Origin of the sequence: Streptomyces sp. C10-9-1 (assembly GCF_024497955.1) — a bacterium.
Taxonomy (GTDB): domain Bacteria; phylum Actinomycetota; class Actinomycetes; order Streptomycetales; family Streptomycetaceae; genus Streptomyces; species Streptomyces sanyensis.
Genome location: NZ_JANHKP010000006.1, coordinates 111,179 through 167,155 on the forward strand (window position 1 = coordinate 111,179; position 55,977 = coordinate 167,155).

At 75.3% G+C, this 55,977-nt stretch carries 53 protein-coding genes, 1 tRNA gene, 1 pseudogene and 1 riboswitch (1 of these 56 running past the window's edge); of the genes and pseudogenes, 34 read left to right on the forward strand and 21 right to left on the reverse strand.

All coding sequences use genetic code 11. The features are described 5' to 3' along the window. The first annotated feature begins 64 nt into the window (after positions 1-64). A complete protein-coding gene (locus NPS70_RS10285) occupies positions 65-256 on the forward strand; it encodes a hypothetical protein (protein WP_256523821.1) in 192 nt (63 codons plus the stop codon). An 82-nt stretch (positions 257-338) separates the two neighbouring features. Here the strand turns inward: NPS70_RS10285 and NPS70_RS10290 are convergent, their stop codons facing one another. Beyond that, entirely contained in the window at positions 339-1,775 is a 1,437-nt protein-coding gene (locus tag NPS70_RS10290; RefSeq protein ID WP_256523822.1) for an MFS transporter, read from the reverse strand. 249 nt (positions 1,776-2,024) lie between these two features. Here NPS70_RS10290 and NPS70_RS10295 point away from each other — a divergent pair, with 249 nt between their 5' ends. The 6 genes from NPS70_RS10295 to NPS70_RS10320 all read left to right on the forward strand — a co-directional run bounded on the left by NPS70_RS10295 (position 2,025) and on the right by NPS70_RS10320 (position 6,839). Beyond that, positions 2,025-2,678, forward strand: coding sequence for a class I SAM-dependent methyltransferase (locus NPS70_RS10295; protein ID WP_256523823.1), 654 nt, complete (start codon positions 2,025-2,027; stop codon positions 2,676-2,678). Between the two features lie 74 nt (positions 2,679-2,752). Continuing rightward, positions 2,753-3,679, forward strand: a complete 927-nt coding sequence (locus NPS70_RS10300; RefSeq protein WP_256523824.1) for a DUF2510 domain-containing protein — start codon at positions 2,753-2,755, stop codon at positions 3,677-3,679. A 115-nt stretch (positions 3,680-3,794) separates the two neighbouring features. Then, entirely contained in the window at positions 3,795-4,706 is a 912-nt protein-coding gene (locus tag NPS70_RS10305; protein WP_256523825.1) for an N-acetylmuramoyl-L-alanine amidase, read from the forward strand. Positions 4,707-4,955: 249 nt separating this feature from the next. Continuing rightward, a complete protein-coding gene (locus NPS70_RS10310; RefSeq protein WP_256523826.1) occupies positions 4,956-5,741 on the forward strand; it encodes a DUF5336 domain-containing protein in 786 nt (261 codons plus the stop codon). A 215-nt stretch (positions 5,742-5,956) separates the two neighbouring features. Beyond that, complete coding sequence (locus NPS70_RS10315) at positions 5,957-6,247, forward strand: hypothetical protein (protein WP_256523827.1); 291 nt, start codon at positions 5,957-5,959, stop codon at positions 6,245-6,247. A 109-nt stretch (positions 6,248-6,356) separates the two neighbouring features. Then, the gene (locus NPS70_RS10320; protein ID WP_256523828.1) at positions 6,357-6,839 is read left to right on the forward strand and encodes an NADAR family protein; all 483 of its coding nucleotides are present in this window, start codon (positions 6,357-6,359) and stop codon (positions 6,837-6,839) included. A gap of 50 nt (positions 6,840-6,889) precedes the next feature. Here the strand turns inward: NPS70_RS10320 and NPS70_RS10325 are convergent, their stop codons facing one another. The 3 genes from NPS70_RS10325 to NPS70_RS10335 form a co-directional block, all read right to left on the reverse strand. Then, a complete protein-coding gene (locus NPS70_RS10325) occupies positions 6,890-7,969 on the reverse strand; it encodes a prenyltransferase/squalene oxidase repeat-containing protein (protein ID WP_256523829.1) in 1,080 nt (359 codons plus the stop codon). Next, a complete protein-coding gene (locus NPS70_RS10330) occupies positions 7,966-8,718 on the reverse strand; it encodes a class I SAM-dependent methyltransferase (protein WP_256523830.1) in 753 nt (250 codons plus the stop codon). The genes NPS70_RS10325 and NPS70_RS10330 overlap by 4 nt, the downstream gene beginning before the upstream one ends. Positions 8,719-8,812: 94 nt before the next feature. Continuing rightward, positions 8,813-10,126, reverse strand: a complete 1,314-nt coding sequence (locus NPS70_RS10335; protein ID WP_256523831.1) for a glycosyltransferase family 4 protein — start codon at positions 10,124-10,126, stop codon at positions 8,813-8,815. A gap of 273 nt (positions 10,127-10,399) precedes the next feature. Here NPS70_RS10335 and NPS70_RS10340 point away from each other — a divergent pair, with 273 nt between their 5' ends. From NPS70_RS10340 to NPS70_RS10370, 7 genes are all read left to right on the forward strand, one after another. Continuing rightward, positions 10,400-11,065, forward strand: coding sequence for a TetR family transcriptional regulator (locus NPS70_RS10340; RefSeq protein WP_256523832.1), 666 nt, complete (start codon positions 10,400-10,402; stop codon positions 11,063-11,065). Between the two features lie 300 nt (positions 11,066-11,365). Then, positions 11,366-12,625 carry a prenyltransferase/squalene oxidase repeat-containing protein gene (locus NPS70_RS10345; RefSeq protein WP_256523833.1) on the forward strand — a complete coding sequence of 420 codons (1,260 nt, stop codon included), beginning with the start codon at positions 11,366-11,368 and terminating at the stop codon, positions 12,623-12,625. Continuing rightward, entirely contained in the window at positions 12,625-13,317 is a 693-nt protein-coding gene (locus NPS70_RS10350) for an SCO2322 family protein (protein ID WP_256523834.1), read from the forward strand. Before NPS70_RS10345 ends, NPS70_RS10350 begins: the two co-directional genes overlap by 1 nt. Then, positions 13,314-14,612 (forward strand): energy-coupling factor transporter transmembrane component T, encoded by a 1,299-nt coding sequence (locus NPS70_RS10355; RefSeq protein ID WP_256523835.1) that lies wholly within the window; start codon positions 13,314-13,316, stop codon positions 14,610-14,612. Before NPS70_RS10350 ends, NPS70_RS10355 begins: the two co-directional genes overlap by 4 nt. Next, positions 14,609-16,444: an ABC transporter ATP-binding protein gene (locus NPS70_RS10360; protein WP_256523836.1), complete on the forward strand. Its 1,836-nt coding sequence runs from the start codon at positions 14,609-14,611 to the stop codon at positions 16,442-16,444. Before NPS70_RS10355 ends, NPS70_RS10360 begins: the two co-directional genes overlap by 4 nt. A 50-nt stretch (positions 16,445-16,494) precedes the next feature. Next, a complete protein-coding gene (locus NPS70_RS10365; RefSeq protein WP_256524018.1) occupies positions 16,495-17,328 on the forward strand; it encodes an ECF transporter S component in 834 nt (277 codons plus the stop codon). Between the two features lie 318 nt (positions 17,329-17,646). Beyond that, positions 17,647-18,072: a transglycosylase SLT domain-containing protein gene (locus NPS70_RS10370; RefSeq protein WP_256523837.1), complete on the forward strand. Its 426-nt coding sequence runs from the start codon at positions 17,647-17,649 to the stop codon at positions 18,070-18,072. A 93-nt stretch (positions 18,073-18,165) separates the two neighbouring features. Here NPS70_RS10370 and NPS70_RS10375 read toward each other — a convergent pair whose 3' ends face one another. From NPS70_RS10375 to NPS70_RS10390, 4 genes are all read right to left on the reverse strand, one after another. Next, positions 18,166-18,759: a hypothetical protein gene (locus NPS70_RS10375; RefSeq protein ID WP_256523838.1), complete on the reverse strand. Its 594-nt coding sequence runs from the start codon at positions 18,757-18,759 to the stop codon at positions 18,166-18,168. A gap of 17 nt (positions 18,760-18,776) precedes the next feature. After that, a complete protein-coding gene (locus NPS70_RS10380) occupies positions 18,777-20,657 on the reverse strand; it encodes an alpha/beta hydrolase (protein ID WP_256523839.1) in 1,881 nt (626 codons plus the stop codon). Then, positions 20,654-21,088 carry an amino acid ABC transporter permease gene (locus NPS70_RS10385; protein ID WP_256523840.1) on the reverse strand — a complete coding sequence of 145 codons (435 nt, stop codon included), beginning with the start codon at positions 21,086-21,088 and terminating at the stop codon, positions 20,654-20,656. Before NPS70_RS10385 ends, NPS70_RS10380 begins: the two co-directional genes overlap by 4 nt. 278 nt (positions 21,089-21,366) lie before the next feature. After that, on the reverse strand, positions 21,367-23,439 hold the full coding sequence (locus NPS70_RS10390; protein ID WP_256523841.1) for a bifunctional glycosyltransferase 87/phosphatase PAP2 family protein: 2,073 nt from the start codon (positions 23,437-23,439) through the stop codon (positions 21,367-21,369). A gap of 325 nt (positions 23,440-23,764) precedes the next feature. On the opposite strand from NPS70_RS10390, the gene NPS70_RS10395 reads away from it, so the two are divergent. The 3 genes from NPS70_RS10395 to NPS70_RS10405 all read left to right on the forward strand — a co-directional run bounded on the left by NPS70_RS10395 (position 23,765) and on the right by NPS70_RS10405 (position 25,687). After that, positions 23,765-24,436 (forward strand): O-methyltransferase, encoded by a 672-nt coding sequence (locus NPS70_RS10395; protein ID WP_256523842.1) that lies wholly within the window; start codon positions 23,765-23,767, stop codon positions 24,434-24,436. Positions 24,437-24,732: 296 nt separating this feature from the next. Next, positions 24,733-25,059, forward strand: a complete 327-nt coding sequence (locus NPS70_RS10400; protein WP_256523843.1) for an antibiotic biosynthesis monooxygenase — start codon at positions 24,733-24,735, stop codon at positions 25,057-25,059. A 97-nt stretch (positions 25,060-25,156) separates the two neighbouring features. Then, complete coding sequence (locus NPS70_RS10405) at positions 25,157-25,687, forward strand: GNAT family N-acetyltransferase (RefSeq protein ID WP_256523844.1); 531 nt, start codon at positions 25,157-25,159, stop codon at positions 25,685-25,687. Positions 25,688-25,710: 23 nt separating this feature from the next. On the opposite strand, the gene NPS70_RS10410 is transcribed toward NPS70_RS10405, so the two are convergent. Further along, a complete protein-coding gene (locus NPS70_RS10410) occupies positions 25,711-27,795 on the reverse strand; it encodes an MFS transporter (protein WP_256523845.1) in 2,085 nt (694 codons plus the stop codon). 469 nt (positions 27,796-28,264) lie between these two features. Between NPS70_RS10410 and NPS70_RS10415 the strand changes: the two genes are divergently transcribed. Together NPS70_RS10415 and NPS70_RS10420 are read left to right on the forward strand one after the other, a co-directional pair. Beyond that, positions 28,265-29,281: a peptidoglycan-binding domain-containing protein gene (locus NPS70_RS10415; RefSeq protein WP_256523846.1), complete on the forward strand. Its 1,017-nt coding sequence runs from the start codon at positions 28,265-28,267 to the stop codon at positions 29,279-29,281. Positions 29,282-29,496: 215 nt separating this feature from the next. After that, positions 29,497-30,162: an HAD-IA family hydrolase gene (locus NPS70_RS10420; RefSeq protein ID WP_256523847.1), complete on the forward strand. Its 666-nt coding sequence runs from the start codon at positions 29,497-29,499 to the stop codon at positions 30,160-30,162. A gap of 75 nt (positions 30,163-30,237) precedes the next feature. Here NPS70_RS10420 and NPS70_RS10425 read toward each other — a convergent pair whose 3' ends face one another. After that, positions 30,238-30,822: a TMEM165/GDT1 family protein gene (locus tag NPS70_RS10425; protein ID WP_256523848.1), complete on the reverse strand. Its 585-nt coding sequence runs from the start codon at positions 30,820-30,822 to the stop codon at positions 30,238-30,240. A gap of 527 nt (positions 30,823-31,349) precedes the next feature. On the opposite strand from NPS70_RS10425, the gene NPS70_RS10430 reads away from it, so the two are divergent. Together NPS70_RS10430 and NPS70_RS10435 are read left to right on the forward strand one after the other, a co-directional pair. Continuing rightward, complete coding sequence (locus tag NPS70_RS10430; protein ID WP_256523849.1) at positions 31,350-32,003, forward strand: HNH endonuclease family protein; 654 nt, start codon at positions 31,350-31,352, stop codon at positions 32,001-32,003. Between the two features lie 345 nt (positions 32,004-32,348). After that, entirely contained in the window at positions 32,349-33,005 is a 657-nt protein-coding gene (locus tag NPS70_RS10435; RefSeq protein ID WP_256523850.1) for a VTT domain-containing protein, read from the forward strand. On the opposite strand, the gene NPS70_RS10440 is transcribed toward NPS70_RS10435, so the two are convergent. Further along, a complete protein-coding gene (locus NPS70_RS10440; protein ID WP_256523851.1) occupies positions 32,968-33,216 on the reverse strand; it encodes a DUF2277 domain-containing protein in 249 nt (82 codons plus the stop codon). The two genes, NPS70_RS10435 and NPS70_RS10440, sit on opposite strands and share 38 nt — an antisense overlap. A 207-nt stretch (positions 33,217-33,423) precedes the next feature. Here NPS70_RS10440 and cbiE point away from each other — a divergent pair, with 207 nt between their 5' ends. Together cbiE and cobM are read left to right on the forward strand one after the other, a co-directional pair. After that, positions 33,424-34,704, forward strand: coding sequence for a precorrin-6y C5,15-methyltransferase (decarboxylating) subunit CbiE (gene cbiE / locus NPS70_RS10445; protein WP_308314996.1), 1,281 nt, complete (start codon positions 33,424-33,426; stop codon positions 34,702-34,704). Next, positions 34,701-35,450 carry a precorrin-4 C(11)-methyltransferase gene (gene cobM, locus NPS70_RS10450; protein ID WP_256523852.1) on the forward strand — a complete coding sequence of 250 codons (750 nt, stop codon included), beginning with the start codon at positions 34,701-34,703 and terminating at the stop codon, positions 35,448-35,450. Before cbiE ends, cobM begins: the two co-directional genes overlap by 4 nt. Positions 35,451-35,521: 71 nt before the next feature. Here cobM and NPS70_RS10455 read toward each other — a convergent pair whose 3' ends face one another. Next, positions 35,522-36,652: a cobalt-precorrin-5B (C(1))-methyltransferase gene (locus tag NPS70_RS10455; protein ID WP_256523853.1), complete on the reverse strand. Its 1,131-nt coding sequence runs from the start codon at positions 36,650-36,652 to the stop codon at positions 35,522-35,524. An 11-nt stretch (positions 36,653-36,663) separates the two neighbouring features. Between NPS70_RS10455 and NPS70_RS10460 the strand changes: the two genes are divergently transcribed. Beyond that, positions 36,664-37,470, forward strand: coding sequence for a cobalt-precorrin-6A reductase (locus NPS70_RS10460; RefSeq protein WP_256523854.1), 807 nt, complete (start codon positions 36,664-36,666; stop codon positions 37,468-37,470). A 65-nt stretch (positions 37,471-37,535) separates the two neighbouring features. Here NPS70_RS10460 and NPS70_RS10465 read toward each other — a convergent pair whose 3' ends face one another. The 3 genes from NPS70_RS10465 to NPS70_RS10475 are packed head-to-tail and all read right to left on the reverse strand — an operon-like array spanning position 37,536 to position 41,193. Then, the gene (locus tag NPS70_RS10465) at positions 37,536-39,128 is read right to left on the reverse strand and encodes a precorrin-2 C(20)-methyltransferase (protein ID WP_256523855.1); all 1,593 of its coding nucleotides are present in this window, start codon (positions 39,126-39,128) and stop codon (positions 37,536-37,538) included. Then, complete coding sequence (locus NPS70_RS10470; protein ID WP_256523856.1) at positions 39,125-39,766, reverse strand: precorrin-8X methylmutase; 642 nt, start codon at positions 39,764-39,766, stop codon at positions 39,125-39,127. Before NPS70_RS10470 ends, NPS70_RS10465 begins: the two co-directional genes overlap by 4 nt. Beyond that, positions 39,763-41,193 (reverse strand): nitrite/sulfite reductase, encoded by a 1,431-nt coding sequence (locus tag NPS70_RS10475; protein ID WP_256523857.1) that lies wholly within the window; start codon positions 41,191-41,193, stop codon positions 39,763-39,765. The genes NPS70_RS10470 and NPS70_RS10475 overlap by 4 nt, the downstream gene beginning before the upstream one ends. Positions 41,194-41,306: 113 nt before the next feature. Next, a riboswitch (cobalamin riboswitch) is annotated at positions 41,307-41,379 on the forward strand. A 54-nt stretch (positions 41,380-41,433) separates the two neighbouring features. Between NPS70_RS10475 and cobN the strand changes: the two genes are divergently transcribed. Further along, positions 41,434-45,069 carry a cobaltochelatase subunit CobN gene (gene cobN, locus NPS70_RS10480; RefSeq protein ID WP_256523858.1) on the forward strand — a complete coding sequence of 1,212 codons (3,636 nt, stop codon included), beginning with the start codon at positions 41,434-41,436 and terminating at the stop codon, positions 45,067-45,069. 406 nt (positions 45,070-45,475) lie between these two features. Here the strand turns inward: cobN and NPS70_RS10485 are convergent, their stop codons facing one another. From NPS70_RS10485 to NPS70_RS10495, 3 genes are all read right to left on the reverse strand, one after another. Further along, on the reverse strand, positions 45,476-45,706 hold the full coding sequence (locus NPS70_RS10485) for a hypothetical protein (RefSeq protein ID WP_256523859.1): 231 nt from the start codon (positions 45,704-45,706) through the stop codon (positions 45,476-45,478). A 38-nt stretch (positions 45,707-45,744) separates the two neighbouring features. Next, a complete protein-coding gene (locus tag NPS70_RS10490; RefSeq protein WP_256523860.1) occupies positions 45,745-45,927 on the reverse strand; it encodes a hypothetical protein in 183 nt (60 codons plus the stop codon). A gap of 178 nt (positions 45,928-46,105) precedes the next feature. Continuing rightward, a complete protein-coding gene (locus NPS70_RS10495; protein WP_256523861.1) occupies positions 46,106-46,744 on the reverse strand; it encodes a flavin reductase family protein in 639 nt (212 codons plus the stop codon). Positions 46,745-47,244: 500 nt separating this feature from the next. Here NPS70_RS10495 and NPS70_RS10500 point away from each other — a divergent pair, with 500 nt between their 5' ends. Continuing rightward, on the forward strand, positions 47,245-47,640 hold the full coding sequence (locus NPS70_RS10500; RefSeq protein WP_256523862.1) for a hypothetical protein: 396 nt from the start codon (positions 47,245-47,247) through the stop codon (positions 47,638-47,640). A 97-nt stretch (positions 47,641-47,737) separates the two neighbouring features. Here the strand turns inward: NPS70_RS10500 and NPS70_RS10505 are convergent, their stop codons facing one another. Beyond that, positions 47,738-48,103, reverse strand: coding sequence for a PH domain-containing protein (locus NPS70_RS10505; RefSeq protein ID WP_256523863.1), 366 nt, complete (start codon positions 48,101-48,103; stop codon positions 47,738-47,740). Between the two features lie 161 nt (positions 48,104-48,264). Between NPS70_RS10505 and NPS70_RS10510 the strand changes: the two genes are divergently transcribed. The 3 genes and pseudogenes from NPS70_RS10510 to NPS70_RS10520 form a co-directional block, all read left to right on the forward strand. Next, complete coding sequence (locus NPS70_RS10510; RefSeq protein WP_256523864.1) at positions 48,265-48,639, forward strand: hypothetical protein; 375 nt, start codon at positions 48,265-48,267, stop codon at positions 48,637-48,639. 1,046 nt (positions 48,640-49,685) lie between these two features. Then, positions 49,686-50,261 (forward strand): hypothetical protein, encoded by a 576-nt coding sequence (locus tag NPS70_RS10515; protein ID WP_256523865.1) that lies wholly within the window; start codon positions 49,686-49,688, stop codon positions 50,259-50,261. A gap of 44 nt (positions 50,262-50,305) precedes the next feature. After that, positions 50,306-51,031, forward strand: a pseudogene (locus NPS70_RS10520) (tyrosine-type recombinase/integrase); the annotation flags it as partial. A 61-nt stretch (positions 51,032-51,092) separates the two neighbouring features. On the opposite strand, the gene NPS70_RS10525 reads toward NPS70_RS10520, so the two are convergent. Continuing rightward, positions 51,093-51,167: transfer RNA gene (locus tag NPS70_RS10525), tRNA-Val, on the reverse strand. A gap of 183 nt (positions 51,168-51,350) precedes the next feature. Here NPS70_RS10525 and NPS70_RS10530 point away from each other — a divergent pair. From NPS70_RS10530 to NPS70_RS10550, 5 genes are all read left to right on the forward strand, one after another. Further along, positions 51,351-52,127, forward strand: a complete 777-nt coding sequence (locus NPS70_RS10530; RefSeq protein ID WP_256523866.1) for a DUF4097 family beta strand repeat-containing protein — start codon at positions 51,351-51,353, stop codon at positions 52,125-52,127. 77 nt (positions 52,128-52,204) lie between these two features. Further along, positions 52,205-53,575 (forward strand): hypothetical protein, encoded by a 1,371-nt coding sequence (locus NPS70_RS10535; RefSeq protein ID WP_256523867.1) that lies wholly within the window; start codon positions 52,205-52,207, stop codon positions 53,573-53,575. A gap of 390 nt (positions 53,576-53,965) precedes the next feature. Further along, positions 53,966-54,532: a DUF4383 domain-containing protein gene (locus tag NPS70_RS10540; protein ID WP_256523868.1), complete on the forward strand. Its 567-nt coding sequence runs from the start codon at positions 53,966-53,968 to the stop codon at positions 54,530-54,532. Between the two features lie 112 nt (positions 54,533-54,644). Then, complete coding sequence (locus NPS70_RS10545) at positions 54,645-54,866, forward strand: zinc ribbon domain-containing protein (RefSeq protein WP_256523869.1); 222 nt, start codon at positions 54,645-54,647, stop codon at positions 54,864-54,866. Between the two features lie 127 nt (positions 54,867-54,993). Next, a complete protein-coding gene (locus NPS70_RS10550) occupies positions 54,994-55,662 on the forward strand; it encodes a DedA family protein (RefSeq protein WP_256523870.1) in 669 nt (222 codons plus the stop codon). A gap of 37 nt (positions 55,663-55,699) precedes the next feature. On the opposite strand, the gene NPS70_RS10555 is transcribed toward NPS70_RS10550, so the two are convergent. Continuing rightward, positions 55,700-55,977: the end of an HAD family hydrolase gene (locus tag NPS70_RS10555; RefSeq protein ID WP_256523871.1), read on the reverse strand. Its footprint extends 583 nt past the window's final position; the window shows 278 of its 861 coding nt (coding positions 584-861); its start codon lies beyond the right edge, outside the window; its stop codon occupies positions 55,700-55,702.

A 55,977-nucleotide genomic window follows, 5' to 3' on the forward strand; every position in this document is an offset into this window, starting at 1 on the left:
GCCGCCGTGTGCGGCCGGGAGCCCGTGACAGGCCGTCAGCGAACACAACGGGGTGAGTTCCACCATGTCCGAGACCCGAACCGACCTTTCGCCCGAGCAGCAGGCGGCGGACGCGGTCGGCGGCGCGGCCGAGGCGGCGACCGGACCGGAGGCCGCAGCCTCCGGGGCCGGCAGGCACCGGGGCGGGGCCGCGGCGGAGGAGGGGGCGGCCGGTGCTCCGGCGCACGGCCGCCACCGGAGGCCGTCGGCGGCGTGAACGACCCGGGCGGAAGGGGCGGGAGGCACTGCGCCTCCCGCCCCTTCGCCGTGCGGGGGCCGGGTCGCCGCCGCGCCCCGGCTCAGTGGGGGCGGGCGCCGCGCCCGCGGGGCAGCCACAGCAGCATCAGGACCGCGGCGGCCAGCAGGACGCCCGTCCCGGTCCGGAAGGCCAGCGCGTACCCGGCGGTCAGCGACTCCGGCGTGGCGTCGGCGCCGATACGGGAGGCCGCCACCGTGGACAGGACCGCGAGGCCGAGCGCACCGCCCATCGTGCGGGAGGTGTTGACCAGCCCGGACACCAGTCCCGCGTCCTCGGGGGCCGCCCCGGAGGTGGCGAGGGTGGCGAGCGGCGTCATGGCGAGCCCGGCACCGGCCATCATCAGCACACCCGGCAGGGCGATGGAGGTCAGGTAGGAGCCGCCGGTGCCCATCGTGGACTGCCAGCCGAAACCGGTGGCGGCGATGAGGGCGCCGAGCACGGCGACGTTTCCGGCCCCGAGCCGGGCCATCAGCCGCGGGGCGGCCTTGGAGCCGACGACCACGCTCAGCGAACTGGGGATCAGGGCCAGTCCCGCCTCGGTCGGGGTGTAGCCCCGCACGTTCTGGGCGTAGACCGTCATGAAGAACCACATCGCGAAGGTCGAGGACCCGATGACGAGGATGGCGGCGTTCGCCGCGGACACGGCCCGCGAGCGGAAGACCTTCAGCGGCATCAGCGGGGACCCGGTCCGGGACTCCACCAGCACGAAGACCGCGAGCAGCGCGAGGCCCCCGAGGAAGGGCAGGAGGGTGCCGGGGTCGGCCCAACCGGACTGCTCCGTCTGCACGATGCCGTAGGCGACGGCCGCGAGGCCGCCCGTGGCCAGGACGGCCCCGGGCAGATCGAGCCGGCGGGTCCCCTCGACGCGGCTCTCCTTCAGCCACACCGCCGCGGCGGCCAGCACCACCACCCCCACGGGCACGTTGACCAGGAGCACCCAGCGCCAGGACAGCAGGTCGGTGAGCACACCGCCGACGAGCCCGCCCGCCGCGCCGCCGGCCGCACCGACCGCCGACCAGGTGGCGATGGCCCGGCTGCGCGCGGGACCGGCCGGGACGGCGGCGGTGATCAGGGTGAGGGTGGCGGGGGCGAGCACCGCGGCGCCGAGCCCCTGCACGGCGCGTGCGAGCAGCAGCTGCCAGCCCTCCTGCGCCAGTCCGCCCCCCAGGGAGGCGGCGGTGAACAGGCCCAGTCCCAGGAGGAACATGCGCTTGCGCCCGAAGACGTCCGCGGCCCGCCCGCCGAGCAGCATGAAGCCGGCGAAGGCGATCGAGTACGCGTTGAGCACCCACTGCAGTCCCGCCGCGCTCATCGAGAGGTCCGTGCGCATCGACGGCAGGGCCACGTTGACCACGGACACGTCCAGCACCACGAGGAACTGCCCCGCGCAGGCGGCGAGGACCACCGCCCAGGTACGGGGGGCCGCGGTGGCGTGCGGGGCTGCGGGCGTGTTCGTACGCGAGGGGGCTCGGACCATGGGGGTCATGTTCGCAGCCGCTGCGTGGCCCGTACATCCGCGCGCCGCAGGATCCGGCCCCCGCCGCTGGTCCTAGGACCGGCGGCGGGCGGGGGAAGGCACCGGGCCGGCGCCGGGTCCGCTTCCGCACGCTGCCCGCGCTGCTGCGGCGCCGGCCCCGTACGATGCGGTGACCGCACGGTGCGGTGCCCGGGGGGCGGGCGCCGGTCGCCGTGCGGCACCGTCGCCGACCCGTACCGAGGACCGCCCATGCCCGCCGCCGCACCCGAGCCCGACGTCCTGGCCGCCTTCGAGGGCGCCAAGGGATTCATGCCCGTGGACGAGGGCCTGGCCCTCTACGCGGCCGCCGTGGAGGCGGGCGCGCTGGGGCTCCCGCTGCTGGAGGTGGGCACCTACTGCGGGCGCTCGACGGTCCTGCTGGCGGATGCCGCGCGCCGCACCGGCACCGTGGCGGTGACGGTCGACCACCACCGGGGCAGCGAGGAGCAGCAGCCGGGCTGGGAGTACCACGACCCGGAGACGGTCGACCCGGAGACCGGGGTGATGGACACCCTCCCCTCGTTCCGCAGGACCCTGCACCGGGCGGGCCTGGAGGAGCACGTGGTGGCCGTGGTCGGGCGCTCGCCGCAGGTGGCGCGGGTGTGGGGCGGCCGGGTGGGCCTGGTCTTCGTCGACGGGGGCCACACGGACGAGCACGCCACCGGCGACTACGAGGGCTGGGGTCCCCGGGTCGCCCCGGGCGGGCTGCTGGTGATCCACGACGTGTTCCCGGACCCGGTGGACGAGTTCACCGGCCAGGCCCCGTACCGGATCTATCTGCGGGCGCTGGCCTCCGGAGCCTTCTCCGAGGTCTCCGCCACGGGCTCGCTGCGGGTCCTGCGCCGCACGGGAGAAGGCGTCTGACGGATCCTCGGCTCCCGTGGGCGCCCGGCGGGCGGGCGTGCGGGGTGGCCGGAAGCGGTGCCTAGGATGGCCGCATGAGCATGATCACTCCCGCGGGCTGGTACCCGGACGCGTCGGCCCCGGGACAGGAGCGCTGGTGGGACGGCGCCACCTGGACCGGCCACACCCGCCCGGCCGCCGCGCCTGCCCCGTCCGCACCCCCGGTGCCCCGCCACGGCCCGCCCCCGATACCGCCCGCCCCTCCCCTGGGTCCTCCCGGGACCGCACCGGACCCGGGGGCGCCCGCCCCGGGCGGGCCGCGACGACGGCGCGCCCTGCTCGCCGCGGTGGCCGCCGTCGTCCTCGCCGCCTGCGCCGCCGGGGCGCTGCTGCTCGGCGGCGGCGGGGGCGGCGGCCCGGCACCCGCGGCGAAGCCGCCCTCCGGGCCCACCGGCGCGGACACGGCCGCGGAGGGCCCGGAGAGCGGCGAGGAGGGCCCGGAGGAGCTGGCGGACCAGCTCAGCGGCATCAGCCTGCCCGTCCCGCACGGCTGGGAGGAGGCCCACACCTCGCTGGACGGGGCGACCACGGTCTGGACCGAGGGCCCCTTCAGCTGCCCGGGGGACCCGATCTTCTGCCGCCGCGGCCGGATGTCCTCCCGGCCCCTGCCCGCCGACGGCGCGTCCGGCCCCGAGGCGATGGCGCGCCGGGACATCGCGGACGCCGCCGAGGCCATGTACGGCACCCACCCGCTCGGCCTGGAGCCCTACGGCGGGATCACCTCGCACGAGGAGGTCGCGGCCGAGGCCGTGACGGTGGCCGGGCGGGACGGGTACCTGGTGCGCTGGCGCGTGGTGACCGGCGCCGGGCCGGGCGGCCTCGTCCAGTCCGTGGCCTTCCCCTCCGAGACGGGCCCCGACTCCCTGGTGGTCGTCCGCTTCGCCCTCGACGCCGGGCCGGAGGGTCCGCCCGTGACGCTGCTGGACGAACTGCCGCGCGGCATCCGCGCCCTGGGCGGCTGACCGCACCCCGGGGCGGGCGGGCCGGAGCGGACCCGGGCACGGCCGCCCGGCCGGCGGGGTGGCGGCCCCGGCGGGGTGGCGCGGCGGCGGCAGGCACTCCCGTTAGCATCGCGGCGTGCCGTACGACCAGAACCAGCGCACCCGCGACCGCTCCCGCCGCGCACGGCGGGGAGTGCTCGCCGCCGCCTTCCTGCTGCCCGCCCTCCTCGCCGCGGGGTGCGGCGCTCCCGGCGGGGCGGACGCCTCGGGCGGCACCCCGCCGGGCGGGGGCAAGCCGGGCGACACCGCCCCGGCCTCCCCTCCCGGCTCCGCGCCGAAGTCCCCGCCGTCCCCTTCGGCATCCGGCGAGGACCGCCCGCTGACCGGGCGCACCGTGGTCGTGGACCCCGGGCACAACCCCGGCAACTTCCGGCACACCTCAGAGATCGGCCGCCAGGTCGACGTCGGGACGCACCGCAAGGAGTGCGACACCACGGGCACCGCCACGCAGGCGGGCTACCGCGAGGCGGACTTCACCCTGGACGTGGCCCGGCGGCTGCGCAGCCTGCTGGAGTCCCGGGGCGCGAGGGTCCTCCTGACGCACGACGGCGACCGGCCGTTCGGGCCCTGCATCGACGAGCGCGCGCGGTTCGGCAACGAGGCGCGCGCCGACGCCGTGGTCTCGGTGCACGCGGACGGCTCCGCCGCCGGGAACCGGGGCTTCCATGTGATCCTCCCCGCGCGGGTCGAGGGCGGGGGCGCGGACACGTCCGCGATCGTCGGCCCCTCCCGCGAACTGGGCGAGCACCTCGTCGAGGCGTTCGCCCGGGCCACCGCCACCGAGCCGGCGGACTACCTCGGGGGCGGGACCGGGATCGACGTGCGGTCGGACCTCGGCGGCCTGAACCTCTCGACCGTGCCGAAGGTCTTCGTCGAGTGCGGCAACATGCGCAACGGCGAGGACGCGGCCCTGCTGTCCGAGGGGAGTTGGCGGCAGCGCGCGGCCGAGGGGATGGCGGACGGAATCGGCGCCTACCTCGCGCGCTGAGCACCGGCGCCGCCGTCGGCCGGGCCCCCCGCGCCCGCCGGGCCCCTGCGGCCTGTGCGCCGCCTGTGAACCGCCTGTGGGGATGCGCGGACGGCCCGTCAATCCGGATACCCGCGGGACGGCCGGAACCGGTGGACGATAGATTCCCCTCTACGATGGGGCCATCCCCCTCGCTCCGCTTCCGCGCCACCGCCAGGGCGGAGGGAACCGGCGACCGCTCCGACGAGACGACCTACGAAGGACTGACACGTGAACATCCGCTCCCTCACTCGAGGCGACGGCGTGGTGATCGGAGCAGCGGTGTTGCTGTTCATCGCCTCGTTCCTCAAGACCTACGACTTCGGGTCGGACGGCCCGAACGCGTGGGACTCCCTGAACTTCGCGTTCGGCGTCTACCTCGTCGGCATCCTCGGTGCGGGGCTCGTCGTGCTCTCCCGGCTCCAGCCCGGGCGGAAGATCGCGGGGATCGACCTGGGGCAGTTCGGCCTCGCCGCGACGGTCTTCGTGGTGTGGTTCTTCTTCTGGACGCTGGTGGACCTGGGCAACGCCAGCGCGGGTGCCGGGCTGATCCTCGGCCTGATCGCCGCCCTCGCCCTGGCCGGGGCGGCGATCGCCACCCCGCTGGTGCCCGCGCTCAAGGCCCCGCTGGCCGGTGCGCCGCGCCCTCAGCAGCCCTACAGCGCCCAGCCCCAGCAGGGCGGCTACGGCTACCCCGGCAGCCAGCAGCAGCAGCCGTACGGCGGCCAGCCGCAGCCGTTCGGCGGGCAGCCGGGCCAGCCGGGAGGGGGCCAGCCGGGAGCACCGACCCCTGCCGCCCCCCAGGGCCCCGCGCCCTCGGACTTCTCCCCGTTCTGGTTCGCCGTGCCGGTGGCCCGCCCCCTCTACGGCGAGGACGGGTCGCCCGCGCCGATCGCCGAACTGGCGCCCGGCACCTGGTACCTGGCGGTCGAGCAGCGCGGCCAGGGCCTGGTGGCGCAGACCCAGGACGGGCGCCGCGGCGTCCTCCAGGACACCTCCGGCATCCAGCGCGGCTGAGCACCGGCACGCCGGCCGGCGGCCCCCCGCTCCTGTGAGCGGGGGGCCGCCGCCGTCTGCGCAGCCGGGACCCGCGCCGGGCGGAGCCGCCCCGCCACCGGAACCCCGGGGCCGGGCCGCGAGCGCGGCCCCACGGGCCCGGGACCGGGGCGCCGGCACCCAAGCGGAACGGCGGCCCGGGTTTCCCGGGCGTACAAGCGGCAAGACGCGGTGACATGACAACACGTGCGAGCAACACAGCGACCGCAGGCCGGATCATCGCCGTGGTCGCCGACGTCATGGCCGCCGTGATCGGCCTGTGGATCCTGATGTACCTCCTGAAGGCCAACCAGGCCAACGACTTCGTGCAGTTCGTGCACGACACCGCGCGGTGGCTGGCCGGATGGTCCCACGACCTGTTCACCTTCGAGAAGGAGTGGGCGCGCGTGACCGCCGGCTACGGCCTCGCCGCGGTCGTGTACCTGTTCATCGGCCACGCGGTGGCCGGCCGCCTGCGCGGCCGCTAGCGCCGCGGACGGCCCCCGGGGGCGGCGGGTACGGCGGAGAAAACCGGTGGCGGGCACCGGGGCACGCCTGGCACCGTGCGGCGGACCGCACCCCTCGGAGGAGGTTCCCGTGACGATCTACTTCTACGGCGCCGACGACGTCCCCTACGGATGCTTCTCCAACTTCTCCCCTCACGGATTCGAGCTCGACGGAGCCTGGTGGCCGACCTCGGAGCACTACTTCCAGGCGCAGAAGTTCCGGGGCACCCGCCACGCGGAGCTCGTCCGGCGCGCCCCCACCGCGCTGCGTGCCGCGACCCTGGGGCGCGATCCGTCCAGGCCCCTGCGGAGGGACTGGGAACGGGCCAGGGACGACGTGATGCGCCGTGCGGTGGCGGCCAAGTTCCGGGCGCACCCCGACATCCGCGAGGTCCTGCTGTCCACCGGGGACGAGGAGATCGTCGAGGACACCACCACCGACCACTACTGGGGTCGCGGCAGGACCGGGAACGGCAGGAACATGCTGGGGCGGATCCTGGTGCGCACCCGGAGCCGGCTGCGCGCCGAACCCGCCGGCGCCCCCGGCGGCGACGGCCGCCGGCCGAGGCCCTGATCCGGGGCCCCGCCGCGTCCCGGCCCGGCCCCGTCCACCGGGCGCCCTCGTCAGACGCCCGCGCAGCACTCCCCCGAGAGCCCCCGCGGCAGGCGCTCGCCGCCGAACACGGCCACCGTCGCCTCGTCGCCGCCGAGTGCGGCGACGGCCAGCAGCAGCGAGCCCGCCGTCCAGGTCGTCAGCTCCTCCGGCCACACGGCGCGGTCGCCCTCGAAGACGTATCCCGTCCAGTACAGACCGCCTCCGGCGCGCAGGTGCTGCACCGACTGGAGTATCTCCAGCGCGCGGTCGGACTCCCCTATCGCCCAGAGGGCGAGAGCGAGTTCGCAGCTCTCGCCGCCCGTGACCCAGGGGTTGGGCAGCACGCAGCGCACCCCGAGCCCCGGCACCACGAACTCGTCCCAGCGCGCGTCGATCCGCGCCCTGGCCTCCGCTCCCGTCACGGCCCCGCCGAGGACCGGGTAGTACCAGTCCATCGAGTAGCGGTCCTTGTCCAGGAAGCGCTCGGGGTGGTGGCGGATCGCATGGGCCAGGGCGCCCGTCGCGAGCTCCCAGTCGGGCTGCGGGTCCTCCCGCTCCTCGGCGATGGCCAGGGCGCAGCGCAGCGCGTGGTGCACGGAGGAGCTGCCGGTGAGCAGCGCGTCGGCAACGGGTGTGCCGTCCTCCTCGCGCTTCCAGCCGATCTGGCCGCCGGGCTGCTGGAGCGCGAGGACGAACTCGACCGCGGAGTAGACGCAGGGCCACATGCGGTCGAGGAAGGGCTCGTCACCGGTGCTCAGGTAGTGGTGCCACACGCCGACCGCCACATAGGCGCAGAAGTTGGTCTCCCGGCCCCGGTCGGTGATCTCCGCGGGGTCGCCGTCGTGGTAGGCGGCGTACCAGGAGCCGTCGGCGTTCTGGTGGCGGGCCAGCCACGCGTAGGCCCTCTCCGCGGCCTCGTGCTCGCCCGCGGCGTCGAGCGCCATCGCGGCCTCGGTGTGGTCCCAGGGGTCGAGGTGGTGGCCGCGGAACCAGGGGATCGCGCCGTCCTCGCGCTGGACGGCCAGGATGCCCGCCACGGTCTCGGCCGCCTGTGCGGCGGTGAGCACGCCCGGCAGGACGAGGTGGTCGGTGCGGCCCGGGCTGGTCACGCGCCGGTCCCGGCGGCGGGGCGGGCGTCGGCCGCGGTGCGGGGCTTGGTGGCGTACGCCACGAAGCTCTTGCCGATGAGGGGGTTCAGCGCCCGCTCCGCGGTCCGGGTGGCCAGCGGCTTCTTCATGATGTCCCAGACCAGCAGCTTGTGGTACGCCTTCACCGGCAGCGCCCGGTCGTTGTCCACGCCGAAGGCGCACTTGAGCCACCAGTAGGGCGAGTGGAGCGCATGGGCGTGGTGGGTGCCGTACGGGCGCAGTCCCGCCTCCCGCATCCGGGCGAGGAGTTCGTCGGCGCGGTAGATGCGGATGTGGCCGCCCTCGACCTCGTGGTAGGCGTCGGAGAGGGCCCAGCAGATCTTCTCGGGGCCGTAGCGGGGCACGGTCACCGCGATCCGGCCGCCGGGGCGCAGCACGCGCACCATCTCGGCGAGGACGCCCTTGTCGTCCGGGATGTGCTCCATGACCTCGGAGATGATGACGACGTCGAAGGAGGCGTCGGGGAAGGGCAGGTTGAGCGCGTCGCCCTCCATGGCGGTGGCCGTGGCGCCCTCGGGTGCCTCCCCGGCCTCCTTCATCGCGGCGAACCACCTGGCCACCTCGCGGATCTCCTCGCCGTTGCGGTCCAGGGCGACGACCTGCGCTCCGCGCCGGTAGCACTCGAAGGCGTGCCGGCCTGCGCCGCAGCCCAGGTCGAGCACGCGGTCGCCCGGGGCGAGCGGAAAGCGGGAGAAGTCGACGGTCAGCACGGGGGTCTGCCTTCCTGCGGGCGGTGCGGGGCGTTCACGGGGCGGGGCGGTTCGGGCCGGGCGGCGCCGGTCCCGCGGCGGCGCCGGTGGGGCGTCAGGGGGTGCGGACGGCGGGCCGCGCGGCGGCGACGGCCTCCCGGTAGCGCTCGGCGGTGCCGAGGGCGGCCTGTTTCCAGGTGAAGCGGGCGAGCACCCGGGCGCGGCCCCGGGCACCGAGCCGTTCGCGCAGCGCGTCGTCGCCGAGGAGGCGGCGCAGCGCTCCGGCGAGGGCCTCGGAGTCCCCCGGCGGCACGGCGAGGCAGGTGTCCCCGTCGGGTCCGGCGACCTCGGGGATGGCACCGCCCGTGGTGGCGACCAGGGGGGTGCCGGTGGCCATCGCCTCGGCGGCGGGCAGCGAGAAGCCCTCGTACAGCGAGGGCACGCAGGCGATCTGCGCACCGCGGACCAGGTCGACGAGCTCGACGTCGGTGATGCCCTTGACGAAGCGGACGGCGTCGCCGAGGCCGTGGCGCTCGATCGCGCGGGCCACCGGCCCGTCCTCGGCGCGCCTGCCGACCACGACGAGGTGGGCGTCGGGGCGGTCGGTGCGGACCTTGGCGAGCGCCTCCACGAGGTGCACCAGGCCCTTGAGCGGAACATCGGCGCTGGAGGTGGTGACGATCCGCCCGGGCACCTCGGCCACGGACGGATCCGGTGAGAAGAGGTCGGTGTCGGCTCCGACGTGGACGACGTGGATCCGTTCGGCGGGCACGGCGAGGTGCTCGGTGATCTCCTGCCGGGAGGAGCCGGAGACGGTGAGGACCGACGGCAGACGGCGCGCGACCCTGCCCTGCATGCGGGTGAAGCCGTACCAGCGGCGCACCGACAGGCGGCGCTTGAGGTCGGCGGCCGCATCGAGGTCCAGGCGCCGGTCCACCGTGATCGGGTGGTGGATGGTGGTCACCAGCGGCGCGCCCACGTCGCCGAGCAGGCCGTAGCCGAGGGTCTGGTTGTCGTGGACGACGTCGAAGTCCCCGCGGCGGGCGCGCAGGTGGCGGCGGGCGCGCAGGGAGAAGGTCAGCGGCTCGGGAAAGCCGCCCGTCCACATGGTGGCGACCTCCAGCGCGTCGATCCAGTCGCGGTACTCGCCGCGGCCGGGCGTGCGGAAGGGGTCGGGCTGGCGGTAGAGGTCCAGGCTCGGCAGCTCGGTGAGCGGGACGCCCTCGTCGAGCTCCGGGTAGGGCTGGGCCCCGATGACCTCGACGCGGTGCCCGAGGCGGGCCAGCTCGCGGGAGAGGTGGCGGACGTAGACGCCCTGGCCCCCGCAGAACGGGTTCCCCTTGTACGTGAGCAGGGCGATGCGCAGTGGTGCGTCACCGTCGGCGGCCGCGTCTGCACGGGGCCCGGTCTGTATGGCCTCTGCGGTCACCCACGGCCCCCTTCTCACTGCGTTTCCGGCGGAGCGTAGTCGGTCGCGCTAACCTAGAACAAGTTTCAGACTTGATCGTCCGAACGCTCCGAATCTACCGGCAGGTAGCGCACCTGTGACCGGCGGATCAGGTGATTCACGCCACGGCCGGGGGCGGTCGTGCGGCACCATGCTGTGCCATCCGGGCACCGGCCCCGGAACGCGTGCCCACCGGCACCGGACGACGACGGCGGCACCCGGCGGCGACGGAACGACGACCACGGAACGGGACCCATGACAGGGCGAGCACGGCCGGCGGGAGCGGACGCCCCGCCCCTGACCGAGCGCCAGGAGGAGCGTCGGCGCCGGATCCTGCACGCCAGTACGCACCTGGCGGGGCGGGGCGGCTTCGACGCGGTCCAGATGCGGGAGGTCGCCGAGGCCGCGGGCGTCGCCCTCGGCACGCTCTACCGCTACTTCCCCTCCAAGATCCACCTGCTGGTGGCGACCATGCAGGACCAGCTCCAGCACCTCCACGCAACCCTGGCCAGGCACCCGCCCGGCGGCGCCGACCCGGCGGACCGGGTGGCGGAGACCCTGATGCGGGCGTTCCGGGCGCTCCAGCGGGAGCCGCACCTGGCCGACGCGATGGTCAGGGCGCTGATCTTCGCGGACCGCAGCGTCAGCCAGGAGGTCGACGCGGTCTCCCGCCAGACCACCGCGATCATCCTGGACGCCACCGGGCTGGCGGACCCCACACCGCAGCAGCTGTCCGCGGTGCGCGTCATCGAGCACACCTGGCACTCGACACTGATCACCTGGCTGTCGGGCCGGGCCTCGATCGCACAGGTCCGCGCCGACATCGAGACGGCGTGCCGCCTGATCGACCTCCCGGCGGAGGGCCCGCCCGGCGGGGAGGACGCGGGGGGTGCGGCCAGGTCACCCTCGGGAGCGCGGTGACCGGCCGGTAGAGTGGCCGGGTCGTCATCACGCCCGTACGGGGCGGGCCCGGAGCCTTCCGGCCCGCCCCTTCCGTTCGGCCGCTGCGCCTGAGCGGGCATCCCGGGGACGCCCCGTGCGTGCGCCACCGGCTCCGGCCGGGGCGCGCCGCGGGGGTCCCGTACGCGGTCGTGACCGGCTCGTGCCTCCGGCAGACCGCCGGCGGCCAGGCACCGTCGAGGCACGCGGGGCCGGAGTCCGGTGCCGCTCTGCGCGCCCGCGCCCCGGCGGACCGCGGGACCACGCAGGAGAGGCTCACCCATGACCACCGTCCGCCGCGGCGCAGCCGCGCTCGCCGCAGCCGCCGTGCTCGGCACAGGCTTCGCACCGGCGGCCCTGGCCGCCCCGTCGACCTCCCCCTCGCCCTCCGCCGCCCTCCCCGCGGGGCTGTACGGCACGGGCGACCCGACCTACGACGGCGTCTGGCGCCAGTCCCTGGCACTGCTCGCCCAGGACACCGCCGGGGTGACCCCTGCCGACCAGGCCGTCGCCTTCCTCACCGGCCAGCAGTGCGCCGACGGCTCCTTCGCGGCCTACCGCCCCGACACCTCCGCCGCCTGTGACGGGAAGACCAAGCCGGACACCAACTCCTCCGGTGCCGCGGCGCAGGCCCTCGCCGCGCTCGGCGGGCAGGACGCGGCCGTGGCCAAGACCGTCGGCTGGCTGAAGTCCGTCCAGAACGAGGACGGCGGCTGGGGCTTCTACCCCGGCGACGCCAGCGACGCCAACTCGACCTCCGCGGTGATCGGCGCCCTCGCGGCGGCGGGCGAGAAGCCTGCCGAGGTGACCTCCGGGGACGGCAGGTCGCCCTACGACTCGCTGCTCTCCTTCGCCCTGCCCTGCGACGGGGAGGACGGCGGGGCCTTCGAGTACCAGAAGGGCACGCCCGGCTTCATCGGCGACTCCACGGCCGCGGCCGTGACCGCGGCCAACGGCCGCGGGCTGGTCGTACCGCCCGCCACCGGCAACGGCGGCGAGGACGCCGAGTGCGGCAGCGGTGCGGACCTCGCGGACGCCGCGCGCAACGGCGCCGCCTACCTGGCGGGCGAGGTGGCCGAGACGGGCCACCTGGACACCCCGCCGATGCCGGGCGCCGAGGACTCCGACCCGGCACCCGACTACGGCAACACCGCCGACACCGTCGTGGCGCTCAGCGCGCAGGGCGTGCCCGGGCAGGCGGCCAAGCCGCTGGACTGGCTGAAGAAGAACGGCGCCTCCTGGGCCGAGCAGGCCGGTCCCGCCGCCTGGGCGCAGCTCGTCCTCGCGGCCCACGCCACCGGCACCGACCCCCGCGACTTCGGCGGCACCGACCTGGTCGCCGGCCTGAACGCCACCGGCCCCGCGCCGAAGAGCGGCGGCGCCTCGGCGGAGCCGGACGCCGGCGGCTCCGAGACCCCGGGCGAGGAGGCCGGTGACGGCGACGGCGGCTCGCTGACCACCTGGTGGATCGTGGGCGTGTTCTTCATCGCCGCGGTGGGTGTGGGCTTCCTCTTCAGCGGCCGCAGGAAGAACCAGGGCTGATGCTCCGCCGGTCCGCCGCAATCCTGTCCCTCCTCGGGCTGGGCGCACTGCTCGCCGGTCTCGCCGCCGCGCCCGCGCAGGCGGCCGGCTACCGGTACTGGTCCTTCTGGCAGGCCGAGGGCGGCGCCTGGAACTACGCCACCGAGGGGCCGGCGACCGCCCGTCCGGCCGACGGGGCGGTGGACGGCTACCGCTTCTCGGTGAGCGAGGACAGCGGGGACGCCGCCACCCCCCGTGAGGCACCGGACTTCGAGGCGGTGTGCGGCACCACCCCCGCCGCGGCGGGGACCAAGCGGGTGGCCGTGGTGATCGACCCCGGCACGCCCGAGGACGCCCCCTCCGGGCAGCGTCCGCCGGCCCCGCGCTCGGCCTGCGCGCAGGTCGGCACCGACGCGACCTCGGCCGAGGCGCTGGCGCAGGTGGCGAAGCCTCTGCGCTACGACGGCAGCGCGCTGCTCTGCGCGATCGGCGGCTATCCGCGCACCGGCTGCGGCGAGCAGGTGGACCCCTCCGGTACGGAGGCGGGCTCCGCGGAGGCGTCCGCGTCCGCGCCGGAATCCGGCTCCGCGTCCGGCGGGACCGGCTCCGGCGACGACGGGCAGGGCCCCTCGCTGGGCGTCTGGGCGGGCATGGCAGCCGTCCTCGGGCTGGGCGGGGCCGCCCTGTGGCGGGCCCGCCGACGGCGCGGATGACCGGGGAACCCTTCCGGGGGCGCCCCGCGCCCCGGCCGGAGGCAGCCGCGGGCGCCGCGGACGCACAGGCCCCCGGGGCGCCCTCGGGCACCCCGGGCGCGCCCGGCGCGGCCCCGGCTCGGGGAGGCGCGGACGCCCCGGCCGGGCGAGGCGCCGCCGGGCGGCTCGGACGCGCCGCCGAGCGGCTGCGCGCCCCGGTCGGCAGCCGCGGCAACGCCCTCCATGCGGGAGCCTGGTGGCTGTGGGCCGTGGGGCTCGCGGTCGCCGCCTCGCGCACCACCAACCCGCTGCTCCTCGGGCTGCTCGTGGGGGTGGCGGGCTACGTGGTCGCGGCGCGCCGCACCGACGCTCCCTGGGCCCGCTCCTACGGCGCGTTCGTCAAACTGGGGCTCTTCGTCATCGCGCTGAGGGTGGCCTTCTCGGCGCTGCTGGGCTCCCCGATCCCCGGCACGCACACGCTCTTCACCCTCCCCGAGGTCCCGATGCCCGGCTGGGCCGAGGGCATCCGCGTCGGCGGCCGGGTGACGGGTGAGCAGGTGCTCTTCGCCTTCTACGACGGCGCCAAGCTCGCCACCCTGCTGATCTGCGTGGGCGCGGCGAACGCCCTCGCCAGCCCGGCCCGGCTGCTGAAGTCGCTCCCGGGCGCCCTGTACGAGGCCGGTGTGGCGGTGGTCGTCGCCATGACCTTCGCGCCGAACATGGTCGCCGACGTCTTCCGGCTGCGCACCGCCCGCCGGCTGCGCGGGCGGCCCACCGGCGGGGTGCGGGCGGTCGCGCAGATCGGCCTGCCCGTCCTGGAGGGCGCGCTGGAGCGCTCGGTCGCCCTGGCCGCCTCGATGGACGCACGGGGCTACGGGCGGACCGCGCAGGTGCCGGCCGGAGTCCGTCGGACCACCAACGCCCTCACGCTGGGCGGCCTGCTGGGGGTGTGCGCGGGCTCCTACGGGCTGCTCGCCGCCGAAGGCGCCCGCTACGGCCTGCCGCTGACGGCCGCGGGCCTCGCCGCGGCGGCGGCCGGCCTCCGGCTGGGCGGGCGGCGCTCGGTGCGCAGCCGGTACCGGCCCGACCGCTGGGGTGCGCGCGCGTGGCTGGTCGCCGGTTCCGGTGCGGCGGTGGCGGCGCTGATGATCCACGCGGGCACCGTCGCCCCGGAGGCCCTGCACCCCGGGGTCGTTCCGCCCACCGTGCCCGAACTCCCCCTGTGGCCGGCCCTGTCGGTGCTGGTCGGACTGCTGCCGGCCTGGGTCGCCCCGCTGCCCCCCGCTCCCCCCGGACCCCAGGAGTCGTCCCCGTGATCCGTTTCGACGACGTGACGGTGACCTACGCCGACGCGGCCGCGCCCACGCTGGAGCGGGTGGACCTGACGGTGCCCGAGGGGGAGCTGGTGCTGCTGGTCGGCCCGTCCGGGTCGGGCAAGTCGACGCTGCTGGGGGCCGTCTCGGGGCTGGTCCCGCACTTCACGGGCGGCACGCTGCGCGGCCGGGTCACGGTCTGCGGACGGGACACCCGTACCCACCGGCCCCGGGAGCTCTCCGACGTCGTCGGCACCGTGGGGCAGGACCCGCGGGCCCATTTCGTCACCGACACCGTCGAGGACGAGCTCGCGTACGGCATGGAGTCCCTCGGGCTCCCCGCCGACGTGATGCGCCGCCGGGTGGAGGAGACCCTCGACCTGCTGGGGCTGGCCGAGCTGCGGGACCGGCCGATCGCGACCCTGTCCGGCGGCCAGCAGCAGCGGGTGGCCATCGGCTCGGTGCTCACCACGCACCCCCGGGTGCTGGTGCTGGACGAGCCGACGTCGGCGCTCGACCCCGCCGCCGCGGAGGAGGTGCTCTCGGTGCTCCAGCGCCTGGTGCACGACCTCGGGACCACCGTGCTGATGGCGGAGCACCGCCTGGAGCGCGTGGTGCAGTACGCGGACCGGGTGGTGCTGCTGCCGGGGGTCGGCGAGGCGCCGGTGACCGGCTCGCCGACCGAGGTGATGTCCGTCTCGCCGGTCCACCCCCCGGTGGTGGCGCTGGGGCGGCTCGCGGGCTGGTCGCCCCTGCCCCTGTCGGTGCGGGACGCCCGGAGGCTGGCCCCTGCGCTGCGCGACCGCCTGGCGGGGCTCTCCCCCGCCGCCGCGGAGCGCACGGGCGGGCCCGCCCTCCCGCCGGAGCCGGCCGAGGGGGCGGGGCCGGCTGGCCCGCCGCAGCCGGCCGAGGGGGCCGCAGCGGCGGAGGGGCGCACCGGCCGCTCCGGTTCCCCGCCCCGCCGCGGGCCGCTGCGGCGCGTCCTCGACCGCCTCCGGACGGGCTCCGGGGGCCCCCGCGCCCACGCACCGGCCCCCGCGCCCCGCACGCCGGACGCCGGAGGTCCGCCCGCGGCGCGCCTGCGCGGGCTCACCGTCCGCCGCGGCCGCGTCGAGGCGCTGCGCGGTATCGACCTCACCGTCTCCGCGGGCGAGACCGTGGCCCTGATGGGCCGCAACGGCGCGGGGAAGTCGACCCTGCTCGGCAGCCTGGTGGGCATGGTCGAGCCGACGTCGGGCACGGTCGCCGCCGGTGGGCTGACCCCCCGCCGCACCCCTCCCCGCGAGCTGATCCGGCAGGTCGGGCTGGTCCCCCAGGACCCCCGCGACCTGCTGTACGCCGAGACGGTGTCGGCCGAGTGCGCGGCGGCCGACGCCGACGCGGGCGCCGACGCGGGCACCTGCCTCGGGCTGGTCGGCACCCTGCTGCCCGATGTCGACGGCGCCACGCACCCGCGCGACCTCTCCGAGGGGCAGCGCCTCGCGCTGGCCCTGGCCGTCGTGCTGACCGCGCGTCCGCCGCTGATCCTCCTCGACGAGCCGACCCGCGGCCTCGACTACGCGGCGAAGGGCCGGCTGGTGGACCTGCTGCGGGGCCTGGCGGGGCGAGGCCACTCGATCGTGCTGGCCACCCACGACGTGGAGCTGGCGGCGGAGCTGGCACACCGGGTGGTGATCCTCGCCGACGGCGAGGTGGTCGCCGACGGGCCCACGGCGGAGGTGGTCGTCTCCTCCCCCTCCTTCGCGCCGCAGATCGCCAAGGTCCTCGCACCGCAGCGGTGGCTCACGGTCTCCGAGGTGGCCGCGGCCCTGGCCGGACGGGAGGAGCACCGGTGACCCCGGCCGGCGGTCCGCACGGCACGGGCGGAGCGGGCGGGGTCGGCACCGTGGCGGGCGGGCGCGTGCGCCCCGTCCGCCTGGGGCCGCGCTCCGTGGCGGCGCTGGTCCTGGTCAGCGCGATCGGAGCGATGTTCTTCGGCTGGCCGCTGCTGGCCGACGCGGGTTCGGGGCTCGCGGCGCACGCCGGGGACGCACCCTGGCTGCTCGCCGTCCTGCTGCCGCTCCTGGTCGCCGTGGTCGTCGCCACGATCGCGGACAGCGGCATGGACGCCAAGGCGGTGGCCATGCTCGGGGTGCTGGCCGCCGTCGGGGCGGCCCTGCGGCCGCTGGGGGCGGGGACGGCGGGCCTGGAGCCGATGTTCTTCCTGATGGTGCTCAGCGGGCGGGTCCTCGGCCCCGGCTTCGGCTTCGTCCTGGGGTCGGTCACGATGTTCGCCTCCGCCCTGCTCACGGGCGGGGTCGGGCCGTGGATGCCGTTCCAGATGCTGGCCATGGGCTGGTTCACCCTGGGCGCGGGGCTGCTGCCCGGGGCGGACCGGCTGCGGGGGCGGGCGGAGCTGCTGATGCTGGCCGGGTACGGGGCGCTGGCCGCGTTCGCCTACGGCACGGTCATGAACCTCTACGGCTGGACCGTGATCACGGGCATGGCCACGGGAATCTCCTTCCACCCCGGGGACCCGCTGCACGAGAACCTGGTGCGGTTCCTGGCGTACTGCGCCGCCACCTCGCTCGGCTGGGACCTGGGGCGCGCGGTGCTGACGGTGGTGCTGACCCTGACGCTCGGCGGCACGCTGCTGCGGGCGCTGCGGAGGGCGACCCGGCGGGCCGCGTTCGAGGCGCGGGTCACATTCGAGGAGGCCCCGACGGACCGGGCGGGGTGAGGCGCCCCACAGGGCCGCCGGCCGGTACGAGGCAGGTTCGTAGCCGACCGGGACGGAGACGGGCGGCGTTCCGCGGCCCGGACGACGGGCCGGAGGGACTTCACCCCGAAGGGGTGACTTGCCCGTTTTCGGACTTATGCGATGTGCGGTAGTACATGGGGGTCGTTGCCATGGTTCGCGGCGGGGGCTAAGACTGGTCCGGTCGCCGGGCACCCCGCACCTGACAGCGGGAAGCCCACGGGTGGCCCGGATCCCCTCGTACGCCTGGGGGTCCGGCCTGCCCGGCGGCGCCCCCGACCCCGACGTTAGGCCACCCTCTTGTCCCGCTCCGTCCTCCGCCGCTTCGCCGACCGCCCGAAGGCCGCTCTCGCCGGCTCCGCCCTGGTGCTGGCCACCGCCGGCATGGCCGTCGGCATGAACCCGGCCGCCGCCGCTGCCGCGCCCGCCGAGCCGAGCGGGTCGCCCAAGGCGATCGCCCAGAAGATGATCAAGGACGAGGCGCAGTTCGCCTGCTTCGACCGGATCGTGACGCACGAGTCCAACTGGGACGTGGACGCCACCAACGCCTCCAGCGGCGCCTACGGCCTGGTCCAGGCCCTGCCGGGCGGCAAGATGGCCTCCGCCGGCTCCGACTGGCGCACCAACCCCGCCACCCAGATCGAGTGGGGCCTGGACTACATGAAGGACCGCTACGGCAGCCCCTGCGGCGCCTGGTCCGCCTGGCAGGCGCAGGGCTGGTACTGAGCCCCGGCCTGATCCGGCTTCCCGGCCGAGGGCCCCGGTCGCACAAGCGACCGGGGCCCTCGGCCGCGTGCACGGGCCTGAGGGGCCGGCCCCTCAGCCCGCGCCGCCGGAGGGCGACGGCACGGGGGTGTCGGCGGACCAGAAGGGGGACTCGATGTACGGCAGCCCCGTGGCCTCGGGGCTGTCGGGGTCGAACGGCTCCCTGTCCGGCTCCACGACCTCGGACTCCGTCACGCAGTTCGACGCGACGGTGAAGAACGCCTGGCCCTTGTAGCCGATCTCCACCGTGAGCTGGAACCCCTCGGGTGCGTTGGCGAAGATCGCCGGCTTCTCCTTGTTCGGGCGGACCGCCGTGATCTCGTACCCCTGGGCCTTCCAGTGCCGCTCGACCACGCCCACGAAGCTCCCCCGGCGCTCCGGGGAGATCACGGTGACCACATAGCGCCGGCGGACCACCTGGCCCGCACCCGTGGCGTCGTTCTTGAAGTCCGTGCAGATGCCGTCGGTGGACGGCCCGCGCCGCGCCTCCACACCCGGCCGGACGGCGGCCAGGGTGGCGTCGAGGATCTCGTCCGCCCGGTCGGACGCCTGCTGCATGTTCACGTTCCGCTCACTCCCCTGGTTGCCGGCCCCCTCGCCGCCTCCGACCACTCCGCAGCCGGAGGCTGCGAGGGCTGCCAGAGCCACGGCAGGAATTCGATGCTTCATCGGTGTTTCTCCGCAACGATAAGTTCGGGCTGCCCGGCGACCACGGCTGCGATGTTGTCCGCGGAAACCCGATCCCTCACAGGGTCGAAGTAGTTGGAGTGCGCGGGGGTCGGCCCCTCGCCGTCGATCAGAGGCCGGGGCCCGTCGTCGACCGCGAACCGGTGTGCCCCGAAGGCCTCGCTCGCGGGGTCCTTGCCGAACCAGATGTCGTCGTCGCCCTGATCGGCGATGTCCGCCGCCAGATAGGCGAGCGGTGGTGACGCGGAGAGGAGCGCGCCGACCGCCGCCTCCTTCTTCGAGGGCAGCATCGTCACCGGGTCGTTCTCGGCGGCACCGACGAACACGTGGTCCTTGCCGACTCCGAGGTCCTCGGCCCGGTCGACCCCGACGCCCGGACTGCCGACGAGGACGATGTCGTCGGCCCCCGGTATCCCGCCGCTCTCCTGGGTGGCCGCACCCACGAGCCGCGATCCGTAGGAGTGGCCGATGGCCGTCAGGTGCGGGTCCGCGTGGTCGTTGGTGGCGGAGAGACCGCTCATGAAGGAGTTGTACGCAGGAGCTCCCTTCTCGGCGGGTGCGGAGGACATCACCTCGATGTTGTCGAGCAGCTTGGGCGCGTCGGCGCCGCCGAGCTGCGGAGGGTCGTAGCCGAGCCAGACAATCGCGGAGCTGGATTCGTCCTTCTGACGGGCCCCCACCGCCGTGTCGTAGGCCCTCCTGACGTCATTGCGGGCGAAGTGGTCGTCCAGCGCCGTCCCCAGGCCGGGGACGTAGGCGGCGACGTTCCGCGACGTGTCCGGGTTGCCGACGGCGACGATGGCACGCCCCGTGCCCTCGTCCCCGATGCCCAGCAGCAGCATCGGGGGCTCCTTGGGGTCCTTCAGACGCGCCGCGGCGTTGAGTTCCAGCTGGTGACGGATCTCCCTGAGCCCCCCGTACCGGGCCTCCTCCGCCTCGCCCTTCCGCTCGGCGTAGGCGGCGATCAGCAGATCGAGGTTCTCCCGGTTCGCCTCGTCGCGCACGACGGCCGGAACGCCGTCCAGGTTGCCGATGACGTCGGGGTAGCTCGCGAGGTACTCCGTCTGCCGGTCGCCGCTCAGGCCGTCCCACCACGCCTTGCGTTCGGCCGGCGTCGCGTCCATCGGGATCTCGCGCTTCACCTGCTCGTACGCGGCGTCGCGGACCGCCTCCATGTCGGCGGCGGCGTCCGCCCACGTGCCGGCGTCGACGGCGAGTCCCTCAGGCGCCCTGAGCTTGGCGAGCGTCTGCCGGTAGCGCTCGTCGACCTCGCGGGCCTCGCGCACGGCCCGGGCGATCCGGTCGGCGACGCCCTGCGCGACGGCGTGGTGCGGGTTGGGGTTGAGCAGCTGCGTCGAGCCCGGTTGGAGCCCGGGCGTGAGCAGCCGCGGGCCGCCGGGTGCGTAGGGACCGACGGGAGGGCCGAGCGGGCTGACGCGGCCCCCCACGGTGCCGCCGGGGAAGGAGGCGCCGGTCAGCTCGTTCGTGCCGCCGGCCGGATAGGTGACGCTGCCGTCGTCGTGGACGGTGAAGCCGTGGGCCGCGGCGTCGTGCAGCGCCCCGGTCAGGGCGCTCCTCGGCGCGGCCAGGTCGGCGGAGAGCCCGCTGACGGCGGTACGGACCAGGCCGCACTCGGTCGTGATGTAGTCGTAGTTGCGGCTCAGGCGCTTGAACCTGTCCACGGCCGCGGTGGCGGACTCGCCCTCCTGGGACTTGGACAACGCCCCGGCCAGGTCCCCGTCGACGCGGGTCTGTGCGGCGTCGGCGAACCGGGACGCGGCCCCCCATCCGTCGGCCGCCTCGTCCAGCTCCGTCAGCTTCAGGTCGCGTAGCTGCCGCCACGTCAGGGAGGACGTCACCGGCTCTCATCCTTCGTCGGCGTGTGGACCGCGTCGGACTTCGCGCCGGTCGCGGTGTCCACGCCGCCCAGGTCCGCGGCCACCTGCCGGAGCTTCGGTGCGAGCGAACGGCACTCGTCCCGAACGGAGTCGAGGCGCTTCTCCCAGGAGTCGAGGACGGTGCGGAGTTCGGCGAGACTGGCGAGGCCGGTGAGGCCCGCGGTCATACCCGCATGCCCCTGGGACAGGTCGCCCCTGGCCTTGTGCGTGTCGGTTCCGAGGTGCTCCGCGGTGACCGCCGCGCGGGTCCAGGGCTTCGCGGAGTGCCTGAGTCCGCCGGCCTCCCCGGCGGCCCCGCCGCCCGCTTCGGCAGGTCTCTGGTCCAGTTGCACGGCGGTCGACCCGCGGTCGCCGTGTGTCGCCTTCAGCTGTTCCCACTCGTCCCAGGCCATGCCCGATCGCCCCCGTGGCTCGTCGGTGCTCAACCGTCCACCGCAGGAACGGGATCCGAGGTGAGGCGGACCGGTCCCGGCGAACGGCACTGTGAGCGGACCATCCTAGGCCGCCGTGCCATGAGCACGACCGCGAGGGCGGGCGCGCCGAGCCGCGGCGCTCCGCCCGGCAGAGGGATCGGCCCGGCCCGGCGGGATGCGCCGATACGCCCGCACGGTGACGCGGCGGTCCGTCTCCGGCCGCCGCAGCGGTCACGCTCCCCAGGGGCCCGGCGGGTTCACGCGCGTGCGGGCTCGGGCTCGTCCGAGCCGCCGGGCGCGGCCGGCTCCCGGCCGCCCGGGGCCTGAGCCGCCCCGGCCGCGTCCGCGCGCGCCGGGGCCTGCGGCGGTACCGCGCCCGGCGGCAGGCGCAGCCTGCGCGGCCCGGACAGCAGATAGGTCAGCCCGAAGCCGAGACCGACGACGGCCGCGCCGCCGACCGCGTCCAGGACCCAGTGGTTGGCCGTCGCGACGATCGCGCAGACCGTGAGCAGCGGGTGCAGCAGGGCCAGGAGCTTCATCCACAGCCTCGGCGCGAGGGCCACCACCACCAGGCCGCACCACAGGGACCAGCCGAAGTGCAGGGAGGGCATGGCCGCGTACTGGTTGGTGACCGCGGTCATGGCGCCGTAGTCGGGGTTGGCCAGGTCCTGGGGGCCGTGGACGGTGTCGATGTAGCCGAGGCTCGGCATCAGGCGCGGCGGGGCCAGCGGGAACAGCCAGAAGCCGAGCAGCGCGAGCAGGGTGGCGAAGGCGAGCGAGGCGCGCGCCCAGCGGTAGTCGGAGGGCCGCCGCACGTAGAGCACCCCGAGGATGCTCAGGGGCACCACGAAGTGGAACGACGTGTAGTAGAAGTTGAAGAACCCCTCCACCCACGGCAGGTCGACCACGGCCCGGTTGGCCCAGTACTCGATGTCGATGCCGAGGGCGCCCTCCAGCGACAGCACCTGACGGGCATGGGACTCGGCGGCGTCCACGCTCCCGGTCGCGGCGGCGCGGATGTGCGAGTAGGCGGAGTAGCCCACCCGTATCACCAGCAGTTCGAGGAGCAGGTTCGGGCGGCTGAGCACCCTCCGCCAGAACGGCAGCAGCGGCACCCGGCTCCAGCGTGCGGCCACGGGCGCGGCGTACTCGGTGGGGACGGGGCGGCGGAAGTGCGGGGAGCCGAGGCTCAGGAAGGGGACCGCGCAGGCGGCGGCGAGCGCTGCCACCAGCAGGGCGTTGTCGCGCAGCGGGTGCAGCGGTGCCATGTTGGGCAGCAGCATCGAGCCCGGCAGCGTCACCACCAGCACGACGAGCACGGGCCACAGCATCCGGTCCGAGGCCCGGGTGCCCACCCGTCCGACGACGGCGAGCAGGATCCACAGCAGCTGGTGCTGCCAGGCGGTGGGGGAGACCGCGACGGCCGCGCAGCCGGTGATCGCGACGGCGAGCAGCAGCTGGCCGTCGAGGGCGTAGCGGACCGCCCGCCGCAGCGCCACCGCGACGACGGCCGCCGCGAGCACCAGGTAGAGCGCGATCTCCAGCGGCCCGGTCAGACCCAGGCGGAGCAGTGCCCCGTGCAGCGACTGGTTGGCGAGGCTGTCGGGCCGGGCGCCCAGGCCGGCCCCGGCGGCATGGTGCACCCAGTACGCCCAGGAGTCGCCGGGCAGCGCCGCCCAGGCGAGCGCGGTGAGCCCCGCGAAGGTCCCGGCCGTGCTCGCCGCTGCCGTGCGGCGGCCGGTGAGCCACAGCAGGGGCGCAAACAGCAGCACCGTCGGCTGGAGGGCAGCGCCGAGCCCGATCAGCAGGCCGCCGCTGCGCTCGCCCCGGGCGGCGAAGCAGCCGAGGAGCACCAGGAGCACGGGGATGATGCTGGTCTGCCCCAGGTGGAAGCTGTTGCGCACGGGCAGGGAGAGCATGAGCAGGCTGACGGCGACCGGCGCGGCCAGCAGCGTGCTGCGGTGGGATACGGGTACCGGCAGGGCGCGTGCCACCACCAGGCCGATCGCGACGACGAGCAGCAGCGTGCCGAAGGTCCAGGCCACCCCCAGGCTCTGCTCGGCCGAGCGGGCGAAGGGCTTGAGCACCAGCCCCGCGAAGGGGGTGCCGGTGAACCGGTCTCCGTCGTACAGGGAGCCGCCGACGTGCAGGACCCCGTGCTCCCCGATCCAGGTCTCCAGGTCCGTCAGGCGCTCGCCGGGGGGCCGGGTCAGCACGGCGGCGGCCTGCCGTACGCCGAGCACCGCGGCCACGAGCCACAGGACGGCCCTGGCCGCGCCGATTCTGGATTCCGTCGCGCTCCCGCGCACGCTGTGCTCCGCGTTCACCACGTCGCGCCGCGCCTCCCCACCATGGTCCGTCCGCCGTCAGGGCGTCCACCGAAGCGTCGCACCGCCCCGTGGAGGAGACTCAGGCAACCCCCTCTTCACCTGACCGTCACCCTGTCCACTGTCTTGTTTTCGCTTCCCGGTCGCACCCGGAGGCAGCGGCGGGCGGGGACGCGCCGCGTCGGCGGCCCCGTCACAGGAGGTATGCGGGGGAACATACAAGAAACGCGGGGTGACCGTGCGCCGTGCGACCCGTCGGCGGACGCGCGGATCCGGCCCTTCGGGCGGAACCTCGCCGGGAAGGCGGGGGCGGGCTTACGTTGGCGGCATGACGACTGATCAGTGGAACCCCGTCGACGACTACCTCGGCGAACTCCTGGTGGGCCCGGACGAGGTCCTGGACGAGGCCCTGGCGGCGAGCGAGGCGGCGGGTCTGCCGTCGATCGCCGTGGCTCCGAACCAGGGCAAGCTGCTGAACCTGCTGGCGCGCGTCCGGGGGGCCCGCACGGTCCTGGAGATCGGGACGCTCGGCGGCTACAGCACGATCTGGCTGGCCCGCGCGCTGCCGGAGGACGGGCGGATGATCTCGCTGGAGTACGACGCCCGCCACGCGGAGGTGGCCCGGGCGAACCTGGCGCGCGCGGGGCTGGACCACGTCGCGGAGGTCCGCACCGGAGCGGCGCTGGACCTGCTGCCGCGCATCGAGAAGGAGCCGGGCGCGGGCCCCTTCGACCTCGTCTTCATCGACGCGGACAAGGTCAGCAACGCCGCGTACGTGGAGTGGGCGCTGCGGCTGAGCCGCCCCGGCAGCGTGATCGTCGTGGACAACGTGGTGCGCGGCGGCGCCGTGGCGGACGCGGAGAGCGCCGACCCGGCGGTGGTGGGTACCCGGCGGATGTTCGACCTGGTGGCCCGGGAGCCGCGGCTGGACGCGACGGCCTTCCAGACGGTGGGGTCCAAGGGCTGGGACGGCCTCCTGGTGGCCCTGGTGACCGCCTGACCGGCGCCCGTCGTCGGGACGTTGCCGGCCGGGGCCCGGTGGGGGCGGGCCGGGCGGAGACCGGGACGCGGGTGGCGACGTCGTACCGGCCGGGGGGAGCCGGGCAAGCCGGGCAAGCCGGGCGAGGCGGGCGCGCCGCCCCGTCCCGCCGCCGGAGCGCCTGCGGCACCGGGGCCCCGGCGGCGGGACGGCGGCGGGTACGCCTCACGCCGCTGTGACGGGCGGGTGTAGGAGACTGCTCACGCATGATCACGCCCAGGTCGCCGTCGCGGCGGCCGCATGTCGAAAGGTGCCACGTGCCGAGCATCGTGAAGATCAATGTGCTGACCGTCCCGGACGAGCAGCGGGAGACCCTGGAGAAGCGGTTCGCCTCGCGCGCGGGCGCGGTCGAGTCCTCCGACGGCTTCGAGTGGTTCGAGCTGCTGCGCCCGGTGGAGGGGACCGACCGGTACCTCGTCTACACCCGCTGGCGCGACGAGGCCTCGTTCCAGGCGTGGATGGAGGGCCCGATGAAGGCGGCCCACCGGGGCGGCGGCGACACGGGCGGCCGTCCCGCACCGGCGGCCTCGGACTCCCAGGTGTGGTCCTTCGAGGTCGTGCAGCAGGCTGCACCGAAGTCCTGAGCGCTGCCGTGCCGGGCCGGAGGGGCCCGGCACGGTTCTCTCCCCGCGGGGGAAATCCGCTCGACGGCCGGTGCGGATCGGCGGTAGGCAGGGATCCATGACGCAGTGGACCTTCGCCGCCGAGCCCTTCGACAGCCCGGAGTCCCTCGCGCTGCGGCGTGACTACTACGCCGACGTCGCGGGGAGCTACTGGGGACGGCCCGCCACCGGGGCGGAGGTCGACGAGGGACTCGCGGGCGACGGTGCGGAGCTGCTGACGCCGCCGACCGGCCTGTTCGTGCTCGGACGCCGCGGCGGCTCTCCCGCGGCCTGCGGCGGTGTGCTGATGCTGGAGGGCGGACGGGCCGAGCTGACCCGGGTGTTCGTGCGCCCCGGGCACCGCGGCCGCGCGGGCGCCGGGCTGCTGCTGGAGCGGCTGGAGCGCGAGGCGCGTGCGCTGGGGGCGCACCGGATGGTGCTGAACACCCGGCTCGATCTGCTGGCCGCCCGGGCGCTGTACCGGCGGCACGGCTACACCGACGTCCCCGCGTACTGCACCGGCCCCTACGCGGAGGTCTGGTTGGGCAAGGAGCTCCCCGGCGGGGAGCCGCCCGCCGGGCACCGGGAGGCGGCGGGCGGGCGGCGCTGACGCGGCGCGTCCGGCGGCGGGCGTCAGTGCCTCCGGCGCGGATGGCGCGGGTAGGAGGCCGCGGGCCGCTCGTGGTCCCCGCGGGCGTACTCGTGGGGCCGTTCGGCGTCCGATCCGCAGAGTTCGGCGCTCAGGTCGTGGACCAGTCGGACCAGGTCCGTCGGCCGGTCGGGGCCCCACCAGTCGCCGAGCAGTTCCGCGAGCGACTGCTCGCGCGCGGCGGAGAGGCGGACGGCCGCCTCCGCCCCGTCGTCGGTGAGGAGCAGGCTGACGCCCTCGCGGCGGGCGAGACCGCGCCCCTCGACCTCCCGTGCCGCCTCGGTGATGATCCGCAGGGGTACGGGGGTCGTCTCGGCGAGCCGGGCCGGCTCGACCAGTCCGTGGCGCCGGATGCGCAGGAGCAGCCAACTGGAGGCCGGCAGCAGGTCGTAGCCGGCGCGCTCGGTGATCCGCTCGTAGATGTGCCGCCGGCCCTCCCGCGACCCGAGGACGGACAGGGCGCGGGCCACCTCGTCGTGCGAGGAGCGCTCGACCGGGTTGGAGGCGAGGGTCTCGGTGGTGTCCGGTGCCGTGACGGATCCGCGCAGCGGGTCCTCGCGGAGGAACAGGGCGACGACGAAGGCCACCGCCACGACGGGCACGGCGTAGAGGAACACGTCGGTGATGGCGGTGGCGTAGGCGTGGAGCACGGACGGCCTGAGGGCGGCCGGGAGTTCGGCGATGGCACGCGGGTCGGCGGCCAGTTCGGCGGGACCCGCCCCGGCCGGGACCTGCCGCCCGGCGAGGGCGTCGGCGAGCTTGTCCTCGAGCCGGTCGGTGAAGACCGTGCCGAAGACGGCGACGCCGAAGGAGGCGCCGATGGACCGGAAGAAGGTCGCTCCGGAGGTGGCGACTCCGAGGTCCTCGTAGCCGACCGCGTTCTGCACGACGAGGACCAGGACCTGCATCACCAGGCCGAGTCCCGCGCCGAAGACGAGGAAGCACAGGCTCAGCTGCCAGTCGGAGCTGTTCTCGGTGAGCCGGTGCAGCAGCAGGAGTCCGACGGCGGTGACCGCGGTGCCGAGGACGGGGAAGACCTTCCACCGGCCGGTGCGGCTGACCAGCTGGCCGGAGAGGGTGGAGGTGATCAGCAGGCCCAGGACCATCGGCAGCATGTGGACACCGGACATGGTCGGTGTGACGCCGCGCACCACCTGGAGGAAGGTGGGCAGGTAGGTCATGGCGCCGAACATCGCGAAACCGATGACGAAGCTGATCACCGCGACGAGGGTGAAGGTGCGGATGCGGAACAGCTTCAGGGGCAGCACGGGCTCCGCGGCGCGGCGTTCGACGGCGACGAAGGCCGCGAGGAGGACGGCGCCGAGCACGGCCAGCCCGACGATCTGGGGCGAGCCCCACTCCCAGGTGGTGCCGCCCAGGGAGGCGACGAGCACCAGGCAGGTGGCCACGGAGGCGATGAGGAAGGTGCCGAGGTAGTCGATGGTGTGGCGCTCTTCCCGCACCGGGATGTGCAGCACGGCCGCGATGACGAGGAGGGCGACGACGCCGACGGGGAGGTTGACGTAGAAGACCCACCGCCAGCTGAGGTGCTGGGTGAACAGGCCGCCCAGCAGCGGCCCGAGGACACTGGTGGCCCCGAAGACCGCGCCGAACAGGCCCTGGTAGCGGCCCCGCTCCCGTGGCGGGACGAGGTCCCCCACGATGGCCATGGAGAGCACCATCAGCCCGCCGCCGCCGAGTCCCTGGACGGCGCGGAAGGCGATGAGCTGGGTCATGTCCTGGGCGATGCCGCAGAGCGCGGAGCCGATGAGGAAGATGACGATCGCGGTCTGGAAGAGCTTCTTGCGGCCGTACTGGTCGCCGAGCTTCCCCCACAGCGGGGTGGCGGCGGTGGACGCCAGCATGTAGGCGGTGACCACCCAGGACAGGTGGTTCATGCCTCCGAGTTCGCTGACGATGGTGGGCAGGGCGGTCGCCACGATGGTCTGGTCGAGTGCGGCCAGCAGCATGCCCAGCAGCAGGGCGCCGATGGCGACGAGGACGGTCCGCCGGTTCCGCTCCTCACCCGGTGCCGGTGGCGCCGGGAGCGAGCCGACTTCGTGGGCCATACGGGTCTCCTTTGCGCCTCCGCCCTTCTGGTGGGCTTCCTCTCCATCGTGGTGGCTTCCGCCGGTTGCGGCCTGCCGAGCCCTCGCGGGGGCCGGCGGGCAGGGGCGTGCGGCGCGGAAGGCGGCCGGGCGGGGGCGTGAAAGGGACGTACGGGGAGGTTCACGGGCGCCGGGAGACCGAACGGGGTGCTGCCGTGGGGTGCATCACACCGAGGCTGCATAATTTGGCGCAATCCAATGGGGAGGGGTACCGGCCATGACCGGAATCAGCTGTCCGGTGTGCGGCAGTCCGCAGTCCGCGGAGGGGCACAGCACGGACCGCACGTGTTCCTGTGCGGAGCCGCGGCGGGCCGGGCGTCCGGGGGCCGGGGATGCCCCGGGGGCCTTCGACCCACTGCGGATACGCCCGTACGTCACGCTGGGAGCACCGCGGGACGCCCGGCCGGCCGACGCCCCGCCGGCACCCGACGTGCCCGGCCCCGCCACGGACCCGGGCCGGCCCACCCCGCCGTACGGCCGGGGCCCGCAGGCGCAGCACCCGGAGGCGCCGCTCCCGACGGGCCCGGCGTACGCCCCCGGCGGAACACCGGCCCACGGGCCCGGACCGTCCGGGGAGCACGGCGCCCCCCACGCCCCGGCTCCGCCCGGCCCGTACGCACCGGACACCTACGGGCACACCCCCGGCGGTCCCGGCGCCTACGGCACCGCCCTGCCCGCGTACGGAGCGCGAGGCGGCCCCGGGGAGGATGCGGCGGGCGCCGGGGTGTACGCGGACGGCCCCGGGGACTTCGACACCCAGGAGCTGCCGCCGCTCGTGGGCCCGGCACCGGGCGGCCGGAGCAGGGCGGCGGCCCCGCGGCGCCGGCGGCGCGGGGCGGTGATGGCGGCGGCCGCGGCGATCGCGGTCGCGGGCACCGCCGCCTACGCCTCCGGGCTGTTCCAGGGGAGCGAGGAGCGCGACCGGGTGTCCATGCCCGACCGGGACACGGCCCAGCCAAGCCTCGACGTCGCGCCGGACCTGCCCTCCGCTTCCGTACCGCCCGACATCTCACCCTCCGCGTCCCCGTCGGCCACCTCCTCGGCCTCGGCGTCGGCCACCTCCTCGGCCTCGGCGACGGCCCCGGCATCGCCCTCGCTGTCGCCCTCGGCCTCGGCGACGCGCTCCGTCCCGGTGGCGGGGACCCCGTCCGCGCCGCCCTCGACCGCACGCCCCACGGTCCAGGCCACGGGCTCGGTGCAGGAGCCGGAGGCCCCCAACGGGACGCTCCGCCTCGGCGACACCGGTGCGGCGGTCGTGGAACTGCAGGTGCGCCTCCAGCGCGTGTGGCTCTACCCGCGCGACTGGGAGGCCGACGGCGTCTACGACCAGCAGGTGGAGTACGCGGTGAAGGTCTACCAGTGGGACAACGGCCTCACCAAGGACGGCCTCGGCGTCTACGGCCCCAGGACGCGGCGCGCGCTGGAGGCGGAGACCGGTCAGCTGTGAGGGGCCGCCTCCCGGCGGGCCGCCGGGGGCGGATTTGGCGTAGCGGCACCTGCTTTGTATCGTGAGCGAACAAAGTGGTTCCGCCCGCACTCCCTGACCGGCGGGCGGGGCCGCTTGCCCTCTCCGGCCTCGGCGACCTGCGCCCGGCGCCACGCGGCCGCGCCGCCCCGCCCCGGGTCACCGGCCGGGCCCGCCCCGCCCCTGGAGCACTCCTGATGCCGGCCACCGCCACCCCCGCCCTGACCGCCCGCGCCGTCCTGCTGGACATGGACGGCACCATCGTCGACTCGGATGCCGCGGTGGAGCGGATCTGGCGCCGGTGGGCCGTCGAGCACGACCTGGACCCCGAGGCGGTGCTGAGGGTCGTCCACGGCCGCCAGGGGCACGCCACCATGGCCGCGCTGCTCCCGGACCGCCCCGCGGAGCAGAACCACGCCGACAACCGGGTCCTGCTGGCCCGCGAGACGGCCGACACCGAAGGGGTCGTGCCGGTGGCCGGCGCCCCCGCCTTCCTCGCCGCGCTCTCCGGCGTCCCGCACGCCCTGGTGACCTCGGCCGACCTCGCCCTCGCCACCGCCCGCATGGCGGCGGCCGGACTCCCGATGCCCGCCGTGCGGGTGACGGCGGAGTCGGTGGGAGCCAGCAAGCCCGACCCCGAGGGCTTCCTGAAGGGCGCCGCCGAACTGGGGTACGCGCCGGGCGACTGCGTGGCCTTCGAGGACTCGGAGGCCGGGATCGCGGCGGCGCGTGCGGCGGGGATGCGGGTGGTCGGCGTCGGGCCGCGCGCCGGTGCCCACGCGCCCGACCTGGCGGTACCCGATCTGACCCGTCTCTCGGTGACCGTCCGGGAGGACGGCGCGATCGGGTTCCGCGCCGTCTGACGCCCCGGCGGGCGCCGTCCGCGGGGCGGACGGCGCCGCCCCGAGGACCCGCCCCCCGGCGGCCCCGCCGGGGCATCAGCCCGCGACGGCCTCGTAGAGGCTGAACGCCGAGAGCGCCAGCATCAGGCCGGCGGCGACCCTGGTGATCAGCCGCAGGGGCACGTATCGCATGAGGGTGCGGCCGCCCAGGATGCCGATGGCGGCGACGGACCACAGCGCGAGCACCGCACCCACGCCGACCGAGACCGGGTCGTCGTAGCGGGCGGCCAGGTTGGCGGTCATGATCTGGGTCAGATCGCCGAACTCGGCGACCAGGATGAGCATGAACCCCGCCCCCGAGACCTTCCAGAAGGACTGGTCCGCGGGCGCCCTGACACCCTCCTCCCCGCCGTCGTCCTTCTTCAGCAGCAGCACCAGCGCACCGGCCAGGAAGAGCACGCCGACCACGGCCTGCACCAGCCGGTGGGGCAGCAGGGTCAGCACGCTGCCCGCGGCGACGGCGAGCGCGACATGGACGGCGAAGGCCGCCGCGACACCGGCGAAGACGTAGGAGGCGCGGTAGCGCGTGCCGAGCACCAGACCGGCGAGTGCGGTCTTGTCGGGCAGCTCGGCGAGGAAGACCACGCCGAAGGCGAGCGCCGTCACGGTGAAGCTGATCATGGATGGGGTTCCTCGATCGGTCGGGCGCCGCCCCGCCGAGAGTCCCGGGCAGGTTCCAGGGGTCGCTTCGGCACGGCAGCGCCATGGACGAATGCATGGGCACTGCTGCCGAAGGTCTCGCTGGCGAACCCCGCAAGGCCGCCTCCGGGCGCCGGCCGGGCACGAGGCCCGGCAGTATGTCGACGTTCCGGCGAAGAGCTACTCCCCTTCTGCTCCCACCACCCTACGCGACCGGCCGCGGCAGGCGGCAGCGGCCTCCTCCGCACCCGTGCGGGTCCGCGCCCGCGCGGCCGGCGGGAGCACCGGCGGCGCCGCGCCCGCGCGGGCCCGCCCCGGCCGCCGGCGAGTGAAGACCCGGTGGCGGGTCCGGCACGACTCTTGATGTGACGTGAACATGTCGCCACGCTGTTACCCGGCGCCCATCCCCGCGCAACCCGGCGCCACCAGCATGGCCACGCCCCGATACCGCACCCGCGCCCCGACGGCGCGCGGGCGAGGCCGAGTTCCCCCACCACCGAGGAGTTCACATGAGTCGTGTCTACGCGCGTGGACACCGTCGCGCCGGCGTACTCGCCGCCGCTGCGGCCGTCGCGGCGGCCGGTCTGCTGTCGACCGCGCCCGCCGCCCAGGCCGCACCTCCCACCCCCGTCAGCGCCTCCACCGCCCGCAGCTACCTCGGGCAGCTCACCGTCGCCGCCGAGGGCTCGGGCAGCGGCTACAGCCGCGACCTCTTCCCGCACTGGATCACCCAGTACGGCAGCTGCAACACCCGCGAGGTCGTACTCGAGCGCGACGGCGCGAACGTCCGGCAGAACTCCAGCTGCGCGGCGGTCAGCGGCAGTTGGTACTCCCCCTTCGACGGCGCCACCTGGTACGCCGCCTCCGACGTCGACATCGACCACGTCGTCCCGCTGGCCGAGGCATGGCGCTCCGGCGCGAACAGCTGGACCACCTCCGAGCGCCGGAGCTTCGCCAACGACCTCACCCGCCCGCAGCTCATAGCCGTCACCGACAACGTCAACCAGTCCAAGGGCGACAGGGACCCGGCCGAGTGGCTGCCGCCGTTGACCTCCTACCGCTGCATGTACGCGCGGATGTGGGTGCACACGAAGTACCACTGGGACCTGACCGTGGACTCCGCGGAGAAGAGCGCGCTCCAGTCCGTCCTCAACGGCTGCTGACGGCGGGCGCGGGCGGCGGTGGGGCGCCGTCCGCGCCACCCGGCCCCGCCGCAGCCGGGGAACTCCCGCGGCCACGGCCCACGGCCGCACGTTCCGGATGCGCCCGCCCTCTCCCCCTCCCCCGTGTCCGGCAGGGCCCCTGCCCCGCACCCGGTTCGCATGCCTGTCCTCCGCATATCCGTGCCGCACGACATCGCGCCCCCCTCCGGCCCCTGTGTCGTACCCCGCGCGTACGCTGTACTGCTGATCGTGCCGCCTGCGCGCCTCCCGCGGCCCGGCGGCCCTGCCGTCGGGCGGCCCCGGTGGCCGCTCGGCCGCCTTGTCGTCCGAGCGGGGAGAGTCGACGTGCTGGAGTGCCTGGCCGTGCTGGCCGGTAGCCCGTGGATCTACGCCGTGGTGGGCCTCTCCGTCCTGCTCGACGTCTTCCTGCCCGTGCTCCCCAGCGGCGTGCTGGTGATCACCGCGGCCACCGCCGCCGCGGCGGGCAGCACCGCCGGCAGCGCCGCCGTCGCGGGGGCCGCCGGAGCAGCGGACACCGTGCAGCGGGAGGTGCCCTCACTGCTCGTCCTGGTGCTGTGCGCGGCCACCGCCTCGGTCCTCGGCGACCTGGTCGCCTACCGGCTGGCCCGCCGCGGAGGCGACCGCTTCGACCGGGCCATCGCCCGCTCCCGCCGCCTCACCCGCGCACAGGAGCGCCTGGGCACCGCGCTGTCCAAGGGCGGCGGCGCGCTCGTCGTCATCGCCCGCTTCGCGCCCGCGGGGCGCTCGGTGGTGTCCTTCGGAGCGGGCAGCGCCCACCGCAGGGTGGGCGAGTTCCTGCCCTGGTCCGCCCTGGCCGGAACCGCGTGGGCCTGCTACAGCGTGGGGCTCGGCTACTTCGGCGGCCAGTGGCTGGGCGCCGGCTGGGTGGGGGCCGCGGTGTCGGTGCTCGCCCTGTTCGCCGCGGGGCTGCTCGCCGCCTACGTCATGCGGCGTCCGGCGCTGACCCGCTCCGCCGCGTAGCCGCGCCCCGCACCTCCAGGCCGTCGAGGAGCCGTCCGGTGGCCTCGGCGACCTCCTCGACGGCGCGGTCGAACACCTCGCGGTTGTGCGCGGCCGGCGCGCGGAATCCGGACACCTTGCGCACGTACTGGAGTGCTGCCGCGCGCACCTCCTCCTCGGTGGCCTCCCCGGGGAGGACGGGCGGACGGAGGGTCTTGATACTGCGGCACATGCGTCCAGTCTGCCGCGCCCCCGGCGGCGGGTCGAGCGCGGCGGCGCGCCGCCGGGCACCCGGCGGCCGGGGGGCCGCGCCGGGGGACGCACCGGCGCCCGGCGGTCCGCCCCGTGAACACGGCCAGTAGAGTGCGGCGACGATCCCCGCACCCGATCCCCGCACCCCAAGAGGGCCCCGCCGGGCCCGCCCCGAGGACCCGACCCCGTGAACGCGAACCCGCCGCCCGCCGCCTCCGCCCGCCGAAGCCCGCCGCCCGCCGCCGCACCCGCCGCCGTCACCGTCGTCGGGATCGGGGCCGACGGCTGGGACGGCCTCTCCCCCGCGGCGCGGGACGCCCTGCGCGGCGCGGCCGTACTGCTCGGCGGCGCCCGCCAGTTGGCGCTGCTCCCCGCCGAGTGCACCGGCGAGCGGGTGTCCTGGCCGAGCCCGCTGCGCCCCGCCGTGCCGAGGCTCCTGGCCGAGCACGCGGGCCGGCGCATCGCCGTACTGGCCAGCGGGGACCCGATGTTCCACGGCATCGGCCGCGCGCTGACGGAGGAACTGGGCCCCGGCGGGCTGCACGTCCTGCCGCACCCCTCGTCGGTCTCCTACGCCTGCGCGCGGCTCGGCTGGGCGGTCGAGGACACCGAGGTGGTCACCCTGGTGGGCCGTCCCGCGGCCCGGCTGGCGGCCGCCCTCCACGACGGCCGCCGGGTGCTCGTCCTCAGCGCGGGTCCCGGCACGCCCGCCGAGGTCGCCGCCCTGCTGTGCGAGCACGGCTTCGGGCCGAGCCGCCTGCGGGTGCTGGAGCAGCTCGGGGGGACGGCCGAGCGGATCACCGACGGCCGGGCCGCGAGCTGGTCCGCACCGCCCGGCGACCCGCTGAACATCGTCGCGGTCGACTGCCGCCGCGCACCCGGCTCCCCGCGTCTGTCCACCGTGCCCGGCCTGCCCGACGGCGCCTACGAGCACGACGGCCAGCTCACCAAGCGGCACGTGCGCGCCGCCACCCTGGCCGCGCTGGCGCCCGCCCCCGGCGAGCTGCTGTGGGACGTCGGCGGGGGCTCCGGTTCGGTCTCCGTGGAGTGGATGCGCAGCCACCCCTCCTGCCGGGCGGTCGCCGTGGAGCGGGACCCGGTGCGGGCCGCCCGCATCGCCCGCAACGCGGAGGCCCTCGGCGTGCCCGGCCTGCGGGTGGTCACGGGAGCGGCGCCCGGGGCGCTCGGCGGACTGCCGCGCCCCGACGCCGTGTTCGTCGGGGGCGGCGTGACCGCCCCGGGGCTGCTGGACGCCTGCTGGGACGCCCTCCCGCCCGGCGGGCGGCTCGTCGCCAACACCGTGACCCTGGAGTCCGAGGCGGTGCTGGCGGCCCGTCACCGCGCCCACGGCGGCGAACTCGTCCGCCTGGCGGTCTCCCACGCGGTGCCCGTCGGCGGCTTCACCGGCTGGCGCCAGGCCATGCCGGTCACCCAGTGGTCCCACACCAAGTCCGGAGAGACGTCGTGACCGTGTACTTCATCGGGGCGGGCCCGGGGGCCGCCGACCTGATCACGGTGCGCGGTGCGCGCACCCTCGCCTCCTGCGGCGTCTGCCTGTACGCGGGGTCGCTGGTCCCCCGCGAACTGCTCGCGGAGTGCCCGCCGGACGCCCGGCTGGTCGACACCGCGCGCCTCGACCTGGACACCATCACCGCGGAGCTGGTCCGCGCGCACGGGGAGGGCCACGACGTCGCGCGGCTGCACTCGGGGGACCCGTCGGTCTTCAGTGCCGTCGCCGAGCAGATGCGCCGTCTCGACGCCGCGGGCGTGCCCTACGAGGTCGTGCCGGGCGTGCCCGCCTTCGCCGCGGCGGCCGCGGCGCTGAAGCGGGAGCTGACGGTCCCGACGGTCGGCCAGACCGTCATCCTGACCCGCGTCGCGCAGCAGGCGACACCGATGCCCGAGGGCGAGGACCTGGCGACCCTCGGCCGCAGCGGGGCCCTGCTGGTGCTGCACCTCGCCGCGCGCTACGCGGACCGGGTGGTCGAGGAGCTGCTGCCGCACTACGGGGCGGACTGCCCGGCCGCGGTGGTCGCGATGGCGAGCCGCCCCGAGGAACTGGTGCTGCGCGGGACCCTGGCCGACATCGCCTCACGGGTGAAGGAGGCGGGCGTGGTCCGCACCGCGGTGATCATCGTGGGGCGCACCCTGGCCGCCACCCAGTTCCGCGACAGCCACCTGTACTCGGCGGACCGCGAGCGGCACGACTGCTGACCCGCGCGGGCCGGGAGGCCCGGGGGCGGGCGCGGGATGGCCGGGCTCCGGGCGGGCCTCCCGCGCCCGGTTCAGCCGACCGGGGAGCGCCCGACGACGGTGCCCGCGCGGTCGATGCACACCACGTCCACGGCCACCGGCGCCCCGCGCAGGACGGCCAGGGCCTGGTCCCGGGCCTCCACCGCGACCAGGTCGCCGAGCGGCACGCCCGCCGCGGCGCACGACTGGAGCGCGGCGAGCCCCGTGTTGGCCCCGGCGACGGCGTCCGCGAGCGCGCGGTCCGCGCCGCCGCGGACCGCGAGTTCGGCGAGGAAGCCCTTGTCGACCTGCGAGCGGGCCGAGTGGAGGTCCAGGTGCCCGGCCGCGAGCTTGGAGAGCTTCGCGAACCCGCCGCAGACGGTGAGCCGTGCCACGGGATGGCGCCGCAGGTACTTCAGCACGGCCCCGGCGAAGTCGCCCATGTCCAGCAGGGCGTCCTGCGGCAGCCCGTAGAGGGAGGCCACCGTCCGCTCCGAGGTGGAGCCGGTGCAGCCGGCGACATGGGTGCGTCCGGCGGCGCGGGCGACGTCGACGCCCCGGCGGATGGAGTCGATCCACGCCGAGCACGAGTAGGGGACCACGACACCGGTCGTGCCGAGGACGGACAGTCCGCCGAGGATGCCCAGCCGGGGGTTCCAGGTGGAGCGGGCGATCTCCGCGCCGTGGTCGATGGAGACGGTCACCTCGACGTCGCCCGTGCCGCCGTGGCGTTCGGCCACGGCGGCGACGTGCTCCCGCATCATCCGGCGCGGCACGGGGTTGATCGCGGGCTCCCCGACGTCCAGGGGCAGCCCGGGGCGGGTGACCGTGCCGACGCCGTCCCCTCCGCGGAAGACGACTCCCGATCCTGCGGGCAGGGGGCGGACCTCGGCCCGGACCAGGGCCCCGTGGGTCACGTCCGGGTCGTCGCCCGCGTCCTTGACCACGCCCGCCATGGCCGCGGACCCGGGTGCCAGCCTCTCCGCGGCGAGGGCGAAGGACGGTGTCTGGCCCCTGGGCAGGGTGATCGTCACCGGGTCGGGGAAGTCCCCGGTCAGCAGGGCCGTGTACGCGGCGGTCGTGGCCGCGGTGGCGCAGGCGCCGGTCGTCCACCCGGGCCGCAGACCGGTGTGCTTGAGTTGGGCCTCGCGCCCGCCCCCGCCGGGGCCGCCCGACTCACCCATGGAGGGATCCCATGCCGACGGAGGCACGGCAGGACCCGAGCCCGCATCCGGACCCCGGTGCACGGCGGCCGGGGCGCCCGGGGCACGTCCTGGTGCTCGGCGGCACGGGTGAGGGCCGCCGCCTGGCGGAGCTGCTGCACACGGGCGGGGTGCGGGTCACCAGCAGCCTGGCCGGGCGGGTCGCCGCACCCCGCACGCCACCGGGCGAGGTGCGCGTCGGCGGGTTCGGCGGGCCCGCCGGTCTGGCCGACTGGCTCCGTGAGCACGCCGTGGACGCGGTCATCGACGCCACCCATCCTTTCGCGAGTGCGATCAGCTTCCATGCGGCCCTGGCCGCCGCCGAGGCCCATGTTCCCCTGCTGGGGCTGCGCCGGCCCGGCTGGGCCCCGGCCGAGGGGGACGACTGGCACCCGGTCGGGTCCCTGGAGGAGGCGGCGCGGGCGGTCCCCGGCCTCGGCGGCAGGGTGTTCCTGACCACCGGGCGCATGGGACTGGCCGCGTTCGCCTCCGTGGAGGCGGCCTGGTTCCTGGTCCGCTCCGTGGACCCGCCGGAGGGGGACCGCCCGCCGCGGATGCGGCTGCTGCTGGACCGGGGGCCGTTCACCCTGGACGGCGAGCGGGAGGTACTGCGCCGCCACCGGATCGACGTCCTGGTCACCAAGGACAGCGGGGGCGCGGCGACGGCGCCGAAGCTGGCCGCCGCCCGGGAGGCGGGCGTCCCCGTGGTCATCGTGCGCCGGCCGCCGGTGCCGGAGGGGGTGGAGGTGGTCCCGGGGCCGCCGGAGGCGGCCGCCTGGGCCCGGGAGGTCCTCGGCTGAGGCGACCCGCCCCGGGAGCAGGCCGGGCGGGCCCTCCCCGCCCGCTCCGGGCGCGGCGCGGGACCCTACTCCGGGTAGCGGCGCGGGGTCCAGACGATCTCCTCGCCACCGTCCCCGCGCCGCACCGCCCGGGTCTGGGAGGACCCGACGAGCAGGATGGTGCGCATGTCGACCAGGGCGGGGTCCAGCTCGCCGAGGCGGACGATCCGCACGCTCTCCTCCGGGCCGCCGACGTCCCTGCCGAGGACGACCGGGGTGTCCGGGGCGCGGTGCTCCAGCAGCAGTTCGCGCGCCTTGCCGACCTGCCAGGTGCGGCTGCGGGAGCCGGGGTTGTAGAGGGCGAGCACCAGGTCCGCGGCGGCCGCCGCGCGCAGGCGCTCCGCGATGACCTCCCAGGGCTTGAGCCGGTCGGAGAGCGAGACGACCGCGTAGTCGTGGCCGAGCGGTGCACCCGCCCGTGCGGCGGCCGCGTTGGCCGCGGTGACCCCGGGCAGCACCCGGACGGGCACGTCCCGGTAGGCGTCCTGCGAGGCCGCCTCCAGCACCGCCGTCGCCATGGCGAAGACCCCGGGGTCGCCGCCGGACACCACGGCCACCCGCCGTCCCCGGCGCGCCAGGTCGAGCGCGAACTCGGCGCGCTCGGACTCGACCCGGTTGTCGGATCCGTGCCTGGTCTGGCCCGGGCGCACCGGCACCCGGTCGAGGTACGTCGTGTAGCCGACGAGTTCGTCGGCGTCGGCCAGCGCACGGCGGGTCTCCGGGGTGAGCCACAGGGGCCCCGCGGGACCGGTGCCGACCACCGCGACCTCGCCCCGGGCGGCCGGGGGACGCGGGGTGGCGATCCGGCTGGGCACCACGGCCACCGAGAAGTACGGCACGGACCCCGGGTCGACGTCGGCCAGGGGCCCGGTGCGCTCGCCGGGCATGGTGGCGCGTTCGACGTAGCGGGCCTCCGCCAGCCGCCCCGAGGTCTCCAGCGCCGCCCGCACGGCGGGGAAGGTGCGGCCGAGCTTCATCACGACCGCGGAGTCGGTGGCGGCCAGCCGCGCGGCCAGTTCCTCCTCGGGCAGGGTGCCGGGGATGACGGTCAGCACCTCCTCCGCCTCGCACAGCGGGGTCCCCAGGCGGGCGGCCGCGGCACTGACCGAGGTGACACCGGGTATCACCTCCGTCGGGTAGCGGTGCGCGAGCCGCTTGTGCATGTGCTGGTAGGAGCCGTAGAAGAACGGGTCGCCCTCGGCCAGCACCGCGACGGTGCGGCCGGCGTCCAGATGGGCCGCCAGGCGGGCGGCGGCCTCCTCGTAGAAGTCGTCGAGGGCACCCCGGTAGCCGCCCGGGTGGTCGGTGGTCTCGACCGTGACCGGGTACATCAGGCGCTCCTCGACGTGCTCGGGGCGCAGGTGGGGGGCGGCGATCGAGCGGGCGATGGAGCGTCCGTGGCGGGCGCAGTGGTAGGCGACGACGTCGGCCTCGGCGATGGCCCGGGCGGCGCGCAGGGTCATCAGCTCCGGGTCTCCGGGGCCGAGCCCGACCCCGTAGAGGCGGCCGGTGCGCGGCGCTGCCTCGGGCGCGCCGGGGGTGTGCGCGGTGCCGGGCTCGGACGGGGTGCCGGGCTCGGACGGGGTGCCGGGCTCGGACGGGGTGCTCTGGGTGCTCATTCCGCCTCGCTCGCGATCGCGTTGACGGCGGCGGCGGCCATCGCGCTGCCGCCCCGGCGCCCGCGCACCACCAGGTGCTCCAGGGCGAGCGGCGAGGCGGCGAGGGCGTCCTTGGACTCGGCGGCGCCGATGAAGCCCACGGGGGCGCCGATCACGGCCGCCGGCCGGGGGGCGCCCTCGGCGACCATCTCCAGGAGCCGGAAGAGGGCGGTCGGCGCGTTGCCGACGGCGACCACCGCGCCGTCGAGGCTCGCGCGCCAGAGTTCGAGCGCGGCCGCGGAGCGGGTGGTGCCCAGGCTCCGGGCCAGCTCGGGGACGGAGGGGTCGGAGAGGGTGCAGAGCACCTCGTTGTCCGCCGGGAGCCGCTTGCGGGTGATGCCGCTGGCGACCATCTGCGCGTCGCACAGGATCGGGGCCCCGGCCCGCAGCGCCTCCCTCGCCCGCAGGACGACCTCCGGGGAGTAGGCGAGGTCGCGGACGAGGTCGACCATGCCGCACGCGTGGATCATGCGGACCGCGACCTGCGACACCTCGGCGGGCAGCCCTTGGAGGTCCGCCTCGGCGCGGATCGTGGCAAAGGACCGGCGGTAGATCTCCGCTCCGTCCTTCTCGTAGTCGAACACGGTGCTCTCGCTCACTTCGTGGTGGAGGGTCGGTGGTGGGCCGGGCCGGAGCGTACCGCCGCGAGGGCGGCGGCCAGCCGCCCGGGGTCGAGGCCGAGCAGGGCGGCGGCCGGGGGGTCCGGGCGGCCGGCGGGGGAAGGCCGCGGCGCGGCCCCGCCCACCGCCACGGTCAGGTCGTAGCGCCCGTCGCCGGTGGCGACGACGTCGATGCGGGCGCCGTGCGGGTGGCCGCAGCGCCGCTCGCAGCCGGACCAGTACACGGGCAGGCTCCCCGGGCCCCCTCCGGTGGCGCCCGAGGCCGCCGCGGTGGCGTCGGCGCGGACGTCGGAGAGCGCCTTCGCGCAGCCGGGGCGCCCGATGCAGGCACCGGTCCCGTGCCAGGGGGAGGCCGGGTCGGTGACGAGCCCGGCGTCGGCGAGTGCGGGCAGGAACCGGGCCGGGAGGCCGGGCAGGACCAGGCCGCGCCACGGGGTGGCCCGCAGTTCCCCGGTGCCCTCGCGGGCGGCCAGGTCGGCCGCAGCGCGCCACTGGGCGGCGGTCAGCCGCCCCAGCGGGGCGAGGACGTAGGCGGCGCCCGGCGGGGAGCCGCCGAACGCCGCGCGGCCGGCGGCGGGCGGGCGGTGGCCCGGAGCGGGCGGGGGCACCGCGGGCCCGGGCCGGGGCTCCGGGGCGGCTTCGGCGGCGATCCCCGCGGCCGCGGCGCGGTCCAGCAGTGCGGCGGTCGAGAGGCCGCGGCCGGGCGGGAGTTCGGCGATCCGCCAGGCGCGGGTCCCGCTCGCCTCCGCGGCGTCGAGGAAGGCCTCGGCGGCGAGGAGCATGGTGCGGGGGCCTTCGGCGCACGGCACGCGGACCGCCGCCCCGCCCGCGACCACCACGGCCGCCTCCCGGTCCGCCGGGGCGCCGGGGCCGTGTGCGTCCTCTCCGGCGGCTGCGCGCAGCGTCACGTCCGCGCCGAGCCCCGCCATGTCCCCGCGCCCGTCGTCGAGCGCGAACAGGAAGCGGCCGGACAGCGCCGCGGCCCGCTCGTCCGCGCACAGCAGCGCGTCGAGTTCCCGTGCGAGGGGCTGGACGTCCCGGCCTCCGAGACCGTCCAGCCCGCTGAACGGCGAGGCGACGATGTTGCGCACCCGCTCGTGGCCCGGAGCGGGCAGCAGCCCCGCGCCGTGCAGCAGTTCCGCGAGCGGTCCGCCGCAGGCGGCTCCGAGCCCCCTGAGCTGGAGGTTGCCGCGCGAGGTGAGGTGCAGGGCGCCGTCGCCCAGCCGCTCGGCGGCGTCGGCGAGGGAGTGCGCCTGGCGGGCGGTGAGCACACCGGCCGGGAGGCGGACGCGCGCCAGTGCCCCGTCGTCCGCCGTGTGCAGCCGCAACGCGCCGGGGCAGGCGTCACCGCGCTCCCGTACGGGAGTTTGGTCCCGATTCGGGTGGTTGGCGGGGGGTGGAGGCATGGCGGTGAGCATACCGACCCCTCCCCGGGCCACCTCGTCCCGGAGAGGTGACGGCCCTTACTATGCTCCTCGGCGGGCCAGACGGCCCGTCACCGCCGATGACGGCGCCAGGGGAGGAAGCCCGGTGAGATTCCGGCGCGGTCCCGCCACTGTGAGCCCGGCCCCTGCCGGGCGAGTCAGGAACTCCCGCCGTCCTCCACCGCCCGGGGCGCGGAAACCCCGAGGAAGGCCAGCCGTCGCATGCAGCTTCCGTCCCAGGAACCGACGCAGCACACCACCGTCCTGCTCCTGTCGACGTCCGACACCGACCTGCTCAGCGCGCGCGCCGCGGCAGGCCCGGTGGCGTACCGCTTCGCCAACCCCTCCCGTCTGCACCTCGACGACCTGCCCGCCCTCCTGGAGGGCGCGGACCTGGTCGTCGTCCGGCTCCTCGGCGGACTGCGGGCCTGGCAGGAGGGCGTCGACCTGCTGCTCGCCCAGGACCGCCCGGTCGTCGTCCTCACCGGCGAACAGGCCCCGGACGCGCAGCTGATGGAGGCGTCCACCGTCCCCATCGGCATCGCCGCGGAGGCCCACGCCTACCTCGCCCACGGCGGCCCGGCCAACCTGGAGCAGCTGGCCCGGTTCCTCTCCGACACCGTGCTGCTGACCGGCCACGGCTTCGAGCCCCCCGCGGCCGCTCCCTCGTGGGGGCGGCTGGAGCGGACCGTCCGCCGGGAGAACCCCTCGGGCCCGCGGATCGCCGTGCTCTACTACCGCGCCCACCACATGAGCGGGAACACCGCCTTCGTGGACGCCCTGTGCTCCGCGGTCGAGGAGGCGGGGGGCCGTGCCCTGCCGCTGTACGTCGCCTCCCTGCGCACCCCCGAGACCGAGCTGCTGGAGCAGCTGCGCGAGGCCGACGCGCTGGTGACCACCGTCCTCGCCGCGGGCGGCACCCGGCCCGCGGAGGCCTCGGCCGGCGGCGACGACGAGTCCTGGGACGCGGGGGCGCTGGCCGAGCTGGACGTCCCCGTGCTCCAGGCGCTGTGCCTGACCGGCTCACGCGCGGCGTGGGAGGAGAACGACGAGGGCCTCTCCCCGCTGGACGCCGCCACGCAGGTGGCCGTGCCCGAGTTCGACGGCCGGCTGATCACGGTGCCGTTCTCCTTCAAGGAGATCGACGCCGACGGCCTGCCCGCCTACGTCCCCGACGCCGAGCGCGCGGCCCGGGTCGCCGGCATCGCCGTGCGCCACGCCCGGCTGCGCACCCTCGCCAACGCCGACAAGCGCGTCGCCCTGGTGCTCTCCGCGTACCCGACCAAGCACTCCCGCATCGGCAACGCGGTCGGCCTGGACACCCCGGCCTCCGCCGTGGCGCTGCTGCGCCGGCTGATCGACGAGGGCTACGACTTCGGTCCGGCCGACGGGATCCCGGGCCTGGCCTCCGGCGACGGCGACGAGCTGATCCGCGCCCTGATCGAGGCCGGAGGACACGACCAGGAGTGGCTCACCGAGGAGCAGCTGGCCCGCAACCCGGTCCGGATCCCGGCCGCGGACTACCGGCGCTGGTACGCCGCCCTGCCCGCCGCACTGCGCGAGGCCGTGGAGGAGCACTGGGGGCCCGCGCCCGGCGAGATGTTCCTGGACCGCTCGCGCAACCCCGAGGGCGACATCGTGCTGGCGGCGCTGCGCCGCGGGAACCTGCTCGTCCTCATCCAGCCGCCGCGGGGCTTCGGCGAGAACCCCATCGCGATCTACCACGACCCCGACCTGCCGCCCTCGCACCACTACCTGGCCGCCTACCGCTGGATCGCCGCCCGGGCGGACGACGGCGGCTTCGGCGCCGACGCGATGATCCACCTGGGCAAGCACGGCAACCTGGAGTGGCTGCCCGGCAAGAACGCGGGGCTGTCCGCCGCCTGCGCGCCGGACGCCGCGCTCGGCGACCTGCCGCTGGTGTACCCGTTCCTGGTCAACGACCCGGGCGAGGGCACCCAGGCCAAGCGCCGGGTCCACGCGACGCTCGTGGACCACCTGGTGCCGCCGATGGCACGCGCCGACTCCTACGGCGACATCGCGCGCCTGGAGCAACTGCTCGACGAGTACGCGCAGATCAGCTCGATGGACCCGGCCAAGCTGCCCGCGATCCGGGCCCAGATCTGGACGCTGATCCAGGCGGCCCGGCTCGACCACGACCTCGGCATGGACGACCGCCCCGACGACGACGGCTTCGACGACTTCCTGCTGCACGTCGACGGCTGGCTGTGCGAGGTGAAGGACGCCCAGATCCGCGACGGACTGCACGTGCTCGGCTCCGCCCCGACCGGCCCCGAGCGGGTCAACCTGGTGCTCTCCATCCTGCGGGCCCGGCAGATCTGGGGCGGCACCGCGGCCCTGCCGGGCCTGCGCGAGGCCCTCGGACTGGACGAGTCGGCCGCCACCCGCACCACCGCCGACGAGGCGGAGGCCCGGGCCCGGGAGCTGGTCGAGGCGCTGGAGGCCGCCGGCTGGGACCCGTCGGCGGTCCCCTCCGAGCACGGCGAAGAGGTCGCGGCGGTGCTGCGGTTCGCCGCGACCGAGGTCGTACCCCGCCTCTCCCGCACCACGGACGAGCTCACCCACGCCGTCCACGCGCTCGACGGCGGCTTCGTCCCCGCGGGCCCGTCCGGCTCGCCCCTGAGGGGCCTCGTCAACGTCCTGCCGACGGGCCGGAACTTCTACTCCGTCGACCCCAAGGCGGTGCCCTCGCGCCTGGCCTGGGAGACCGGTCAGGCGCTCGCCGAGTCGCTGCTGACCCGCTACCGGGAAGACAACGGGGAGTGGCCCGTCTCGGTGGGCCTCTCGCTGTGGGGCACCAGTGCGATGCGCACGGCCGGCGACGACGTGGCGGAGGCGCTGGCCCTGCTCGGCGTGCGCCCGGTGTGGGACGACGCCTCGCGCCGGGTCACCGGTGTGGAGGCCGTGCCGCTGGAGGAGCTGGGACGTCCGCGGATCGACGTCACCCTGCGCATCTCGGGCTTCTTCCGCGACGCCTTCCCGCACGTCATCGGCCTGCTCGACGACGCCGTGCGCCTCGCCGCCTCGCTGGACGAGCCGGCCGGGGACAACCACGTCCGCGCCCACGCGCAGGCCGACCTGGCCGAGCACGGGGACGAGCGCCGCGCCACGACCCGCATCTTCGGCTCCCGGCCCGGCACCTACGGCGCGGGGCTGCTCCAGCTGATCGACTCGCGGGACTGGCGCACCGACGCCGACCTCGCCGAGGTCTACACCGTGTGGGGCGGCTACGCCTACGGCCGCGGGCTGGACGGGCGCCAGGCCCGGACGGAGATGGAGACGGCGTACCGGCGGATCGCCGTGGCGGCGAAGAACACGGACACCCGCGAGCACGACATCGCCGACTCGGACGACTACTTCCAGTACCACGGCGGCATGGTGGCCACGGTGCGCGCGCTGCGGGGCACGGCCCCGGAGGCGTACATCGGCGACTCCACCCGCCCCGAGACGGTCCGCACCCGCACCCTGGTGGAGGAGACCTCCCGGGTGTTCCGGGCGCGTGTGGTCAACCCCCGCTGGATCGAGGCGATGAGGCGCCACGGCTACAAGGGGGCCTTCGAACTCGCCGCCACCGTGGACTACCTCTTCGGCTACGACGCCACGACCGGCGTGGTGGCGGACTGGATGTACGACAAGCTGACCGAGACCTACGTGCTGGACCCGGAGAACCGCGCCTTCCTCCAGGAGGCCAACCCCTGGGCGCTGCACGGCATCGCGGAGCGGCTGCTGGAGGCGGAGTCCCGCGGCATGTGGGAGAAGCCGGACGCGGAGGTCCTCGCCGCGCTGCGGCAGGTGTACCTGGAGACCGAGGGCGACCTGGAGGCGGACGACGCCTGACGTGTCCGGTCGATCAGCTGACCGCCCCGTGCCCGGGTCGCCGTGCGGCACGGGGCGGGGTGATCCGGCCGGGGCTGCGTGGGGGCGGTTGCGGCCGTTCCCGCCGGTCGGCAGCCAGGCCCTGCGGCTGCGGACCGGCGGCGCGTATCCGCGGCGACGCGGCTTCCGGCGCCGTCCCGAAGAAGACCGGCAGGGGACAGCCCGCCTGCCGCGGGCATCACGCGGGGAAGGGCCACCGGACTTCGGCGAAGAGCAGCACACCGACCGGAACACCGTCACCGTGCCCTCGACAGGCGGTTTCGAACACTCGGGTTCCGTGGTGACTCGCCATCACGAAAGCGGACTCGTCCGCTTCGGCATCACCAAGGCGGCAGCCGCCCTCGTCCGGCTTCTCGCCTGATCGCCCTCACCAGGCAGGAGGCCGCGACCTGTCGCCGTCCCCGCCCTCCTCCGGCCAGGCGACGGGGTGACTGTCCGTCCTGCTCAGGATCCCGGGGTCGGGTGGGAACCCGTCCTTGTGCGGTCCGGACCGGTAGGCCCGCCGTGTGCGCGGAAGGGGTGTCTCCACGAGTTCTCCGTCGTGGATCATCCACAGCCCGAAGCAGTCGTCCTCCTCGTCATGGATCAGAACCTGCACCGACTCCGGCCGGGGCCACGGCAAGGACTCCAGGTGCTTCAACAGCCTGACCTGCTGCGCATGCTCACGAACTCCGCACCCCAGCCGAACCCCCAGTGCCCGCCCGGCCGCATCTCGAAGAACGTCCCGCTCCAGGTACGCGTGCCGTCGTACCGGGTCAGCGGTTCCATGACCTCGTCAGCGTCCAGCGCCAGCACGATGACCTCGGCGATTCCGCTCATGCCGCAGTACGACCGTGCACCACGGGAGGGCCGCAACCGGGATCTGCCGCCCCCAGCACCGCCGGGCGCGGCCGCCTCGGCCCTCGGCCTGGGCGTCCCGCGGCGGTCGCAGCTCCCGGGGCACGTCCTGGGAACACCTGCCCCGGGAGCTGCGGCCGGGGCGCCGCCGGACGCCTCCTCAGGAGACGGCCGAGGGACGCCGGTGCGGCATGTCCCAGCCCTCGGCGAGCCTCGACGGGTGCACGGTGCGCCCGCCGCCGAAGAACTCGCAGAACTTCATGATGAGCGGGTCCCAGCCGAGCGGGTCCACGTGGTGCGTCCCGGGGATGACCAGGTCCTCCTCGACATGGGCGCGCAGGACCTCGACCTCGAAGGCGGTGGCGTGCGGCTCGGGGACGCCGAAGGGGTGGGCCGAGACCACCCGGCACTCCAGCTGGACCGGGCACTCGGCGACCCTGGGGGCCCGGACGAGGTCCGCCGCCTGCTCGGTCAGGCCTGCGGCCGAGAACTTGTCGGGCTCGTACCGGTAGCCCTGCCGCCTCTTGAAGTCCACGATGTCCGGCTTCCCGGTGGTGAGCGCGATCCGGTCGACGGCGCCGACCATCGCCGACGAGGGCAGGTTGAGCACGCACTCGCCCTCCCTCAGCAGGTTGGCGGTGGTCTGGGCGTTGTCGCCGAGACCGAGCATGCACGACCTGCCCAGCCACCACGCCGAGGACATCGGCGCGAGGTTGGCCGTCCCGTCCTCGTTGAGCGAGCTGACCAGCACCACGGGAGTGCCGAAGTAGAGGACCTTGAGACCGGGGACGACGTGCATACGCGGTGCCTTTCACGGGGAGTGGCCGGACGGACGGGGCCCGCGGGCGGAACCACGAGCCGTCGCCGACTCTCTCGCGCCCCGGACCGCCCGCGCTGGCGGAAATCCGGCATCACGTTCGACGCTGCCGGAGCGCACCCCGGACCCCGGGACCGATCTTGTGCCGGCCTACGGGCGGCACTCCCGGGAGCAGCGGTCCGCTCCCGGCGGCGGACACCGCCCCGGACCGACCGCCGCCCCGGCCGTACGCCGACGACCACCGCGCTCGGCCCCTGCCCCACCCGACGGGACAAGCCCTCGTCCCTCGCACCGGCCGAACCGGGGCAAGGTGCCTCCCCGCGGCGAAGGACCGACAACCTGTCTACCCACAAGCGTCATTGACGATGCGACAGGTCGTAGAGTGCCCTCATGACGCACCGACAGCAGCGGTCCCAGGGCCCCTCCGGCTTCCGGTAGGTCCGCCGGGAGATCCCCGGCGGCTCCTCGACCAGGGAGCACCCGTGGCACGCACCGCCCACCACATCCGCAGCCGTCGCGCCGGCACCGTCCCGCCGGGCCACCGGCCCTGGCGCCGCGTCGTGCTGCGCGACCTGCGCTTCAGCACACGCGCCACCGGGGAGGCCGAACGGCGGGGCGTCCGCGTCCTCCCGGCGACCGTGCTCCGCACCGTCGAGGTCCGCACCGTCCTGCGCTCCCGCAACGACCGGGGCATCTCGGCCGAGGCGGGCATCGAGGAGCGGCGCGCCCGCGCGCGCTGCCGCGGTCGCCTCCGCCTGCTGCTCGGGGTGGCCCGCTCTCTCGACGGCCGCTTGGACCGGGCCGTCCGGGAGGAGGCCGACGGGCACGACGGCTTCGACGTCCCGCCCGTCCGCCACCGGCACGGTGTGCTCCGCTGACGCCCACCGGGGCTCCCGCCCGGGGCCCCGGCCGCGCGCACCGGTGACCCGGTCAGGTCACCGGATCACGACGTCACCGGGTCACGACGTCACCGGATCACCGGGCCACGAACTGCGTGAGTATCGCCTGCACCTCGTAGATGTCCACGCCCTTGGTGAAGGTCTTCTCGATCGGCACCGAGCTTCCGGAGAGCCAGATCTTCAGCTCGGCGTCGAGGTCGAAGGTGCCCGCGGTCTCCACCGCGAAGTGGGTGATGCTGCGGTACGGGACGGAGTGGTACTCCGTCTTCCGGCCGGTGATCCCCTGCTTGTCCACCAGCAGCAGACGCCGGTCCGTGAAAAGGATCGTGTCCCGGATCAGCTGGAACGCCGCCTGGACCTGCTCCCCGTGCCCGAGGAGCCGCGCGTACTCCTGCTGGGCCTGGGCGGGATCGACGGTGTGTGCGTTGCCGAAGAGCGCCATGAGAATCCCCCGTTGTATGCGGACCGCAACCTGCACCCCACTGTAGACCGGGGGTCGGACAGGCGCCGTGCCGCGATACGGCCCATCGATATCCGGTCGCAGCCCCGGCAGGGCAGTGGCTACCCTCGGCAGGCCCCCGCACCGAGCCCGAGGACACCGCTGTGAACACCCGCCGAACGACGACGCTCTGGCGCCCCACCGGTCCCGAGGAGCTGGCGTTGGTGCGGGACTCGGGCTGGCGCGCCTGGCCGCCGCGTCTGCCGGAGCAGCCGATCTTCTACCCGGTCCTCGACGAGGAATACGCCGTCACGATCGCCCGCGACTGGAACGTCCGTCACAGCGGCGAGGGCCACGTGACACGGTTCGAGGTCGACACGACGTTCCTGCGCCGGTACCCGGTCCGCCAAGTCGGCGGACGGACGATCCTGGAGCTGTGGATCCCGGCCGAGGAACTACCGGAGTTCAACGCCCACATCGTCGGCCGGATCGCCCTCGTCCACAGCTTTCGCCGGTCCGAGGTCCCCGCGTCTCCCTGACCCCCCGTCCCGATCGGCTCCCGGAGCCCCTGCGGCCGCCCGGAGGTCCGGGCGTCGAGCGGTGAATCGGCCGTGTCCGGGACGCTGGTGCGCTGTGGAGAGCCGGCCGTCGAAGGCGATGGCGAAGGCCTCCAGCGCGATCCATCGGGCCTGGCACTTACCGGTGGGGTCGAGCGACGGGATCGCGCTGTGGACGCGCTACGACGCTGCGGTCCCGTCCGGGAAGTGTTCACAGGGCCTGTCCGCCACTCGGGGACAGGCCCCTACGCCCACGTGCGGCCGATGGCGTGCAACCCAAGGTCAGGTTCGGCCGGGCCCACTCGCGCGTCATGGTCCCGCTGGGCGTCCGCTTGGGCGGCACCAAGGAACTGATCGCCCCGGCCGAGGACTGCGGAACCCCACCGAGTCGTGGGCGACTTGCCGCGCGACTGCCGCCGACGCGGTATGCACGATCCCGCACTGGTCGTCGGTGACGGCTTGATGGGCCTACCGACAGGGCTTACGGGCTGCCGCACCAGCGATGGTGTTCAAGCTCGGCGAGATCACCCCAGACCCGCAGACGTGTGATCACCGGAGCGGAGCTCGTGGCTCCGGTCCGTTCGGGCGCGAGGTTCGACAGCGGCGTTCGGGTCGAGTGCAGGATATGGACCCGTGATCCAGATGAACGGCCCGTAGAGGTTGCTCCAGCACTCGGAAAGCGCAGGTCAGAGCGCAGACGTTACCGAAATCGGGCGAAAAGCCCATTCCAACTCACGCACCAGACGGCCGAACACGGCGACTTCAGGTGTGATCGGCGACGACAGCATTCCTGGCAGCCTCTCATTCGAGTATTCGGAGCCGCATTTCACGTACGACGAACCTGTAGCGTCCGGAGTTCAGCACGTCTGCCGAAGAGGTCGACAGGGTCGGCCGGCGCTGCGACAAGGAACCCTTCGCCGGGCCTCGATGACGCGCCAGTCGGGGTCCGCGGCACGGGACCTCGTCGCCAGACGTGAGTCGTTCCCGAGCGCTGGCCCGCGGGAGACTGCAATCGGCACAATGTCTCCGTGGAGATACTGACTGCCGCCCTTCCCGTGGGCGCCACGGTGCTCGTCGCCATCGTGGGCTACCTCCAGTGGAGACGCAGCGAGCAGCGCCAAGCCGATATCGAGACGGCGCGACAGGAAATGGAGCAGGCGGAGCGACGTCGCGTCGCGCGCGGACCGTATGACCAACAGCGTCTGGAAGCCCTACAGAAACTGCTCGAGAAGCTCCGCGAGCTTGAAATCCAGTCACGGTGGAACGGAGGGGGGCAGGATCTGCGTGCCGAGGTGCCGAAGATCAACACCTTCCTGATCCGGCATGGCGAGGTGCTGGATGACGAAGAACGCCGACTGACCCGGCAGTTCGTTGAAGGGCTGACGTGGATCGACCGTCGCGAAGCTGAAGAGCGACTCCGGTGGGACGAGCGGCGGGAGCAGCAGCTTTCTGCGTACGGCATCGACATTGGCCCGTACGGGAGTTCCTGGGGACAGACGGGGCCTCTGCCGCCTTTCGACGAAGCCCATCAAGCCGTGCAGAAGTGGACGTCGGCGCGGGATGCCCTGGAGGAACGGCTTCGCCAAGTTCTCCAAGGCATGTGAGCGATCAGTATCGCGTCACAGGTCCTTGCTCGTGTTCGCGGCCGCACCGAGCGCTGCGGAGCGCGCCCAGCGCCGCCTGCCGGGAGGAACTCATCAGCCGGAACGTGGTCAAGCTCGTGCCGGCCCCGCGGGTGGAGCAGCGGGAGCTGAAGCCGTGGGACCTGGAGCAGACGACGACGTTCCTGGAGGCGGCGAGGGGGGACGCGCTGTACGCCGCGTTCGTCCTGGCCGTCACCCTCGGCCTGCGCCGCGGGGAGGTACTCGGGCTGCGCTGGTCGGACATCGAACTGGAGCGCCGCGCCCTCACCGTGCGGAACCAGATCCAGCGGGTGCAGAACGAGCTGTACGCGGACTCCACGAAGAACCGCCGGACCCGCGTCGTCCCCCTCCCTCTCATGTGCGTGCCGCCACTGCGCTGGCAGCGTCTCCGTCAGGCCGCCCAGCGGCTCGCCGCGGGGCAGGAGTGGCAGGACAGTGGCTACGTCTTCACGACGCGTACCGGCCGCACGGTCGAGCCGATGAACCTCAGTCGCTCGTTCCAGCGCATCTCGGAGGCGGCCGGGCTCCCCCGGATCCGGCTGCACGACGCCCGGCACGGGTGCGCGACGCTCCTGTTCGCCGCGGGCGTGCCGGCGCGGGTGGTGATGGAGATCCTGGGGCACTCGCAGATCGCCGTCACGATGAACATCTACACGCACGTCTCCGACGAGCGTCGGAGGGAGGCGATGGGGCACATGGACCGGCTGCTCCGTCGGCGCCGTCCTGAGTGAGACTGCCGTCAATCTCTACCGTCAAAGGCCCCCGCAGCGGTAGCTGCGGGGGCCTTTGTGCTGGTGGGCGCGGACGGTTTCGAACCGCCGACATCTGCTTTGTAAGAGCAGCGCTCTACCCCTGAGCTACGCACCCGTGGATGAGGGCACAGCCTACATGGCAGGGGCCGCACGCCCGCAAACCGTCATGGGGTGCGGGGGCTGTCCCCACCCCGGAGAGGGTGGGGAGCCGGATCGAGGCGGGGGCGCCGCGGACCTAGGTTGGGGAGGGTCAGGGGACAGTCGGACGGGCCTTGGGGGAATCACCACCATGCAGCACATGTCAGGTATGCGTCAGCATCTCGGTCGGGGGGCCGCGGTGCTGGCCGCGGTGGCCGTGGGGGTCGCCGTGCTCTCCGGGTGCGGGAGCCCGGATCTCGACGACACCCCCCTGGAGCGCAAGGTGTTCCCCTTCGACGGCGAGAGGCTGAGGATCGAGTCCGACGACTCCGAGCTGGAGATCACCGCGGCCGACGTCGACGAGGTCGAGGTGACCCGCCGGATCGACGGCTGGGTGGTGATCGGGAACGGGCCGGACGCGTCCTGGAAGCTGGAGGACGGGACGCTCAGGCTGACCGTCGGCTGCAAGGGCCTGGCGGCCCACTGCGCCGGGCACCACACGGTGAAGGTGCCGCGCGGAGTGGCCGTGACGGTCGAGGACGGCAACGGCGGGGTCGAGGCCGGCGGGTTCGCCGACGCGCTCACCATCCGGTCGGACAACGGCCGGGTCGTCGTCCGCGACTCCAGCGGTCCGCTGGTCCTGGAGACCCGGAACGGCGGCATCCGCACCGAGCGGGTCACCTCCACCCGCGTCCGCGCGCATTCCGGCAACGGGTCGGTACGGCTGGACCTGGACGCCGCGCCCGAGCGGGTGGAGACGTCCAGCAGCAACGGGGGCGTGGAGGTGCGGGTGCCGGCCGGCGGCGGGCCGTACGCGGTGACGGCCGAGAGCCGCAACGGGGGCGTGGACGTGTCCGTCCCGACGGACGACGCCAGTGAGCGCAGCGTCACCGCGCGCAGCGGCAACGGGAAGGTGCGGGTGGCCACCGCGAACTAACGGACCCCGGTGTTCGTCCTTACTGATGGGAGTATGGACCCGGTACGGGCGGGGCGGACACGGCACGGGAGCGGGATGTGACGGCGAGACAGCCGCAGCCGAGGGACGAGGCGGGAACGCGTGCCGTCCGGGACGTGCTGGGGCTGGTGCTGCTGCCGGCGCCGCTGCTGGCCGCCGCCCTGACGGCCTCGTTCGCCGGCGGGGGCACCCGCCGCTGGTTCGGCGGAGGGCGCAGCGAGAGCCTGCGGGCCGAGGCGCAGGCGGCCAAGGACGCGGCGGCCGCCGCGTTCTACGCCCTCGACACCGCCCAGCGCGATCTGCGCATCTCGATCGAGACGATCACCGCGGTCGACTCCTCCCCGGGGGCGCGCCGCGCGGTGGAGGAGTTCGCCGCGCTGGGCGAGCGGATCGACGCGGCCAGCCACGCCTACATCACCGCGGTCGACTCCTACGACCTGGACCGCGACGACCTGGAGTCCTCGGTCGCCACCCGGGCGCGTGCGGAGCTCGACACCGCGCGCGGCGAGCTGGAGCAGGTCAAGAAGCAGCTGGACCGCTTCGAGCGGGATCTGGGGCCGCTGCTGGAGTCTGCGGAGACGCAGCTGGCGCGCCTCGCCCCGGCGGTCGAGCGGGCGCGGCAGGCGCTCCTGTCGGCGAGCACCGCTCTCGACGCGGTGCGGGGCTCCGGGCTGCGGGCGGACGACCTCGCGGCCCGTCTCGCGGCACTGGGCCCCGAACTCACGCGGCTGAACGAGGGCGCGGGCCGACACGGCGTCCCCGCGACGCTCCAGCGTGCCGACGGAGTGCTGCGGGACGCGGAGGCGGTGCGGGCGGAGGCGGAGCGCCTGCCGGAACGGGCCGCGGAGATCGACAAGCGGCTGGTGTCGCTGCGGACCCGGGCCCAGGCACTGGCCAACCGGGCCCGGCAGGTGGAGCCCGTGCTCAGCGAACTGCGCCGCCGCTTCTCGGCCGCCTGCTGGCAGGACCTCCAGCCCGTGCCCGAGCAGGCCGCACGCGGTGTCCGCCAGGCGGAGGAGAAGCTGCGCGAGGCGGGGGCGGCGCGCGAGGAGCAGCGCTGGCCCGATGCGACGGCGCTGCTGTCCACGGTGAGGGCGCTGCTGAACTCGGCGGACGAGGCCGTGTCCGCGGCCGGGGAGCGGCTGCGGCGGCTGGACGCCGTCGCGAAGGACCCGCAGCAGGAGATCGAGCGGGCCCGGTTCGCGATCCGGGACGCGCAGCGGCTGGCCATGGCAGGACGCCATACTCCGGACCCCCGGCACGCCCGTCCGCTGGACGAAGCGGTCGCGCGGCTGGAGCGCGCGGTCGCGGGGCTGGAGGGGCGCCACCCGGACTACTGGCACTTCCTGCAGGAGACGGAGGCGGTGCGGGGCGTGGTCGCGGGGGTCGTGGAGCAGATCCGCGGCGAGCGGGGCGGCGCCGGGCACTGAGCGTGCGGCGCCCCGGGGCCCGCGGGGGCGCGGCACGGTCGTGACCGCCTCCGCGGTCAGGGCCGCCGCGGAGGTGGGCGCACACCCGCCCCGGTGGTGCTCACAACCCGTGACCATGCCCCGGCCGTGCCGCCCCGTCCGTGCCCCGTCGGTCCTCCGTCCGCGCCCTGCCCGCGCCCTGCCCGCAGAGGCCCCGTGCGCGCGCAGAGGCGCCCGGGGCCCGCCCCGGTCCCCCGGGCCCGGGTGCGGCCCGGGGGGACCGGGCGTCCGCGGCCGTGCGTCGGGGGCCGCCGTTGTCACCCGGCGCCTCGGGGCGGATGCTGGAGGGGAAGGAGCCCGAGCGCGCAAGGAACCGCGCGGGTGCCTGCGCGGGTGCGAAGGAGGCCGACCATGGCCGGACACGTACAGCACGCCCCCAGGCTGCGGCGCCGGACCAGAGCCCGCATCACCTTCGACGAGCACCTGCCCGTCGACCACAGTCTCAGCCGGTTCTACCGGATCGGCGCCGGGCTGATGGGCGTGGTGCTGGTGACGTTCGGCATCCTGGGCCTGTTCGACCGCATCGGCTTCTTCGACACCCGGGGCGACACGGTGGCCGGTCTGAACACCAACGGTGCGCTGAGCGTGCTGTCGATCTGCGTCGGTGTCCTGCTCTTCGCCGGCATGGTGGTCGGCGGCAACTTCGCGTCCACGCTCAACATGGTCCTCGGGGTGCTCTTCATCGCCAGCGGGTTCGTGAACCTCGCCCTCCTGGACCGCAGCTTCAACCCGCTCGCCTTCCGGATGCAGAACGTGATCTTCAGTTTCGTGGTGGGCCTGATGCTGATGTTCTTCGGCATGTACGGGCGGGTGAGCGCGGGGCTACCGCACGACAACCCGTACTGGCGGGCCCGCCACCCCGAGGAGGCCGAGCGGGAGCAGCGGGCGCGGCGGCGCCGGGAGGGCCTCGCCCCGTGAGACCTCCGGGGCCGGACGCAGGGGACGCAGGGGCACCGGTGCCCCTGCGGCGCGGGCGGGGATCGCGCCGGAGGCCCGGGGCCGGGGGCCCGGGGCCGGTAGCCTGGGGCGCATGCCCCGTTACGACTTCCGCTGCCGCACCTGCGGCGGCACCTTCGAAGTGAGCAGGCCCATGGCGGAGGCCTCCGAGCCGGCCGACTGCCCCGCCGGCCACGCCGACACCGTCAAGCTGCTGTCCACCGTGGCGGTCGGCGGCACGGCAGCCGCCTCCGCCCCCGCGGGCGGCCCCGGCGGCGGCGGGGGCGGCTGCTGCGGCGGGGGCTGCTGCGGCTGACGCGACCGGACCAGGACCGGGCCCGCCCCGGAACGGGACCGGGGCCCCGCCGGGCCCACCGGCGCGCAGCACCCCGCTTCAGGAACGCTTCAGGAGCCCTTCAGCTTCGGTTGCCTAGCGTGCCGCCATGGACAGCGTCATGGCGGCAGGCGGGATCGACGGCGGTGCACCGGGCTGGGTGAACGGCCTGATGGAGACACTGGGGGCGCCGGGGGCGGGCATCGCCATCGCGCTGGAGAACCTCTTCCCGCCCATCCCCAGCGAGGTCATCCTCCCGATGGCCGGCTTCGCCGCGAGCACCGGCACCATGAGCCTCCTCGCCGCCCTGGTCTGGACGACGGCCGGCTCGGTGGTCGGCGCCCTCGCCCTGTACGGGGTGGGCGCGCTGCTGGGCCGCGACCGGACGGTCGCCATCGCCGCGAAGCTGCCCCTGGTGAAGGTGAGCGACATCGAGCGGACGGAGGCCTGGTTCCTGCGGCACGGCCCGAAGGCGGTGTTCTTCGGGCGGATGGTCCCGGTGTTCCGGTCGCTGATCTCGGTCCCGGCGGGCGTCGAGCGGATGCGGCTGCCGATGTTCCTGACCCTGACGACGCTGGGCAGCGCGATCTGGAACACCGTGTTCGTCCTGGCCGGCTATCTGCTCGGTGAGAACTGGGAGGACGTGGCGGGGTACGTGTCCGCCTACTCCAAGCTGGTGCTGGGCGCGGCCGCACTCGCGGTGGTGGCCTTCCTGCTGGTGCGGCTGCTGCGCCCGGGAGCGGGTACCCGGCGGGCCTCGGGCGCGCCGCGGGCCTGAGCCCGGGCGCGCACCGGGGCGGGCCGCCCCCGCGGTGTCAGACCGCGGGCTCCCGGGCGGCCGCCAGGGCCCTGCGCAGGATCTCCTCGCCCGCCGCGGCACCCTGCTGGGCCAGGGCCTCCACGTGCGCGGCGTCCCAGCCGGCCTCCGCGAGCTCGCCGTGGCCGGGGCGCCAGCCGCGGTCGGCGGCCGCCAGCAGGTCCGCGTCGAGCAGGGAGTCGCCCGCCGCGAGCGTCAGGCGGGCTCCCGTGCGCCGTGCCACCTCGCGCATCGCGGCGCTCTTGGTGAGCGGCCGCGGCACCACGTAGACCTTGC

What these genes read in the sequence shown, in the direction of transcription:
- NPS70_RS10300 (WP_256523824.1), top strand. Translation starts at nt 2,753, where the DNA reads ATGAGCATGATCACTCCCGCGGGCTGGTACCCGGACGCGTCGGCCCCG.
- NPS70_RS10315 (WP_256523827.1), top strand. Translation starts at nt 5,957, where the DNA reads ATGACAACACGTGCGAGCAACACAGCGACCGCAGGCCGGATCATCGCC.
- NPS70_RS10355 (WP_256523835.1), top strand. Translation starts at nt 13,314, where the DNA reads ATGACCGGGGAACCCTTCCGGGGGCGCCCCGCGCCCCGGCCGGAGGCA.
- NPS70_RS10395 (WP_256523842.1), top strand. Translation starts at nt 23,765, where the DNA reads ATGACGACTGATCAGTGGAACCCCGTCGACGACTACCTCGGCGAACTC.
- NPS70_RS10430 (WP_256523849.1), top strand. Translation starts at nt 31,350, where the DNA reads ATGAGTCGTGTCTACGCGCGTGGACACCGTCGCGCCGGCGTACTCGCC.
- NPS70_RS10350 (WP_256523834.1), top strand. Translation starts at nt 12,625, where the DNA reads ATGCTCCGCCGGTCCGCCGCAATCCTGTCCCTCCTCGGGCTGGGCGCA.
- NPS70_RS10550 (WP_256523870.1), top strand. Translation starts at nt 54,994, where the DNA reads ATGGACAGCGTCATGGCGGCAGGCGGGATCGACGGCGGTGCACCGGGC.
- NPS70_RS10410 (WP_256523845.1), bottom strand. Translation starts at nt 27,795, where the DNA reads ATGGCCCACGAAGTCGGCTCGCTCCCGGCGCCACCGGCACCGGGTGAG.
- NPS70_RS10285 (WP_256523821.1), top strand. Translation starts at nt 65, where the DNA reads ATGTCCGAGACCCGAACCGACCTTTCGCCCGAGCAGCAGGCGGCGGAC.
- NPS70_RS10345 (WP_256523833.1), top strand. Translation starts at nt 11,366, where the DNA reads ATGACCACCGTCCGCCGCGGCGCAGCCGCGCTCGCCGCAGCCGCCGTG.
- NPS70_RS10545 (WP_256523869.1), top strand. Translation starts at nt 54,645, where the DNA reads ATGCCCCGTTACGACTTCCGCTGCCGCACCTGCGGCGGCACCTTCGAA.
- NPS70_RS10440 (WP_256523851.1), bottom strand. Translation starts at nt 33,216, where the DNA reads ATGTGCCGCAGTATCAAGACCCTCCGTCCGCCCGTCCTCCCCGGGGAG.
- NPS70_RS10530 (WP_256523866.1), top strand. Translation starts at nt 51,351, where the DNA reads ATGTCAGGTATGCGTCAGCATCTCGGTCGGGGGGCCGCGGTGCTGGCC.
- NPS70_RS10460 (WP_256523854.1), top strand. Translation starts at nt 36,664, where the DNA reads ATGCCGACGGAGGCACGGCAGGACCCGAGCCCGCATCCGGACCCCGGT.
- NPS70_RS10290 (WP_256523822.1), bottom strand. Translation starts at nt 1,775, where the DNA reads ATGGTCCGAGCCCCCTCGCGTACGAACACGCCCGCAGCCCCGCACGCC.
- NPS70_RS10295 (WP_256523823.1), top strand. Translation starts at nt 2,025, where the DNA reads ATGCCCGCCGCCGCACCCGAGCCCGACGTCCTGGCCGCCTTCGAGGGC.
- NPS70_RS10385 (WP_256523840.1), bottom strand. Translation starts at nt 21,088, where the DNA reads ATGGCCTGGGACGAGTGGGAACAGCTGAAGGCGACACACGGCGACCGC.
- NPS70_RS10475 (WP_256523857.1), bottom strand. Translation starts at nt 41,193, where the DNA reads ATGCCTCCACCCCCCGCCAACCACCCGAATCGGGACCAAACTCCCGTA.
- NPS70_RS10540 (WP_256523868.1), top strand. Translation starts at nt 53,966, where the DNA reads ATGGCCGGACACGTACAGCACGCCCCCAGGCTGCGGCGCCGGACCAGA.
- NPS70_RS10405 (WP_256523844.1), top strand. Translation starts at nt 25,157, where the DNA reads ATGACGCAGTGGACCTTCGCCGCCGAGCCCTTCGACAGCCCGGAGTCC.
- NPS70_RS10420 (WP_256523847.1), top strand. Translation starts at nt 29,497, where the DNA reads ATGCCGGCCACCGCCACCCCCGCCCTGACCGCCCGCGCCGTCCTGCTG.
- NPS70_RS10340 (WP_256523832.1), top strand. Translation starts at nt 10,400, where the DNA reads ATGACAGGGCGAGCACGGCCGGCGGGAGCGGACGCCCCGCCCCTGACC.
- NPS70_RS10425 (WP_256523848.1), bottom strand. Translation starts at nt 30,822, where the DNA reads ATGATCAGCTTCACCGTGACGGCGCTCGCCTTCGGCGTGGTCTTCCTC.
- NPS70_RS10455 (WP_256523853.1), bottom strand. Translation starts at nt 36,652, where the DNA reads ATGGGTGAGTCGGGCGGCCCCGGCGGGGGCGGGCGCGAGGCCCAACTC.
- NPS70_RS10465 (WP_256523855.1), bottom strand. Translation starts at nt 39,128, where the DNA reads ATGAGCACCCAGAGCACCCCGTCCGAGCCCGGCACCCCGTCCGAGCCC.
- NPS70_RS10490 (WP_256523860.1), bottom strand. Translation starts at nt 45,927, where the DNA reads ATGAGCGGAATCGCCGAGGTCATCGTGCTGGCGCTGGACGCTGACGAG.
- NPS70_RS10495 (WP_256523861.1), bottom strand. Translation starts at nt 46,744, where the DNA reads ATGCACGTCGTCCCCGGTCTCAAGGTCCTCTACTTCGGCACTCCCGTG.
- cobN (WP_256523858.1), top strand. Translation starts at nt 41,434, where the DNA reads ATGCAGCTTCCGTCCCAGGAACCGACGCAGCACACCACCGTCCTGCTC.
- NPS70_RS10505 (WP_256523863.1), bottom strand. Translation starts at nt 48,103, where the DNA reads ATGGCGCTCTTCGGCAACGCACACACCGTCGATCCCGCCCAGGCCCAG.